This window comes from Eubacterium ruminantium (assembly GCF_900167085.1).
Lineage (GTDB): Bacteria > Bacillota > Clostridia > Lachnospirales > Lachnospiraceae > Eubacterium_Q > Eubacterium_Q ruminantium.
Map to the genome: position 1 here is coordinate 1 of NZ_FUXA01000013.1, position 57,671 is coordinate 57,671.

Sequence of the window (57,671 nt, forward strand, 5' to 3'; positions counted from 1 at the left end):
TCCATTTGCGAAGCTTCCGTTATCAATCTTATATGTTGTCTCAACTGTAAGTCCTTCTGATGTTACAAGTGTTTCTGTTACTGTATAAGTAATTCCTTCATCACTTGCTGGAACTTCAATCTTTTCCTTGAGCTGGAACAGAGTCTTGTCTCCATTTACATCATTAAAGTCATCTTTAAGAGTTAATGTTTTTTCAAAGTCTTTTCCGTCTGTTACCTTGAATGAAAGTCCTTCGATATCCTCATCTGTTACAGGTCCTTCGATTGTCTTTACAAGATCGATGTATCCGACTTTTTTCTCATACTTATTTACAAACGCTGTTACATCGTTACCATTTTCTTCTACTGTTACTTCCGGAGAAACTGCATTTGCAGCAGTTGCCTTCTGCTCATTAATAGTAACTTTATAACCATCTTTTTCGTATCCGCTTTCTGTAAACTTAACTGTTGTGCCTACAGGAACATTAGCTAACTCCCAAGTAAATGGATTGTTGATACCATCACCGCTTTTAGCATTTGAAGGGATAAATACTGCCTGGTTATAACTATTAGTAATCTTAAATGCTGCCGGAATCTCTGATGATGTTATTCCGTCAAACATTTTTGTTACTGTAAGAGTACCAACAAGCTGTTCATAATCATTATTTACAGTAACTGTATCACTGTCATCGCCATCAATTTTGGCATTTGCATCACTGTAAACAATATTATTTTTGCTCTTCTTGTATTCTTTATAACCATCTTCAGTAAAGTCCTGAACCTCTTCAACCTTATAGCTTACTTTTTCAGGAATATCATTAATTGTAATGCTTTCACCATTTGCAAGAGCTGTCGAATAAGATCTTCCGGACTTAGCCACACCATTTACTGTAAATGAAATATCTTCATCAAATGTAACAGTTATTCCAAATGATGGTGTATTTTCCGGTACATTATTACCTGAAACGGATTTAGTAATCTTAAGACTACCAAACTTCTTCTCAACTTCTTTGTTGATCATTGTGATTTTTCCGTTTTCACCTGCAGTTACAATTGCTGTAGCAGCATCATTTGAATTCTTATATCCATCAACAACTTCACCATTAACGATACTGAATTTGATTGGCTGTGACTGTACATAACCTTCAGGCCATATAGTTTCTGAAAGAGTATAAGTGTTATCATCAAGGCCCTTAATAACAATATCATTTTCTTCCGATACCCAAGTAATAGCTGTATCTGTTACGCTATATTTTTTAGCATCTATTTTTATATTTTCTGTATCAAAACTACCTGATGCCTTTGTGAGTGTAAATTCAGCTCCTGCGACAGGATTATTCTTCTCGTCGATCTTACTGAATGTAACCTCAGAAGCTCCTGTATCTTCTTCATTTATAATTTCAAAAAGATTGTTAGTTCCATCAAATGTTACACCCATAGGAAGCTGACCAGCTACAACAGTTCTATCATCCTTGATTGTAAATGGAATTGGTTTATTAAGTGGCTCAAATGAAGCATTTCTACCATACTTATTTACCCAAACATTTGTAGGAGCCTTACTTTCAACAATTGTATAATTACCCGGATAAAGATCATTCCAAGTTATTGAACTCTGGTAACTAGATTGTCTAATGCGCTCTTTACTTCCTTCCATATAGAGCTCAAAATCAGCTCCGTCAATTAAATCTCCGTCCTTATCAACCTTTTTAATATTTATTGTTACAGGCTCAAGTTTTTTATATTTATTAGTTACATTAAATGTAATAACATCATCTTTCTTTAATTCATCTTTATCAGGAACGATTTCATTTGAAACATATTCATAAATCTTTCCGTCCTGAGTAGAGATTCTTGAACCTTCTTTAACCTGCTCTTTAACACTGTATACACCGATAATCTGATCATAAAGTGTTACGTTAGGTCTGAAATTAACTACAGTTTCTTTTCCGTCTTTATTATTTTCAATTACATAATTGATATCACTGTAATTGAAATTAGGATTATAAATTTCGTTATCATCTTCATCAACAAACTTCTTGTTGATTGTGATGCGTCCCTTATAGCTTGTGTATTCATTTGTAACATGTACTAATGAAAGGTCTGCCTTTTCAACATTTACTTCACCAAGAAGAATTCTGTCATCGAAGATATTATTTGGATTGATTTCTTTTCCGTTTATCCAATGCTTAACACTACTGTATTCTTCATCGTCTTCATTTCTGAGCTCATATACATGATATCTACCCGGAACAACATTCGGAATAGTTATCACATCTTTGTTGGCTGTTACAGTTATGAAGTTTTCAGTAGTTGACATTGTTCCGTCTACATTCATCCATAAAGGATCTTTTGTATTGTCGAAATCATCAACAATTCCGATATAGAACTCGCGATTATAATTAACATTATCGCGTTTTGCTATCTTCTTAAGTTCAATTTTACCTACTTCTGATTCATCAAGAATGTAAGCATTAGTGATTATTGTTTCTTCAGTCTTATCATCAGTTACAACAACATCGTTTTTAACGACTTCTGAATTATCTTCATCAAACTTATATCCCTTAACAAGAAATTCTGTATCCTGTCCGGATTCGGTAACAGTATAGTTACCCGGAGCAATATTTGTGATTACATATTCGCCATCAACAAACTGCTTATAGTTTACTTCTTTACTGTAACCATCTCCTGTAATGGTAAATATGATCTTTTCTTTCTGTTCATCAGTAAGATTTACTTCACTTTCTTTACCTGAAAGCTTGAATACTTTCTTTAACTTTAATGAACTGAAATCAGATTTATTATAGAAAGCACCGAGATCAAACTGAACTCCTGACATATCAGTATCTACATTTTTATCATATTCAATCTCACCATTATCGCCTGTAGTGGTTAATGAATTTATGACATATGTATAATTACCATACTGATCAACTCTTACTTTAAGATCTATATCAATCTTACCCTTAGAATTGATAACACCCGGAACAACAGTATCCTGATCTTCCTTTACTTCATAATAAAAATGCTTTGTTTTGTAATAAAGTGTATCGATTACTGTTTCTTCATTTGTTTCAGGGTTTACTTCGGTGATATCATGCGTTTCATCATAATCATCAGCCGATCCCTTTGGAACATAATGATAATCATTTACATTTTCACTTCCTGTATAGAAGCTTAACTGTGGAAGCATTACAAGACTGTCTGTTCTTACTAAAGCCTCTTTTTCTTCGCCATATTTCTCTTTGTGCTCGCAGTCTTTGTATTCCTGCCATAAGAACTTATAAGACGCTAATTCGATATCAACCGTATTATCAGGAATTACTTCATCTTTATTGGCATAATTTTCTGTAAATGCCTTACGTAATGAAAAATGCATCTGTCCGTATGAATCAGTGCTTCCGCCCTGGTATACATAATGGAACTCGATACCATTTGTATTAACATCCTTACCACAGACAAGCCATCCCGAAATATTACCGCCTGTGAACTCAACATCTGCCTTTGGAACAAGCATAGTTCCTGCAAATGTATTGAGTTGTACTTTATTATCTGTATTAAAGTTCCAGATTATCTTCTGACAGATTTCATTATCTATCTCTTTATATGTAACGTTCTGATCATTATCATCATATCCACCTGCAGGATTTCCCTTAGGATTTGTAGTAGATACATGTCTAACGCCATCAACGATTACTTCATATTTGTTTGTTTTGAGAGGATTATCATTATACATAGCATTTACGACATCGTCTTCTATATCGAAAACAACAACCGTAGATGACTTCTTCTTAATGATTATTCCGGAGGAGTCCGCAAGATATTTGAGAACTTTATCATCAGCTTTTATATAAACAACTTTGTTTTCAAAATCTGCACTGTTTATGTCGATAACAAGCTTTCCTGTTCTCTCATCCAGGTAAGAATCTTCAAGAACATAAGGAGAATTCGCTTCAGAAACCTTATTTGAAATCCTTTCGGACCAATCAGCTCCCCTTTGCTTTAATCTATCGACATTTGCTGATGCATTCTGATTAACAACTTCTGTTATAGATGGATAAACATACTGTCCGTCCACCATCTTTCCGAAGCTTTCAGCAAATACAAAATTACCATGAGGTCCATCCTGTTTGATAGTTGACTGATCAAATCCTTCAAACACGGAAGCCGGTGCCTCAATATAGAAAGACGACGCTGTAGTCTTTCCAAGAATGATATGTGTATCGTCACTAATATCTCCTATAATAAAATGAGCTGTTTTACTCTGATAATCAACATCATTGTTTGCCGCTCTAGGTCCTTCATTAACATAGCGATTTGTTGCAAATGTTGTCTCCATATGCCCCTGCTGAGTAAGCGAATTCGACACAATACCGTAGTCTGTCGCTCCTCCTAAAATAGTAGCATAATTAGTCTCACTTGCTGAATCCTGCTTTGTCGGAGCTGCTGCCATAACCTTTTTAGCCTTACCCGATCCAGAGATCGTGCAAATTGACACTGCCATGGCTGCAGCCATCGCTGCCGACAAAATTCTCTTTGCCCCTTTTCTCATCTTCATATTCCTCCAAGTTTATTCTGATTTCCTCTCAAAAAAATCCAGAACTATAAATACAATCAGGGGACAGTACCCCATGATTTATGATTAAGTTAACATATTATTTTTTTATTTTCAATAATATAATTAAACAAAAAACAACGAAAAATTACGAATATCAAGGATTTTTGCTAATATTATATTCTCATTTTTTACAAATAACATTTTATCGCCCACTTTATGTTAACACCCTTTATAAAATTTAATATTATTGCTATTGCTATCCAAAAAAATAAATGTTACTTTATTATGGGACGAAGATGTTATGGATATGCATTTATGCATATTTCATGACGATAAAAAGAGGGATTAAAAATGAATACAAACTGTATAGTTGCACAGTCAGGCGGTCCTACGTCCGCCATCAATGCATCACTTGCCGGGGTCATTAAGGCTATTAACGATTCCGACATGTATGATACTGTCTACGGCTCACTTCACGGAGTGACCGGAGTTCTTAACGATGATTTTATCAATCTTACTGATATATGTAAGTCATCTGATGATTTCCTTATTTGCTTATCCTGCTCACCAGCAATGTTTCTGGGTTCCTGCAGATATAAACTGCCGGATCATGAGAAGGATAATTCTGATTACAAAAGAATATTCAACACATTCGAAAAATTAAATATAGGGGCATTCTTCTATATAGGAGGAAATGACTCCATGGATACAGCTGCCAAGCTTACGGCTTATGCAAAGATTATAGGCAGTGATGTACGTATTGTCGGCATTCCTAAAACGATCGACAACGATCTTATATGCACGGATCATACTCCGGGCTTTGGTTCCGCTGCAAAGTATATCGCTACTTCTATATTAGAAATGGCCCATGATACTTTTATCTACGAACTTCAAAGTGTTACCATCGCTGAGATTATGGGTCGCGATGCAGGATGGCTGACTGCCGCTTCAGCTCTTGCAAGGAATAAATACAATGATACTCCTCAACTGATATATCTTCCCGAGGTAGCATTCAGCTTTGAGAACTTTTTAAGGGATGTACGTGAAAAACTCCGCAATAGTAACAACATCCTTATTGCTGTATCAGAGGGTATCAGAGACAAGAGCGGCGAATATATAAGCTGTTCCAAATCTTCCAGGGATATTTTCGGTCACTCTCAGCTTAGTGGCGTAGGAAAAACTTTGGAACAGCTTATTAAAAATGAAATCGGTATTAAATGTAGATCCGTGGAACTGAATATCCTTCAACGCTGCGCATCTCATATTTCTTCAAAAACCGATATTAACGAAGCTTTTAACCTCGGCTACAGCGCCGTAAAACATTCCGAAGCAGGAAATACAGGTTTTATGGCATCAATATGTCGTGATTCTACCACACCTTATGTTGCTCATGTGGAATATGTTGATGTAGCCGAGGTTGCTAATAAAGTAAAATCCGTTCCCCGTAACTGGATATCACCTGCAGGAAATGATGTATCAGACGAACTGGTTGAATATATCAGACCACTTATTCAGGGTGAAACAGAAACATCTTTCGAGAACGGACTCCCGAGATATACCAATATATCTCACTTAATATCGCATAGTGCATAAATATGCATTCATAAACCTATACGACGACGAAAGCGGTACTCCTTTATAAGGAATACCGCTTTCAACTTTGTGATCAATTCTATGATCATTTTAATTTCTATATGATTAATTCTTTAATTACTTTATGATCAGCCATATATAAGGATATCTGCTATATCCTATTCATCACTGTCGTCTGAGTCAGAATCGGAATCCGAATCATCACTTCCTTCATCATCCGAACTTGAATCCGAGTCTGAATCATCATCACCATCGCCACTCTCTTCTGATGTGTCGGTTCCTTTACCATCCCAGTCAATTCTTCCGGCTTCATAAAATCCGGTTTCATCTGAAATCATTCCGTTTATTTCATTCACAGAAGATGAAGGTGTATAATCCTTGGCATTAAATAAAAATTCATGAAGTGCAACAACATTTTCATTGAGATTTGAAGGTGCTATACATGATCCTTTTGAATCAGAACTGTAAAACTCATATCTGAATGGGAAACCGTTATTACCTGCCATATTGTACTTAAGAACTTTCTTTGCAAGATCATACATATCATCGTCATCAAGACTTGTATATACATATGGAAGAGCTTCATCAATTGCTTCATTTGCAACTGACCATCCTGAACTCTTCATCTTTTTGATCATTGCTGTGATGATAGTTCTTTGTCTTTCTGTTCTTGTGATATCACCCTGGTCAGTACTTCTTATACGAGCATAAGCTGTAGCCTGAACACCATTAAGTGTCTGTGTACCTGACTCAAATACACCGTCAGAATAAATGCCTGTTGTATCTATTACATTTGCAATATATTCATTAAGCTTACCAAGCTCTTTATCAAGAACTTCTATATCAATTCCGCCGATTGCATCAATTGCCTTAATAAGACCTGTCCAGTTAATGGAAACAAATTCTGTTATATTAAGATCAAGATTTTCATTAAGTGTATTTACAGCGAGCTGAGGTCCGCCGTATGCATAAGCTGAATTGACCTTTGTTGTATATGATCCATCTTCATCAGTGATCTTAAGAAGTGTATCTCTGTAAACAGATACCATTTTAATATCACCATTTGAATTGTTGATACTTACTATTATGATTGAGTCACTTCTCGAACCATTTTCAAGTGATGAAGAAGTCTGATCACGTGCATCCAGTCCGAATAAAGCAATTGTAGTATAACCTTTTTGTTTCTTGGATACTTCCTTGTTGTTAACTTTTGTCTCAAAACCGTCTGCATGATTTGTGAGCGCCATCTTATTGCTGATATAAACCTTGATATTTGCAAATACAAGAACAACAATAAGTATTAGTTCACATAAAAATGCAATAGCCCATTTTCCGTTGGAATATTTTTTTCTCATAAATTTCTCCTATAAAGGCTTGTACTTTTTTACTCTCTTACGTATTTCAAGAGTTTCCTTTATCATTTCAAAAATAGTTTTTAATTTAATCTTCGAATGATTATCTCTGTCTCTGCTGAAGGAAAGAACCACCGGCATATCGATGATCTTATATCCCATCCTTCCTGCAAATGCGAGAATCTCTATATCGAAGGAAAATCCCTCTGTCCTAACCTCTTTCAATACCTTTTTAATACACTCGGTTCTGTATAGTTTAATGCCTGTTTGTGTATCCTTCAGATTTAATCTGAATAATATTTTCAAAAATATGTAATAACCGTAGCTTATGAATTTTCTGATAAAAGGATAATTAACTTTTGAGTTTCTATGCATTTTAGATCCGATAACAATATCAGCTCCGCTCTGGTCAAGAGCTCTTGCATAGGATTTAAGCATTTTAGGTGATAGTTCAAGATCAGAATCACAAAACGCAGTAAGTTCCTTATCCGAAGTATTCATACCCATTTTAATGGCATATCCTTTTCCGTGGTTTATATCATAATAAACAACGCGGATATGGTCATCAACTTTCATTGCCCTTCTTATCTCTTCAAGACTGTTGTCGGTACTTCCGTCATTTACGGCAATTATCTCATAATCCTCCGTAAAGCTTGCAACTATTTTGCAAGCTTTCAGAAGATTCTCGTAAATATGAACGCCCTCATTATAAACCGGCATAACAACTGCCATGCTCTTAACAGGTTTAATTTTTCTATCCTCAACTACTTCTTTATTCATAATTAGTTACACATCTTGTCCAGTTCTTCAGTAATCATACTATTTGCTGTAGCCGGATCACATTTACCTTTCATTTCCTTCATTACAAAGCCTACCATGGCTCCTGCTGCTTTTTTCTTTCCTGCCTTATAATCTTCTACTGCCTTAGGATTAGCTTCAATAGCTTTCTTTACAACAGCAAGAAGTTCCCCACTGTCTGCCTTTGTTGAAAGATCATTTTCCTTAACATAAACCTCAGGATCAATATTCTCAGAAAATACTTTTTCAAATACTTCCTTCGCAACAGCATTATTGATTTCCTTAGATTCATTAAGCTTAATAACCTTAACAAGATTTGCAGGACTGAACGAAAGGTCTGATGCATCGATGCTGTGTTCCTTCATAAGTCTCATGGTTTCACCCATAAGCCAGTTAGAAACCTTCTTAGGATCAGCTCCAAGTGCTATGGCTTCTTCAAATATATCAGCCATACGCTTTTCAGCTGTAATCTGCTCAATATCGTAATCAGGAATATTATATTCTTCCTTATATCTTTCTTTCTTAGCAGCTCTGAACTCAGGTTCAGCCTTCTTTATCTCATCGATCCATTCATCTGAAACAACGATAGGAACAAGATCAGGATCAGGGAAATATCTGTAATCCTGAGCATCTTCCTTGGAACGCATCGGATATGAATATCCTTTGTTATCATCCCATCTTCTTGTTTCCTGAACAACATTATCGCCTGATTCAATAAGATCGATTTGTCTTGCGATCTCATTTTCAATACAATTTCTTATAGCTCTGAATGAGTTAAGGTTCTTTGATTCTGTTCTTGTTCCAAACTCTTCCGATCCTTTCTCTCTTATAGAAAGATTTACATCGGCTCTCATAGAACCCTCATTAAGCTTACAGTCAGATGCTCCAAGATACTGAATAGTCTCACGAAGCTTCTCAAGATATGCTATTACTTCATCAGCTGAACGCATATCAGGCTCAGATACTATCTCAATAAGAGGTACACCTGAACGGTTGAAATCAACATATGTCTCATCAGTAAAGCTGTCATGAACAAGCTTTCCTGCATCCTCTTCCATATGTATCTCGTGAATTCTTACATCCTTAACTGTTCCGTCAGGAAGCTCGATCTCAACTCTACCATTTCTGCATATCGGATAATATAACTGTGATATCTGATAATTCTGTGGATTATCAGGATAAAAATAGTTTTTTCTATCGAATTTACTGTTTCTTGTAATATCACAATTTGTAGCAAGTCCAACTGCTATAGCCTTATTTACCACTTCTTTATTGAGAACAGGTAAACTTCCCGGCATACCCGAACATACAGGGCACACATGTGTATTTGGTGCACCGCCGAATGCTGTTGAACAACCGCAGAAAATCTTTGTCTTTGTATTTAGCTCAACATGAACCTCGAGGCCTATTACTACTTCGTACTCTTTACTCATTTTAATATGCCTCCTTTTCTAATTTATACCCGGCGCTGTGCCAGCACCACTAAAGCTTTTATTAACTTCCGGTGAATTATCTGTGTTTTCCTTAAGTATCTTTGAAAAATCAGGTTTCTTAACCTCATCCTTAAAGCTCTGCTCAAATGTATAAGCAGCTCTTATGATCTTCTTCTCTTCAAATGTCTGACCAAGTAACTGAAGTCCGATAGGAAGACCATTCTTATCATATCCGCATGGAAGTGATATACCCGGAATACCTGCAAGATTTATGGCTACTGTATAAACATCGCCAAGATACATCTTGATAGGATCCGATAATGATTCGCCACACTTAAGAGCTGTAGTTGGTGCAACAGGGCCAAGTATAACATCATATTTTTCAAATGCTTTATCAAATGCTTTCTTGATAAGAGCTTTTACTCTAAGAGCCTTTACATAGTAAGCATCATAATATCCTGATGAAAGAACAAATGAGCCAAGCATGATTCTTCTCTTAACTTCAGGACCGAAACCTTCAGATCTTGTCTTCTTATACATTTCATGAAGATCATTATAATCTTTTGTTCTGTATCCGTACTTAACACCATCGAATCTTTCAAGGTTTGATGATGCCTCTGCACATGCGATTATATAGTAAGCCGGAATTGCATATTCAACCATTCCAAGGTCGAACTCTTCAACTTCAGCTCCAAGTTCCTTTAATCTGTCAGCAGCAGCTAAAACAGCCTTCTTAACATCTTCATCGATTCCTTCAAGGAAATAATCCTTTGGAACACCTATCTTCATTCCCTTTACATCAGCCTTTAGCGCAGAAGTGAAGTCAGTCTTCATTCTTTCATCAGCTGTATCTTCTCCTGCATTTACACCAACGCTTGTTGAATCCTTAAGATCCTTTCCGGAAATGATTTCAAGTATTGTTGCACAGTCTGTTACATCTTTTCCAAGTGGTCCTATCTGATCAAGTGATGAACCATATGCGATAAGTCCATAACGTGATACTCTTCCGTATGTAGGCTTGATACCTGTAATACCGCAAAATGATGCAGGCTGTCTTATTGATCCACCTGTATCCGAACCAAGTGCAACAGCGCATTCATTTGCTGCAACAGCCGCAGCCGAACCACCTGATGATCCTCCCGGAACTCTATCTAAGTCCCAAGGATTGTGAGTAGGTCCAAAATAAGATGTCTCACTTGTACTACCCATGGCAAATTCATCCATGTTTGTACTACCAAGATTTACAGCACCTGCCTCAAGAAGTTTCTCTACAGCTGTGCTTGTATATGTTGGATAGAAATTATCAAGTATATGTGATGCGCAAGAAGTAAGCTTTCCTTCTATACACATATTTGCTTTAATTGCAACAGGAACACCTGCAATAGGGCTCTTAAGTTCACCGGCAGCGATTTTCCTGTCTACTTCCTTTGCACCAGCAAGGGCACCCTCTCTGTCAAGAGTTATAAATGCATTTATATTCTTTTCTGCCGCCTCTGCCCTGTCGAGATATGCTGTAGTTGCCTCAACTGAAGTAACTTCGCCGGCAGCAATCTTAGCTCCGAGCTCAACAGCACTCAGGGAAAGGATTTCATCCGCAGTTAATTTCATCGTTATCTCCTTCCTTTAATCAACCTAATCAAAAGTATGTGGTACGATATAACTGTCTTCCGAACGTTCAGGAGCATTTTTAAGCATATTCTCCCTATCGTCCTCATTTGTAACCACGTCTTCTCTCATTACATTTGAAATAGGAAAGCTGTGGCTCATAGGCTCAACACCGGATACATCAAGTTCGTTAAGTTTTCCAACATAATCGAGCATTTCCGACATATCCTTTTTTGCCTGCTCCTTTTCTTCTGAAGAAAGAGACAGTTTTGCAAGAATTCCGACATAATCTATTGTTTCATCTGTAATCTGCATAAATAATCCTTTCTTTTCTTACTTTCGCCGGGTCTCTCCTTCCTTCATATATAATGAAGAAAGATATAAAGACTTTATGGCGAACAATCTATAACGAACCAAATAATTAATCACGAACTTTAATATGTATCTCACGAAGCTGCATTTCTGTAACTTCATTTGGAGCTCCACACATAAGATCCTGGCCTGTTCCGCTCATAGGGAATGCGATAACTTCACGAATATTCTCTTCATTTCTGAGGAGCATGATCATTCTGTCAACACCAGGTGCCATTCCTGCGTGAGGAGGTGCACCAAACTGGAATGCATTATAAAGTGCTCCGAATTTCTTCTCAAGAACATCCTTAGAATATCCTGCAATCTCAAATGCCTTTTCCATTATCTTCATGTCATGGTTTCTTACAGCTCCACTTGAAAGCTCAACACCGTTACATACGATATCATACTGATATGCAAGAATATCAAGAGGATCCTTTGTTGTAAGAGCTTCAAGACCGCCCTGTGGCATAGAGAATGGATTATGTGTAAATCCAGGCTTCTTTGTCTCTTCATCGATCTCATACATTGGGAAATCGTTGATATAGCAGAATCTATATGCATTTTTCTCGATAAGATCAAGTCTTGCACCGAGTTCATTTCTGATCTGACCTGCAAAGTTAGCTGCCTGAGCTTCCTTATCAGCTATGAAGAAAATAGTATCTCCGATATTTAAGCTTGCCTTCTCTCTAAGTTCTTCCTTAAGTTCATCAGGAATAAATTTATCGATAGGTCCCTTATAACTTCCATCTTCAAGAACTTCAAGATAACCAAGTCCGCCCATACCGATTCCTGTAGCAAACTTAAGCATCTTCTCATGCTGACCCTTTGAAAGCTTTCTTGGGACATTGATAGCACGTACAGTCTTTCCGTGGAAAGGCTTAAATGTACATCTCTCAAAAAACTCTGAAAGATCAATGATTCTAAGTGGGTTTCTTAGGTCCGGCTTATCAGAACCGAACTTAAGCATCGCTTCTTTATAGCTGATGATAGGATATGGAGCTTCTGTTACTTCAAATCCTTCAGGAGCAAATTCCTTAAATGTTGCTGTAAGAACTTCCTCACCGATCTTAAATACATCTTCCTGAGTTGCAAAACTCATTTCGAAATCAAGCTGATAGAACTCTCCAGGTGAACGGTCAGCTCTTGCATCCTCATCTCTGAAACAAGGTGCAATCTGGAAATACTTATCAAAACCTGAAACCATGAGAAGCTGCTTATACTGCTGAGGTGCCTGTGGAAGAGCATAGAACTTACCCTTATATCTTCTTGAAGGAACGATATAATCTCTTGCGCCTTCAGGTGAAGAAGCACAAAGGATAGGTGTCTGAATTTCAACAAATCCCATGTCTTCCATCTTCTTTCTGAGGAAGCTGATAACCTTAGATCTGAAAAGGATATTGTCCTTAACTCTTTCATTTCTAAGATCAAGATAACGATACTTAAGTCTTACATCTTCTCTTACTTCTTTAGATGTCATGATTTCAAAAGGAAGCTGCTCATATACTTTTCCGAGGATATCGATTGTATGAGCTTCAACTTCTATAGTTCCTGTAGGGATCTTTGGGTTATATGTCTCTTCATCTCTGTGCTCAACAAGTCCCTTAACAGAGATTGCCTGCTCTCTTGAGATTCCGTCAAGAAGTGCAGTATCACGAAGAACAACCTGCATAACTCCGTACATATCACGAAGGTCGATGAATGAAACTCCACCGTGGTCACGAATATTCTCTACCCATCCGGCAAGTCTTACTTCACTTCCTACGTCTGCTTCTGTCATCTTATCAATTGTTTTGTCTCTGTAAATGTTTTTGATATCCATTTCTCTACTCCTGATTCTAAACTTTCTTGATCCCGGTATATTTAATTTCATAAAAAATCCCGGGACACCTCTACAGCATCCCGGGACGGAAAATCATAATTTCCGCGGTACCACCCGCATTAATATCTTCCATAATATAATATCATGAAAAAATATTCTCTCAAATCGTACTTAACGCGTTACTTACGGGTAAGCTTTTCTTCATACCGGCTCCGGAGTGTTAGGTTTCACAGTTTTTCATTCGATGGCTTCCAGTCCATGACCATCGATCCCTGCAATGTCTTTCTGTGTTCCGTCTCCTTCACAGCTTTTATCTTTTTAAGTGAAATCTGAACATTCACCCATAATATTCATAGATTATATGATAGATTCTCCACTTTGTAAAGTGAATTTAATAATAAACATCTACCACACGTCCATTTACAACATAGCAGCTATAACCATAGTTACTATAGAACATACCTGTATAATTGAAATCAACTTTTCCGTTTCTGCAAAGGAATGTTCCGTACTGGTTTTCAGCCATTCCGTTAAAGTCAAATCTTACTCTACCGTCCTTTACGTACCACCAACCATATTCATTCTTGGCAAGTCCGCAGTAACTGAAATCAACTTTACCTGTTCGGCAGTACCACCAGCCGTATTCATTTCTGGCAAGTCCATTAAATCCAAAGTCTACCTTTCCGCCTTTGCATCTGAACCAACCATTTTCATTTTTGATTACTGAATTACACTGGAAGTCAACTTTACCGCCGACAATTCTCCACCAGCCGTATTCATTCTTGGATGCTCCGGTATAATTAAAATCAACTTTACCGTCTCTTATACGCCACCAGCCATATTCGTTTTTCGCAACAGTATCAGAGAAAATAACTTTAGCATTTTTAACATGCCACCAGCCGCTTCTTCCGTTAATCTCTCCCTTAATAACATTACTTATAGAGAAATCAACTTTTCCGTTTTTAACATAGAACCATCCATTTGAGTTCTTTGCAAAACCGGTATAGTTTGGAAGAATCTTTCCGTTTGTTTCAGCATACCATCCTGTCACACCTTTGTAAGTGTCCTTAACACACTGAACATTACTTTTCTTAACCTTTGTATACCATACATCAAGGTCAACATATTCATCGATACCATCGATACGACCGATACTTGTATACTGCCAATATGTATAATCTTTATCATAATCAGTAGCATCAGTGTAATGTGCAAGCCAGATATCAGCCATAGTACTTATTCTGTCTGCATCAACCTGATCCTCAAGGAATGAAGCACTCGCATAAAGACAAGGTCTGTATCCCGCACCCTTTATAACCTTCACGAAAGCTTCTACATTCTTTGTTGCCTGTGATTTACTGAGTGTATGATGTAAAAATCTACCACTCTGGCTTGGACTGTACTCATAGTCCATAACGATAGGAAGTGTGATTCTGTTAAGATACTGAGGAATTCCTCCTCTAAGCTGTGGATATGTTCCCTGCTTAGGATGGAGATATTCAAGCAACTGTTTTGCTTCATCAGCTGCTTCTTTCTCTGTAAGTGCCTGAGAGAAAAAATAAAGTCCAACCTCTATACCATTCTCAAGCGCTCCCTTAACATTGTCCATATATGTTTCATCAAAATACATATTTCCCGGAAGACCGTAACCTCTACCGCCGACTCTTATAAATGCAAATTTAATTCCGGCCGCTTTAACTTTCTTCCAATCAATATCACCCTGAGCATATGAAACGTCGATTCCATCTACTCGTTCATAATCGTCAAATCTGTGATCATGAGTTCTTCCTCTACCATCTGCTATCGGAGTAGCCGCTTTAACTGTCTTACCCTGTATAACCGTTGTTAAAACGATTGCTACCGCCAATATAAATCCGATAACTCTGTTAAAAGCTTTTTTCATAAAAACCCCCTGCATGTAAAAATATCTGCGTTTATATAAATTAGCTTAAATAGCTTTGATTCTGTCAATAGCTTCGACTGTATTTTCGTAGCTTCCGAATGCTGTCAGTCTGAAGTATCCTTCACCGCTAGGTCCGAATCCTGAACCAGGTGTACCAACAACATTTGCCTTATCAAGAAGGAAATCAAAGAATTCCCAAGATGTCATATTATTTGGTGTCTTAAGCCAGATATATGGAGCATTTACACCACCGTAAACACTGTATCCTGCGGCCTTAAGTCCGTCATATATATATTTTGCATTATTCATATAATATGCGATCTGGCTCTTTGTCTCAGCTTTTCCTTCAGCAGAATATACTGCTTCACCGGCCTTCTGAACGATATAAGGAGCTCCGTTGAACTTTGTGCCGTGTCTTCTTGCCCAAAGCTGATGAAGTGTTACGCCGTCAGCTGTCTTGATATCCTTAGGAATAACTGTGAATCCAAGACGTGTTCCTGTAAATCCGGCATTCTTTGAGAAACTTCTTATTTCGATTGCACATGTTCTTGCGCCTTCGCATTCATATATAGAATGAGGAACATTTTCCTCTGAAATATATGCTTCATAAGCCGCATCATAAACAATTACCGAGCCGTTCTTATTTGCATAATCAACCCACTTCTGGAGTTCATCCTTTGTGATTGAAGCACCTGTAGGATTGTTAGGATAGCAAAGATAGATAAGATCAGGAACTTCCTTTGGAAATTCAGGGCTGAATCCGTTCTCCGCTGTACATGGCATATAAATTACGTTGCTCCAAAGACCTGTAGTACTGTCATATGTACCTGTTCTTCCTGCCATAACATTTGTATCAACATATACAGGATAAACAGGATCGCAAACAGCTATTCTTGTATCCTTTGAGAATATCTCCTGGATATTACCAGAATCAGATTTTGCACCATCACTTACAAAAATCTCATCTGCTGCAATATCGCATCCTCTGCTCTTATAATCTTCCTGTGCAATTGTATTTCTAAGGAAATCATATCCTAGATCAGGTGCATAACCCTTAAATGTTGATGCATCTGCCATCTCATCAACCGCACTGTGAAGAGCCTTTATAACAGCCGGACATAATGGCTGAGTAACATCTCCAATACCAAGCCTTATGATCTTCCTGTCCGGATTTTCTGTACTGAACGCAGACACCTTTTTAGCTATTGTAGAAAAAAGGTAGCTTCCCGGAAGCTTCAAATAGTCCTCATTAACTCTGAACATTATTATTTGTCTCCTTTATATAAAAATAGATTTAACAATTTTGTATTAATATGTAATATATTTGTAACATAATACATTTAAATATTGTATCACAATTTTCTGACAATTTAAAGGGAAAATTATAATTTTACCCCATTTTATGTCAATTTTAATCAAGAGATATTCCCCTTAGTAAACCGTCCAAAAATCCTCTTTAATGATTTATTTTCATGTACAATAAAAGCCCGGCAAATTAATGTCGGGCTCATAGCTTTTATAATTGATTACTCAACTACGTATGGAATAAGAGCGATGTGTCTAGCTCTCTTGATAGCAACTGTAAGCGCTCTCTGATGCTTTGCACAGTTTCCTGTAATTCTTCTAGGAAGAATCTTACCACGCTCTGAGATGTAACGTCTAAGCTTGTTTACATCCTTGTAATCGATTTCATTATTCTTATCTGCGCAGAATACACAAACTTTCTTTCTTCTACGCATAGGTCTTCTCTTCATTGGAGCAGTAGCACCCTGCTCTGACTTATTATAAGGCATTTTTCTCCTCCTTCTTCAGTATTACAACAAAATTGCTGTAACCTCTTTGGAATCAAGGATTTTACTTAAAAGGAAGGTCTCCCTCGATACCATCAGGTATCGGCATAAAACCGCCTGCATCTGCAGCTGACGGAGCACTCTCTCTAGGTGTATAACCTGTACTGCCCTCGCCACTTCCTTTACTTTCAGCAAATTCCTGTTCCTCTATAACTACATCTGTCGTATAAACTTTCTGGCCATCCTTATTAGTATAGCTTCCTGTCTGAATACGACCTGTTACGGCTATCTTAGTACCTTTTTTAAGATACTTCTCAGCAAACTCACCCTGTCTGCCAAATGCTACACAGTTAATAAAATCAGCTGACTGTTGATCATCTCCGGTGTTTCTCGCACGTCTTCTGTCAACAGCAAGCGAATATCTAGCAATTGCCATCTGCTCGCCATTCTGTCCCTGTGAGTATCTAACCTCAGGATCACGAGTCAGTCTTCCCATTAAAATAACCTTATTCACGCTGGAACCTCCGTTTCACTATTCAGCGTCCTGTTTTACAACAAGATATCTTATAACAGATTCCATGATACGAAGATTAGCTTCAAGTTTTGCAGGAGCTTCAGAATCAGCTTCGAACTGGATGAAGTAGTAATAACCATCTTTCATCTTCTGAATTTCGTATGCCATTCTCTTCTTGCCCCAATCATCGATGTTGGTGATGTTACCGCCAACCTTTGCTACGAGATCCTTAACCTTTTCAAGAACAGCTTCTCTCGCATCATCTTCGATTCTTGTACTGACAACTAACGCTATCTCATACTTGTTCATGTTTTGCACCTCCTTATGGACTAATGGCTCCTGAACGATTGGCATTTCCAATCCCCGCAACTTCTTCAGTTACTCAAACCGAGTGCTTTCAGGAGCAAGGAATATATTAGAATATATCACAAATAGACACTCTAACATAAAGCGCCGATTATAGCAAGCACTTTTTTATTTAAGCACATTTTCTCTGTAATAATCCATTAAATCCTCATATATTCTGTGGCAATTATCATGATCGCTATACATAAAGAAATCATCAGCTCTCTTTCTGTACATCTCTTTCATAACGCATCCATTTTCCATATATTCGGCAAGGATATCTATCAGCTGTTCGCTATTCTTTGCTATCTCACCAAATGCCATGGTTTCATATATGAAGCTTCCTTCTTCATAATGTGCATCCAGGTCTTCATGATGAAGATATACCAGCGGTTTTCTCATATATGCGAAATCAAACTGCACGCCGCTGAAATCCGTAACCATAAGACTTGATTCACAAAATAGTTTCTCATAACTCATATCCCCTGTTGAAGGAATTATCTCAACATAAGGATTTGTATCAAAATCCGCTGCCTGAGGGCTGACAATAGGATGAAGCACATATTTTATCTTATATCCGTATTTTTCCGCTGCTTCTATCAGCCTTTTATTATTTATCAGTGAATTATATACCTTAAAATACTCAGTCTCTTTAAATGAAGTATTATAATCTCTGGCGACGCCTTCATTTTTAGTAACCGCCCTCGCGGACTGCATCCTCCATGTCGGAGAAATGAGTATCTGCTTCTTATCATTATTTACAAGTCCGTCATATCTCGGTACACCCGTAAGTCTTAGCGCATCATATCCGTCATAATCGTAAACCGGGCGAAGAAGATTATCCATTTCATACTTAGATGCAAGATAATATCTTCTTGTATTATCTCGAAGCCTGTTCTGAGCGACCGCAATCTTCTGAACCGAAAGACCGTGCTGCACACATACTACATGAAAATCCACGATACCTCTGATATATCTCGAATTTTCCATATAATAATCATTAAATGCAAATACAGTCGAATTGGAAACTATCATCATTTCCGCATTAAGGAAAGCCAGTCTATGTTTAATACTCTTTCGTACCAGTGGCTCATATCCTTCATTTTTGAGTCTCTTATAATCAGGAACAGAACCGTCAACAAGATAAAGATTCGTAATCTTCTTACCACTCGATGCGGTCATCTTCTCCGCATATTTATATAGATATTCCGCCGAGTCTCCGCCTTTATATATCTTGTCAAAATACATCCAGATATGTTTTTTCTTATAAAATGGTCTTGTCACAAAATATCCCATTCGAAGCAGCATGAATTTATATTTATGTTTATTAAATGATTTCAAAAGCTGAAGCCATATAAGCTGCTCTAAGAAAAAGATTTTAACAAAATTATATTTACTGATGAGAATATGATACTTCTTATGTCTAAGAAGATATTTGCCCGTCTTCCAATAACTGTATTTCGGATAATTTGTAAGCCTGCTTGTGTGAGATTTATATTCCGGAATAATCACGTTATCTCTGCCATCATATCTTATTATGAATGAAAGATTTCCCTTCTTCTCAAACGGAATTGAAGCATGAAATGAATACCTCTTAAACGAAGACCTTCCGAAATACTTGGTCAGAGTATATCTATCATTCCATTTTACCGGATATTCTTTACCATTAAGATTATAGAAGATTTCAACCTTGTCCCTGTCGTAGAAATCCGGAATGGTTCCGTCAATCTCAAGATGCTCTCCGTCCTCTTTCATAACCCTATCCATAAAAAGATAGTTAATTCTCATCTTGCTGAGATTATAAATATCTATACCGTTCATCTTAAGATGCAGGGTTTCGAATTCTTCTAATTCATTTTCCTCATTATATCCGCTGTATGTATATTCTTCGGAAATGTCACCTTTAATCCTAAGAAGCATTCTGTTGAAATAAAGACTCGTAGAATGCATCGTATGCTTAGAAACATTTAGTATCACATCATCATCAATATATGAAAGCATTTCTTTGATCTTATCCAGATACTCATCTATCTCTTCTTCTGACAAGACATGCTTATTCCGGTTATCTTTATTTGCATCAAGCCTACACCTGATTGAATATAATGCATAAAACTGCAAAGTTCTATATTCTTTTTCACCAAGTATAGCTTTAAGATCTTTTAGCGCCGGAATCAGGAATCCTTCAATATTTTCAAAGTACCACTTCTTGTCATAATATCTCTCATGATATTTATTATCGATATCTGACGGCTCATCTGTTATGAGCATAACTTTTCTATCAATAAATATCTTCCTCGACATGATACGGAAAATAAAATCCGCTTCCATGTCATATTCCAAATCAATATTTAGTCTTATCTCTCCACCGGCCGATGCATTATTTTCCGATTCTCTACCAATCTGCAATTTATTATCTGAAACCGTGTCCGGTTCATCCGCCTCAGCATTCAATGTTGTATATTTTGCCGTGCCCGGTTCATCCGCCTCAGCATTCGATGATGTATGTTTTACTGCGCCCGGTTCATCCGCCTCAACATTCGATGATGTATGTTTTACTGCGCCCGGTTCATCCGCCTCAACATTCGATGAATCCGATTGAGAAATGGATTTATAAGCCCTTACATTTAATAAGATTCCCGTAAGACTGTCGGGCACCGAAAGATTCTCTTCATTTATCTGCATTCTAAGTCTCGAATCGGCCTTAGGTTTTCCACCATTCGAAAACATCTTATCACCCGATACAAGAACAGCCCCTGATTTTTCTGCGTCCTTCATTAGTATTCTTATATTCTGAAACAGCTGTCTTTTCTTATAACTGTCACTTTCATTGGACACAAAAATATAACCGGCAGTCTTCTCCCGAAGAAGCCGATTATATAATTCTGCAGAATAATCATATCTTTCACAGATTTCTATATCCGGTTTTTTAATTCCTTCCGGAATATATAAAATATATCTGCTCATAATTTCCCCACACTAAATTCAAAACCAAAACGAGGAATGATTAAACCTCAGCTACTGCCTCAATTTCAATAAGAACATCCTTTGGAAGTCTTGCTACTTCTACACATGAACGTGCAGGATAATTATCTGTAAAATACTTTGCGTAGATTTCATTTACCTTTGCAAAGTCATTCATATCTTTAATAAATACAACAGTCTTAACAACTTTATCTACTGATGAACCTGCAGCTTCAAGAAGATTCTTGATATTCTTAAATGCCTGCTCAGCCTGAACTTCTATACCACCCTCAACAAGTGTATTTGTTTCAGGATTAATTGGAATCATACCTGATGTAAATAAAAGATTACCAACTTTTACAGCCTGAGAATATGGTCCGATTGCTGCCGGCGCCTTATCTGTTGCGATTATTTCCTTCATAATATTGTACTCCTTTATATCTTAAAAAATTATTCCATGCTAATTCTCGGTAATGATGATCTTTCCTTCTTTGATCTCAATCCTTCTCTCTTTATAGAGACGTCCGACAGCTCTCTTGAATGCATTTTTGCTGATTCCGAATTCTGTCTTGATAAGATCCTTATCAGCCTTATCATCAAACGGAAGGACACCACCATAACTCTTTATGACATCATATACCATTTCAGCATCATCTTCCATCTGAACATATCCCTTCTCGCGAAGAGCAAGATCTGTCTTTCCGTCAGGACGCTTATTTACAACTCGTGCATTAACTTCGTCACCGACCTCAACTCTTGTATATATCTCAGATTCATGAATCAGTCCGTAGTATTTATCATCTATTGCCACAAATGCTCCCATGCCTTTTCTGTATTCATATACAGTTCCTGTAATATGGCTGCCCTTTTCATATTTATCATTTGGCTCAAGATAACCATAAAGTCGCATGGATGCAGCAAGTCTATGTGTTTTATCTTCATAAAGTCGAACAAGGTACGACTTACCTTCTTTTACTTCACAAGTCTGTTCTTTAAACGGGAGAAGCAGATCTTTCTCAAGTCCCCAATCAAGATATGCACCGTGACCGGTAACATTTTTAACAGTGAGTTTACGTATCTGCCCAAGTTCTATTAAAGGTTTGTTGGTAGTTGAAATGATTCTATCCGACGAATCTCTGTAAATAAACACATCCAACATATCCCCCTTATTTGTTCCTTCGGGCACCTGTTTGATAGGAAGCAGAACATCATCTGTCCCATCTGACAGATAAATACCAAATTCCGTATCCTTTATAACTTTTAATGAATTCCAACTTCCTAATACCATATTATCTCCCTTTCAACAGTACCTTGTTAACAAGCACTCTTACTATATCATAAAAAAAATCCTCAGACAACGTCTGAGGAAAAAGCTGGGCTACAAGGATTCGAACCTTGAAAATGCTGGAGTCAGAGTCCAGTGCCTTACCATTTGGCGATAGCCCAATGTTGTTTAGCAACGAATGTCATTATATTATATGATTTTTAAAAATGCAAGTACTTTTTTATATTTTTTTAATTCTTTTTTTGTACATAAAATAATACCGGTTTAATTACAAATTTATCTTGACATAACCATTATCAATTGTTATAATTCAAACGTTCGTCGAACGATGAACTTATAATTGCGCGTTTAGCTCAGCTGGATAGAGCGTTTGGCTACGGACCAAAAGGCCGGGGGTTCGAATCCTCTAACGCGCACATTTAAAAAGCAGAAACCTTATGGTTCCTGCTTTTTTGTTATACTATTTCGAATTATTGTTGCTTTTACGAAGAATATCATAAATACAACTGCTGCAATTATCGAAATAACAATTATGATCAAATCGACGATCAATCTATCGGTAGTATCTATAGTAAATGTATAGAATCCATTTGCATCCTCATCATCAAGGCCATAAACTCTTATAGTATTATTATAATGGCCAAGTATCTGTTCATTAAGAGAATCAATCTCTCCGTAAACTGTAACACCCTTTTTTCTTCTTCCGGCTTTTATATCATCAAGCTGCTTCGCAAGTTTCTTCCTAACCGACACTGAGATATATTTGCCATTCTCAAGCTGGACAATATAATAATATACTCTTCCGGATGGAATAAAACCGTACAGCTTGTAATTAGCATTTGCATAAGGACGTATCGAAGTATCTTTATCTATGACCATAGAAACATAATCGCCCTTCATAGGAGTTTTTCCTTTATTCACCATATCTGCTTCTATATCTTTATCAAGTCTGAAAATCCTCTCAAAATCAGACACAAAAACCAGTATTGCTATCAGCAAAAAAACAGCAAACCCAATCAAATATGTTCCGCGATAATATTTTTTTAATTTGGTCTTCTCTTCACTCATTTTTTCATTTCCCATCATTTATATTTATGATACTTCCACCATCATCCGTGTACATATCAAATGGAGTATCACTGTACTTTATATCATTATAACACTCTATCCTACCGTAAACACCCTATTTTTTTTAGAATAACCCCTTCTAAAACTGAGTCATTACCTGCACACAGCGATATAAAATAATTCCTGTTCCCGTCTTTAATATCAAAGATCCTGAAATATATCTTCCCGTTGAAATAATCTTTATATTCCTCGACCATAACTTTTACATCAGGTTCGACCGAAAATGCAGAAATAGGTATATGCATTCCAGTCCCAAGATATTTGATAAGACTTTCTTTCTTGGTCCATATGCGTCGAAAATCTTCCTGACTTTTTACAATCTCAATTTCCTCCTTCGTGAAAAATCTCCCCGAGATCTTAAAGTCTTTATCATCTTTATATTCAATATCTATGCCTATATTCGCAGCTCCGACAACCATAACTATGTAGTCCCCTGAGTGGGAAATATTGAAAAATATATCCTTATGTCCCGGCTTCCCGAAAGAATTAAATATGATATCATCTTCTGCATAATCGCTTCCGAGTTTTTCTTTCAGTATCTTATCTATCAAAAGACCTGCAGCTATTGAGGTAATTCTGGCATCACTGCCCTCCTTCATCCTTTTGGCTTTCCCTCTTCTCCATTCACCGAGTTCCTGCAGAAGCCTTTCTTCATTTTCTTTTATATGATCAAATTCTATTTTATAAATATATATTTCCATGCTTCTATTTTTTCACAAACTTATATTTCTGTAAATCCACATTTTTTACAATAACATATTCATTAATTACCGTATTTTCACAGTGAAACCTCACACGACTGAAGTCGTGTGCTTCCCATCAAATATCCCTGCAACTATATGCCTCTGCAATCCATATCCTACCATAATCATACCCCCATGCAACCAAATTGTGTCTGCAGTCAAACACCCTGTATTTCAATTTTCAACAGCATCTCATTTACTGTTATATACAAAACGATCAGATAATAGTCCCATATAAATTACGAGCCGGATGTTAACACCGGCTCACAATATGTCTTTCAAAATTAATTCAGTTTATTATCAAGTTCCGCAAGAACTTCAAGGAGAACTCCCAACTCTTTCTCCTTAGCCATTTCAAAATATGACTTAATCTTTTCAGACTCTGATATATTTCCGTTAATAGAAATCTTTATAAGAAGATTTCTGGCTGTGAGCATATTTCTCACAACAGTTTTATAACCAAGAATAAGATCTTCGTTATATTTCAAGTGCCCCTGTGCCATAAGATATCTTATTCTCTCAAACATAAGAACCTTATGATCATACATAAGATGAAGCGCTCTGATATCAAAATCCGGTTCAGGGAGCGACATCTGATATTTTATTCTCTCAAGAACTCTGTCATATACATTGATACCGAATGTCGTATCATTGAATCTGTTACGCATCATTCTGTAATGATCCTTTGTATCAACAGAATTAAGATATTCTCTTAATGTGTCTCTGATGAATCTTAAGTCGATCTCATAGTAAGGCGTGTCTGTATTCTTAAATATTACATACAGCCCTCTCGTTCCCTTATAATCATCTTTAAACATATGATCATCAGGAGCCGAAATAACTTCATAACCCTTCTCAACATCCTTAAAGGATACTGTATTATATGAATAATGATCTTTAAATGTAAAATCGCCTACGTAGAAGATCTCCTCATCCAAATTATAGCCATAAATGAACAGCTCATGAGGGAACTTATAATCTGTATCAAAATCACTGATTATCTTCGCTTCATCAAATACACCATAAACATATCCATCAAGATCGATCGTTTTAATAATGAAATCAAGAATATTTCCTGTATAGCTTTCAATCTGCTTATTTGTCATGATGGATGTTATAAGATATGGGCATTCGGTAAGAGAACTGCTTCCCGGCATAATGTCAGCCAAAAGCATCTCATCGCCTGTAAATATCTCCTGGATATTGTAACATCTTAACTGAATATAGTTACTGAATATCCATTTCTTTGCATTATCATCATTTGAAAGTATTGAAAATAATGTAGCATGCCACTGCCACGAAGTGATCATCGGATAAGTAACCGGTAATTTCTTTATATTTGCCATAATCTTCCCTCCTCCGATCAAACATCAAGTTTCTCATAAATACGGTCTACGAGATCCATAAATGTTGCATAATTATCAAGCGCGAGTTCATAATCAGTAAACTTAACATTGAACTCATTTTCTGTTTCAACGATCAATCTTATAATAGATACAGAATTAACGCCATATTCCTGCTCTATTAATGCATTATAGTCAACTTCCTCTACTTCCGGCATAACCTCAGTAATAAGATCCGCAAGCTTCTTTTCGATTTGATCTTTATCCATTTATACGCTCCCCTTTGTTATAAAGTTTAATCTTAAAAGTCCGTAACTCCAGCCCCATTTTTTAACATAATTCACAATTTTATATACAAATATTGTACTAAATTCATACATAAAAATCAAGAATATAAACATATTGAAGGACAAGTTCCGCTTTAAAGCCTCTCCACACAACTACTTCCACTTTAAAATCACATAAAAAACCGCATCCCTTGCGAGATGCGGTTAATATTTATATAAATGAATACATTATTCACCAAACTTAATAGGATTAAGCTTGATTCCAGGACCCATTGTAGATGTGATTGTAACACTCTTAAGGTACTGTCCCTTAGCAGCTGCAGGCTTAGCCTTGATAACTGCGTTCATAAGAGCGTTGAAGTTATCAGCGATATTCTCTTCTGAGAATGAAGCCTTTCCAACTGGAACGTGAATGATGTTAGCCTTATCAAGTCTGTACTCGATCTTACCAGCCTTAACATCTTCGATAGCCTTAACAACGTCCATTGTAACTGTTCCAGCCTTAGGGTTTGGCATTAATCCCTTAGGTCCGAGAACACGTCCGAGACGTCCAACAACACCCATCATGTCAGGAGTAGCGATTACAACATCGAAATCAAGCCATCCTTCGTTCTGGATCTTTGGAACGAGCTCATCACCACCAGCATAATCAGCGCCGGCTGCAAGTGCCTTATCTACATTATCACCCTTAGCGAAAACAAGAACCTTAACAGTCTTACCTGTTCCGTGAGGGAGAACTACAGCACCTCTTACCTGCTGATCAGCGTGACGTCCGTCTACACCAAGTCTGATATGAGCTTCAATAGTCTCATCGAACTTAGCGCTTGCTGACTTCTTAAGGATTGCTACAGCATCACCAAGATCGTATAATTTACTCTTTTCTACAAGCTTTACAGCTTCCTGATATCTTTTACCTTTTTTCATTATGAATAATCCTCCTGTGGTTTTATCGAGAGAAAACTCTCTTCCACTCTATAATATAATTCTTCTGACATTAATCAGATCGAATAACGATTAGTCCTCAACAACAATACCCATCGAACGAGCAGTACCAGCGATCATGCTCATAGCAGCCTCGATTGATCCAGCGTTCAGATCAGGCATTTTAAGTTCAGCGATTTCTCTAATCTTATCCTTAGAAATCTTGGCAACCTTGTCCTTATTCGGCTTTCCGGAAGCTGTCTTAAGATTACATGCCTTCTTAAGAAGAACAGCAGCCGGTGGAGTCTTTGTGATGAAGCTGAAGCTTCTATCAGCATAAACTGTTATAACAACCGGAATAATTGTATCGCCCATATCAGCAGTCTTTGCATTGAATTCCTTTGTGAACTGAACGATATTTACACCATGCTGACCAAGTGCAGGTCCAACAGGTGGTGCAGGAGTTGCCTTGCCTGCAGGTATCTGTAATTTAATGTATCCTGTTACTTTCTTCGCCATTTTAGCGTACCTCCTATAAGTGGTATTAACGGAATGCTCTGCATCCCTTCCACATTTTATGCCTTTTTAAAGGCTATCTTTACAGTTTTTCAATATCTGTCAGACTGATCTCAACAGATGTTGTTCTTCCGAATATATCAACATCAATAGTAACAGTCTGCTTGCCGGCATTGATATCTTTAATCTTGCCGTCTGTTCCTTCCCATGCACCTGAAACGACCTTAATATAGTCGCCAAGTTCTACATCAATATCGATAACCTGGTTAGGAATCTTAACACCAAGCTTCTTCATCTCTGCTTCTGTTAAAGGAACCGGTTCTGATCCAGGTCCAACAAATCCTGTAACTCCTCTGGTATTACGAACAACATACCATGTTACGTCATTCTTTATCATATGTACCAATACATAACCTGGGAACATCTTTTTGGAAACGGTTTTCTTCACACCATTTTTTGTCTCGACAACATCCTGAAGAGGAACCATAACTTCAAGCATCTGTCCCTGAAGTTTTCTGTTCTCAATGGTCTTCTCGATATCTGCCTTAACTTTATTCTCGTAACCGGAATAGGTGTGAACTACATACCAATGCGGTTCTGTATCTTCAACCTGTTTAAAGCTTGTAGGTGTAGTCTTTTCAACCGTCTCAGCATTTTCTGAAACATTTTCAGCTTCAGCATTTACTGCATCAGTATTATCTACTTCAACATTATCTACTGCTTCTTCATTAATTTCTGACATTTTATCACCGTCCTACAAGTATGAAACCTAATCCATATTTAATAAGATAATCTATACCAACAATCATTAAACCGATCAGAACAGCTGAAACAATAACTGCTATAGACTGTCTGAAAAGATTCTTCTTAGTTGGCCAGGTAATCTTACCAAATTCACCCTTGAGTTCCTGAAACCAGCTTCTCTTAAGAGCAGGTGTTTCTTGCTTTTTATCTGCCATACTTAACTCCGATCCGTAAAATTAATTACTTTGTTTCCTTGTGTAATGTATGCGCCTTGCAGAATTTACAATACTTCTTAGTCTCAAGTCTATCCGGGTGGTTCTTCTTCTCCTTTGTCATATTGTAATTACGCTGTTTGCATTCCTGACATGCCAATGTAATCTTAACACGCATGACTTATACCTCCATCTTATCTACTAAATTACAACTAAGATTTGTAACTGTATGATACGGGTAAATCCACTGTTTTCAACACGTCTGTTAGTGGACTATATACAATTACTTTCCCGCATATTGTTGGGATATATCCGGGAAGTACCGGTAAGCCAACCTCTTTTTGATGGTAGCACAACAAAAAAAGCCCTAGAGGCTTACGCATCGCATATCGTAACATACGAATTGTTTAAAGTCAATAGGGCTTTTTGCATTTATGATGAAAACTCTGTATATACTTATTTATTATCCTTAAACACGAAAATATTCTGCTTATCAGAATCGTAATTTTCCCACTCAGGCATCTTCACGCCATCAGCGTCAACACCATTTGGATCTCCTGTCTTAACAAAATCCGCGAGATAATTACACATATGTCTTGCCAGATCGAAATGATGTCCCTTAAATGGTCTCCAGCATTTACTTATACTTTCAAACCAGAACCAAAGATCTACCGAATGGAATGTTCCCGGATTATCTTCACCCGGAATACTTGGGTCAAAGCAATATGTATAGACTTTTCTGTCTACGCCATTCTTCTTATCATTCTCGATAAGTTTTTTGCATGACTCCTTAACTGTCTTCTCAACAGCATTTACACCACCAAATGTAAACTCGTCACTTGTATAACCTGTTATTATAGGAACATTCGGATAACTTCCTTCAATAACATTTGTAAGAGGATCTTTCTTAAAATGAATTCCGTCATCAATCGGGAACATTTTAAGTTTCATTCCGTCTTTTGAATATTCGCCGTAAAGATCTCGAAGCTTTATAGCATCGATCTTTCTGGCTTCTTCAAGGCTGTTCACGCCAATATATTTGAAAAAGGCTTCTCCTCTTCTTTCAGCCTCGGCAAGATCGATAGGATTGAAGATATCTCCTTCCTCATCATCAATTCTTATCATTCCGCTGAAAATAGCAGCTCCTTTAACAATATCTTTATTCTCCGGACAAGTCAGTTGTTGCATTGTACTTGCTCCGCCCGCTGACTGACCTGCTATAGTAATCTTTTCCGGATCACCACCAAATGCGGCAATATTTCTGTATACCCATTTAAGTCCTGCCTGCTGATCAAGAAGACCAAAGTTTGCAGGAGCATCAGGATTTTCCTTTGTGATCTCCGGATGAGCCATAAAGCCCATTAATGCAAGTCTGTAATTAACACTTACGACTATAATTCCTCTTCTTGCAAGACGTTCTCCATCGAATTCCATTTCAGGAGTATATCCCCACTGAAACGCTCCGCCGAAAAACCATACAAGTACAGGAAGCTTTTCATCAGTACGTTTTGCCGGTGTCCATACATTTAAGTAAAGACAATCTTCATCCATCGGAATATCCGGATCAACGTGCCATTCTTTACAATAAACATCATCACCAACGCCCGGCTGGTCCTGAACGGAAATAGGTGCAAACTCATAGGCAAGGTAAACATCATCCCAATCCTCGCAAGGCTGCGGTGCTCTCCAACGATTCTTTCCTACAGGAGGCGCTGCATACGGAACCCCTTTAAAAACAGTAACTCTCGGATCTGCTGACGGAAGTCCCTTTAATTTTCCGTTTTCTACCTTCACTTCTCTCAACATGCTAGTAATCCTCCAAACCTGCTTTTATTTAAAACGCTAATTAACAGGATACAAAATATTACCTAAAATGAAACCCTGCATATTCATAAATCTATACCGATTATTTCAATCATTTTTAGTTTAACAACATTTTTTTCTCTTCTTCGGTAAGTTTTCTGTACTCTCCCGTCGGAAGACTTTCATCAAGTTTAAGTCTTCCCATGCTGAGCCTCTTAAGATATATAACCTTATGACCTCTTGCTTCAAACATTCTTTTTACCTGATGAAAACGTCCTTCGGTTATCGTTACCTCTGCCTCAGTCGTTATTTCTTCCGCCCTTATATCCTCAGCCATCGTTTCATCAACTGTTGTTTCATCAACTGTTGTTTCCTCAGCCATCGTTTCATCAACTGCTGTTTCATCAGCAATTATTACATCAATTGTTGTTTCATCAATTGTTGATTCTTCAGTAATTTTTATAATAGAAAGAACTGCAGGTTTTGTTAATTTCTCGTCACCTATGTCCAACCCTTCTTTAAAGGCGTCAACATCCTCTTCATCAAGTCGTCCCGTAACAATAACTTTATAGACCTTATCAACATGCTTTCCCGGAGCGAGAAGTCTGTTTGCCAGCATTCCGTCATTGGTTATAATAAGAAGCCCTTCAGTATCACGGTCAAGACGTCCCACAGGGAACAAGTCTCTTCTTTTCTTTTCGGTAATAAGGTCGACAACCGTTTTTTCAACCCTGTCGGTACTTGCGGAAATAACGCCTGCCGGCTTATTCAGCATATAATATTCAAATTCTTCATATGCGGCTGTCTTGCCGTTGACTGTGACAATATCCGATTCCGGATTGATCTTAACATCCGAAGAAGACGCTTTTTCGCCATTTATAAGAACCGCACCGGAACGAACAAGCTGCTTTGTCTTACTTCTTGTTCCATATCCTGTGTCGGCCAGAAATTTATCTAATCTGATCAAAATTCTATCCTCTGAATAACAATAATAAAATAATTATTTGTCCGTCATTTTATCATAAATATCTGCAATTTCATTTACTTCTCCAAAGGAAATAACTTTTCCTTTTTCAAGTATCATGGCCTTATTGCAGATCTTTCTTACCTGATCTGTGTTATGTGAGACAAACAGTACCGTAATGCCTTTATCTATAAGTTTCATAAGCTTCGCTTCACTCTTCTTACGAAATTTTGCATCTCCGACAGAAAGAACCTCATCAAGAATAAGGATGTCCGGTTCAACAATGGTCGCTATGGCGAATCCAAGTCGCGCCTTCATTCCGGAAGAATAATTCTTCAGAGGCACATCGATAAAATCTTTTAATTCAGAAAAATCTATTATTTCCTGAAGTTTCTCATCAATCACCTTATGTCTGTATCCAAGCACTGCGCCGTAAAGGTATATATTCTCACGACCGGTATACTGCGGATCAAATCCGGCTCCGAGTTCGATCAAAGGTGCTATTACGCCCTGTCTTTCCACAGTGCCGTTTGTAGGCTTAAATACTCCGGCAACCACTTTAAGCAGTGTACTTTTTCCAGCACCATTCAGCCCCAGTATTCCTAATCTGTCTCCGGCTCCGACACTGAAAGAAATGTCTTTTAAAGCCCAGAACTCATCATATCTTAGTTGTCCCTTTAAAAGCTTTATAAAATATTCTTTGAGACTATCCACTTTTTCTTTGCTGAGATTGAATTTCATCCCAACGTTATTTAGTTTTAAAACATCATTCTCAGCCATTTTAAATATTCAGAATAAATCTGTCCTCACACTTTTTAAACATAACAAATCCGATTATTATGCATACAACGCTGAAAGAAAATGAATATATCAGATATTTATAATTCATAACCTCTCCAAAAATGCAGCTTCTGAAATTTGAAATAACACAATAAAGCGGATTGCCTTTAAGTACAATTCCGTACCTGCTCTTCAAAAGTCTTTCCGGCTTATAGAATATAGCGCAGGTATACATCACAAGCATAAGAAGTACATTCCAGAGGTATTCCATATCTCTGAAGAAAACACCGATGGTGGATAATATAAGTCCCACGCCTGTACATAATAAAAATAAATTGATGAGCGGCACTATTATCTGCAGTAAATATACAGTCGGATAAACCCCGAGCACAACTGCCACAATCGCAAGTACCACAAGTGATATCATGAAAATAATATAATTAAAGATTATTCCCGAAAGCGGATAAAGAATCTTTAAAACATAGACTTTTTTGATCATCGGAGCATTTGCCCTGATTGATTTTAATGAATTATTGGTTGTCTGGGAAAAGCAACCGAAAAGGAGTCTGCCTGTAAGAATAAATACAGGAAATGTCTTATCATGCACTCCCATTAATGTACCAAAAACAACAGTGAGTACTATCATTGTCAAAAGCGGTTCAATAAGAGACCATAATATTCCAAGATATGATCTTCTGTATTTCAGCCTTATACCTTTTATGACCAGTTCTTTCAATATGAACATATTCTGGCTAAAGCTTTGTTTCATCCTTAAGCGCCTCCGTTTTATCAATGCATTTGCACATGATAATAGTATAGATTAAACCTTATTTTGTCAACAAAACCAAAACGGAAGATCCTTTAAATCAAGATCTTCCGTTTCGATATTTATAAACATATTACTTATACAAATAAGTACTGTCTTTTATGATTTTGTGATTACTCAATAACTTTGATCCATCCTTCAGGAGCTTCGATTCTACCCATCTGAATTCCTGTAAGTGTATCATAAAGTTTCTTAGTCTTAGGTCCCATCTCTTCCATTCCGCTTGGGAAACAGATATCTTTACCATGGTCATTGATCTTACCAACAGGTGAGATTACTGCAGCTGTACCGCAAAGACCACACTCATCGAAGCTTGAAAGTTCATCAAGATAAACTTCTCTTTCTTCAACTTCCATTCCAAGATAATCCTTAGCAACAACTTCGAGTGAACGACGTGTTACTGATGGAAGGATACTGTTTGACTTTGGAGTAATGAATTTATTGCCCTGAATAAATATCATATTTGCTCCACCTGTCTCTTCAACCTTTGTTCTGGTTGCAGGATCAAGATACATATTCTCATCGAATCCCTTCTGATGAGCATCAACGATAGCATGAAGACTCATTGCATAATTAAGTCCTGCTTTGATATGTCCTGTTCCGTGAGGAGCTGCTCTGTCGAAATCACTAACTCTGATATAGATTGGCTTAGCGCCGCCCTTGAAATAAGGACCTACAGGAGTTGTGAGTATTCTAAACTGATATTCATCAGCCGGCTTAACACCTATAACTGAGTTTGATCCAAACATGAAAGGTCTGATATAAAGAGTTGCTCCTGAACCATATGGAGGTACCCATGCAGTATTAGCCTTAACAACATCAACTACTGCCTGAATAAATCTCTCCTTAGGGAAGACAGCCATCTCAAGTCTCTTACATGTATCCATCATTCTTTCTGCATTAAGGTCAGGACGGAATGTAACGATATGTCCGTCTTCTGTTGTATATGCCTTAAGTCCTTCGAAACAAGACTGTGAATAATGAAGTACACATGCACATTCACTCATTGTAATTGTATGATCAGGTGTAAGAACACCATCATCCCATTTACCGTCTTTGAAATTCGAAACATAACTCTTATCTGTTTGAACGTAGCCAAATCCAAGGCTTCCCCAATCAATGTCCTTCTTTTCCATCTCAGTTCATCTCCAATCTGAAATCATTCTCACATCCTTTAAAATCCGTCGGATATGAGTAATCTATTGAAATACAATATACTGCTTATTATATGCTCATTTTTTTGTCAGTCAAGGAAAAAGCGATAATATTTATCAAAAAGCTGATTTTAGCCTAAAATTTCATCACATTTTTCTGATTTTCTTAATAAAATTAAGCTTGCGGTATATTATCTATTATGCTTCGTAGTTATCTGAAATAGTATGCTTCTCTTTATATTCAGAGATACGAGCCTGAATTCTTTCTGACTGATCAAGAAGATCGCTTATACTTGCATCATGGTTGATATGATCGATAAGATATGCGATATATTTGCTCATATCAGCTGATTCATACCAGTCACGCTCAAAGAGTTCAGGTTTCTGATAAGTTACATTTGTTGTGATAACTTTCTCAATGATTCCTTCCTTCTTAGCTGCATCGAATACATCAAGACCTGCAGTGAAGAGACCGAAAGTAGCAAGACAATAAACTCTGTTTGCCTTTCTCTTCTTAAGCTCTCTTGCAACATCAAGCATACTTTCACCTGAAGCGATCATATCATCGATAATAATTACATCCTTACCTTCAACATCATCACCAAGGAATTCATGTGCAACGATAGGATTCTTACCATTAACAACTCTTGTATAATCTCTTCTCTTATAGAACATTCCGACATCAACGCCAAAATGGTTTGCAAAATAAATTGCTCTATGCATAGCGCCTTCATCAGGGCTTATGATCATAAGATGATCGGAATCAAGCTTAAGGTCCGGTGTTGTCTTAAGGAGACATTTAATGAACTGATATGTTGGCATTACATTTTCAAATCCACTTACCGGTATAGCATTCTGAACACGAGGATCATGTGCATCGAAAGTAATGATATTTTCAACGCCCATTCCTACAAGCTCCTGAAGTGCAAGCGCACAGTCAAGTGACTCACGGTTAGTTCTCTTATGCTGTCTGCTTTCATAAAGGAATGGCATGATAACATTGATTCTTCTTGCCTTTCCTCCGATTGCAGCAATTATCCTCTTAAGATCCTGAAAATGATCATCAGGGGACATTGGCTTAACTATTCCGCACTGACTATATTCAATACTGTAATTCCCAACATCTACCATAAGGAAAACATCTTTACCACGGATAGATCCCTTAAGAGTTCCTTTTGCTTCTCCCGATGCAAATCTTGGACAATCTGACTTAAGAAGAAATGTTTCCTGCTCATAACCATCAAAGATAATACTCTCCTTTGGCTCTTTAACAAGTCTTGCCTTTCTCCATTTAACCAGATATTTATCTACCTTCTTACCTAAATTACAACAACTTTCAAGTGGTAAAAGTCCGAGCTGTCCAACAGGAATAGTACTGAGTTTGCTTGCGTCTGGCATTTTTTTATCCTCCAATTAAAAATACATATGGTTATTTATTTATAAACCTTCCCGAGATAATCAGTGCCTCTCAAGAAGACGTTTCTTTTTGACCATCCTGATATTTGCTCCGAAGATATTGAAGAAATCATAATTCTCCGCTATTCTTCCCGCAAATCTCTCAGTGTAATTTTCTTTTATACCTTTTATATCAAGATTAGAAGAAATGATAGTCGACTTACCTGAAATAATCCTGTCATTAACAACTCTGAATAACTGAGTTACGCTTTGTCTGTTAACCGATTCTGTTCCCAGGTCATCAATTATAAGAAGATCTGCATTAAAGAGAAATTCGTATCTTGCTTTTTTCTCTTTATCATCATACTCTTCTTCATTCCTTCTGAAGAGGTAACCGTTGATTACGTCCTCAACCATTCCCCCTGCTGTAAGATAAAACACACTGTGCCCTTCGTCAAGTATTTCTTTTGCGATGCAATTTGTTAAAAATGTTTTTCCTCTGCCCGTTTCACCAAAAATTATGATATTTTGACTTGTATCACCAAATTTTTTTATGAATTCTTTTGATTTAGCCAAAATATTCTGTATATTTTCATATGGAGAAACTTTTTCATCTTCAAGGCGTTCTTGCCTGTAATAACTCATATCAAAAGTTGAAAAATTCTCCTGCTCAAGTCTGTCACTGATATTTGACTCCAGATATCTCGCTTCAACAATTAACTGTTTTAAGCATTTACATTTTTCATTTCCGATATATCCTTCGTCTTTACAAAGATTACAAACATATCTTCTCTCAAGATAATTCTCATCATAACCGTTTTTGATAAGAATATTCTTCTTTTTCTCAGACAGTTCGGAATTTCTCTTTTCAAGTTCCGCAAGGAATGCTATATCATTTCCGGTTCCCTTAACCTTCTTTCGAATAGCCATAAGAGTGCCGTTTCTAAGCTCATCGTCAATCTCTTTTATCTCAGGAAGCTTTTCGTAAAGCGCTTCTCTTCTTTCACGAAGATCCCTTGCACTGTCATTCCTTCTTCTATCCAGTTTTTTCAGGATTTCATCCATATCGAAAGTATAACTCATTATTTGTTATTTACCTCTTTAATATACATCTCAGTAAGTTCATCCCACTCATCATCCGTGCTGGACTGTTTATAATTTCCAAAGGTCCCGAGTCTTGTCTCTGACCCTGCAGCCTTCTTCTTACTTCTGGTATATTTCTCATCAGATATCTCAACATCCTTAGGTGTTTTGATTCCTTCTTTACGCCATCTGTCGAGGATGGTATTTACATAGGCAAATGATGCAGAATTAGGTCTCGATATGATAGCTCTGCTGCATGCTGCCGCGATCATCTCTTCATCAAACCCAAATTCACTCTGCCATACTTTTATAAACTTTATCTCTGAAGGAGTAGGAACAACTCTGTTGGCAATTCCCAGTTCCTTAAAAATTCTTCTGTACAGCGAATTAAATGAATCCGTATATGTCTTAGCTTCTTCTCTATTCTTGAAGCCTTTTCCGTACCAGTCAATAGCAACCTTCTCAACGTATGATGCCTTAGTCTTTCCTATAGTTGCACAGTGCTCTAAAAGATATTCTATCACATCTACAGGAAGTTTTAATTCATCAAATATATATATAAGCATATTTACATCGGACTGAGCGAGTTCTCTGTTAAAATATGCTTCAGCCTGGCCCATAATGTCTCTAAATGCTTCATCTGTCAGTTTGTTATTGATATCCTTGGCATTAAGTTTCTTCTTTTCAGGAACCGAAACTTCTTCCTCTTCAACGCCTCCGGAAATGTGATCCACCTCACTGATATTATGTCTGTCTATACTTCTGACATTATCTTTCTTTTCCTCAACGTTTTTATCTTCCTCAAGCATTGATACCGCAAAATCAAGTTCTTCATCATCATGAATCTTAACCGGAGCTTCTATATTCTTAAGGATTATTCCTGTAATAGCTCCTTTTGTATCATATGTAAAACTTAAAATCCCTTGACTGATCCAATACCTTATCGCCCTGCAAACATCCTTATCTGTACACTGGAAATAATCAGCAATATCACTTACCGAAACCGGTCTGCCACATGAATAAAGACGAACAAGATAAAGGTACACTTTTACAAAGTCACCATTTGCGTCCGCCATATAATAATCAATAAAATTATTCGATATTTCTGAAAATGTTTCCTTCTTTTCTGTTGAAATAGTAATGTTCATTTCCCACGCCTTCTCCATTTGTCATAATCACTTTTCCAACTTTTACAGTTTCGAATCTCATGATCATACCCCTCATGAAAAGCCTTTATTTTCAGCATTTTCGAAACATTCTCGGAAAAAAGTGTTTTAAGTATAACATAACAAAAACCTTTTGCAAGTTCCCCAAACGCCTCAAGGTATCTACATAAATTTTGTGGAAACTGTTGATAATGTTGATTTATTGATCATAAAAAATCGTCGGATGTCGCGTTTTACGAGTTTTATCAAAATTAGTCTGACAAATCCTTATTGTTGATAAAAACAAAAATCATTCGCCGGATATCAGCGAATGATTTTGTGGATATTGTTGAAAACTATTTTTTCACCAGTGAAACGCCTACAGAATCGATATTTCCTGCTCCCATAGTTATTAACAAATCATTTTCTTTTGAATTTTCTCTAAAATATTTTTCTATTGACAAAAAATCGCCTAAATATACTGCATCAGTACCTTTTTTTCTGATAAGATTCTCAAGATCTTTAGACGAAACTGTGCCGTCATCCTTCTCTCTTGCAGCATAAATGTCAGCTAAAATGATATGATCGGCAGCGCTTAATGCTTCAGCAAACTCATGAAGGTGCGCTTTTGTTCTTGAATATGTATGTGGCTGGAAAGCAACCCAAAGGTCGCCCTTCTTAATACTGTTGGCAACTTTTAAAGTTGCAGCTATCTCTGTCGGATGATGTGCATAATCATCTACAACAACTGCACCCTTTTCAGTTGTTCCCTTATAATCAAATCTTCTTTCGGCACTCTTACAATTTAAAAGGCCTTCTTTAAGTTCATCAACAGACATACCAAGTTCTGTTGCAGCAGCAATTACAGATAATGAATTCACTGCATTATGAACACCTGTTACATTAAGTGTAAAACGGCCAAGCTCCTGTCCGTTCTTTACAACTGTATATGATGGATGTCCCAATGGATCAAGGCTTATATCCTTGGCAACATAATCATTTTTATCCTTTGTTCCGAAAGATATAACTTTGCATTTTGCTGTTGATACTATCTTATCATAGCAGTCCATATCACCGTTGATAATAAGAACACCGCCATTAGTAACCTTTGTTGCAAATACTCTGAATGACTCAACGATATTATCAAAATTCTTGAAGAAATCAAGATGATCATTGTCTACATTTAAAATAATACTGATAAATGGATTGAATGAATGATAACTATTGGTATATTCGCAAGCCTCTGTTACAAAGTAATCAGATCTTCCGACTCTGATATTACCGCCGATGCTATCAAGTATTCCTCCGATAGAAACTGTCGGATCCTTCTCACCTGCAAGAAGTACACTTGTCATCATAGCTGTAGTTGTAGTTTTACCATGAGTTCCTGCAACTGCTATGCTGTACTTATAAAATGACATTATCTGTCCGAGAAGCTGTGCTCTTGTAAGCATCTCTATTCCTCTTTTTACTGCTTCGCGGAACTCTTCATTATCTTCTCTGATTGCAGCTGTATATACGATTACATCGATATCATCTGTGATATTCTCAGCAACCTGTCCTATCTTAACGGTTGCCCCTCTCTCAACGAGCATTTTTGTAATATCTGATTCTTTCATATCTGAGCCTGATACTTTGAATCCTTCTTTCAAAAGGATTTCAGCAAGTCCGCTCATGCTTATGCCGCCTATTCCCATAAAATAGATATGGCAAGGCTTCTTAAAATCTACCTGATACATATTTATATCCTCTCTAAAGAAGGGTAAGCCCTTAAACTTACCCTTCTTTCCTTCTTAGCAAATAGTCATACCACAGCCCGGTAAAGGCTATATACCGAAACTGTATACATAATTATTAACAACTAAATATATTATCACTTTAGTTATCTTACGACAACCATATTTTACTTTTGCCGGGGACATTACGATCAGTCAAATAGATGTATAATTTCCTTCTTATCAAGTACTCCTTCCGCAAAACCTTTTTTTATAAGTTCAGGCGGAAGATATTCATCATATTTCTCAAAAAGAGGCAATTCTTTAGGAAAGATAAGTTCCAGCATATCGAAATCATTCTGAGTCTCTTCCTTAAGGATTCTATAAAATTCTTCTCTGCCGGCTCTCATATTAAAAACCATAAAGAAAGGTTTTGATGAATCAAAATTACTTATGCCAAGCTTTTTGGCACATTTAAGTCTTATTATCCTTTCAAGTGTCATAAATGAATATGTTCCCACCCATGGCATAAAACACCATTTTGCGCCGCCAAGATTAAAGAGCATTTCTTTCATAACATCCTTATCTTTAAACATGTCTATCGCCTTTTCAAGACGACTTAAAGCATTCTTCTTAAGATATGGATAACTTCTTCTTTCACAAAGTACCCTTCTCATTCTTTGAAGCACTTTCGTATGAAGGTCTCCCGGACACTCACCAAAATAGGCAGGCACATCTCCCTTAACCTTGGTGCAGTACACACTATGCCTTTTATGATCCACCATAAGGACTGTCCACACTCGCCCCGCTATAGCAATCTTCTCACCAACAGGCGGTGGAGCAACTATGGTTCCAAGCTCCTCGTATTCATTTCTTACAGAATATTCCTCGCTTTCTTTGAATACTCCGTAAAACTTAAATGAATTAACGATCTTCTCACCCTGAAGACCCACTATAAGACCGCCTTCAGCAGTTTTCTCAATATGATCGTTTTTAACAAGATATTGAAGCATTACTTTAAAATCATCCAGAGATATCCTATGAAAGTATTTCAAAGTAAGAACCCTTCTTGCCAACTCACCCGGGGTAAGTTCTCCACATGACATAAGAGTACTCATGGTCTGATGATAAAGCAAACTAAACGGGAGCCTGTCCAGTCTCGGAGGTTCAACCCATTTTTCTTCCACATATAACTGAATAAGGGCAATAGCCTGAAGCAGTTTCCAAGGGATATTCACCGGAAGCATTGCTCTTTCTTCCACTTCATCTTCCCTGATAACAAACCACATTTCAGGCGGAAGATTTCTTCTTCCCGTTCTTCCCATTCTCTGTAAAAATGAAGAAACTGTCCACGGTGCATCTATCTGAAATGCTCTTTCAAGCTTTCCTATATCAATACCGAGTTCCAGCGTTGCAGTGGTAACCGTCGACTGCATCATATCATCATCTTTCATGATCATCTCCGCCGTCTCTCTTAAAGCCGCAGAGATATTTCCATGATGTATCTGGAATCTTTCCGGTTCATTTAATAATTCCGAATAACGTCTGAGCGTCGAAGTAACAACTTCACTTTCCTCTCTTGAATTTGAAAATATAAGACATTTCCTGCCTTTGGTATTATCAAATATATATCGATATGATGGTTCAAACGCATCCTCTATACCGGCTTCTTGTTCTGTACCGGCTTCTTTATCAGCAGAACTTTCTCCATCCTTACCGCTTTTGATATAAAAATGCTCTACAGAAACTCTCCACTTTGCGCCTTTTGCTTCTATAGTAGGAATAATGGTTCCGCGCCCGGTTCCTTCTGCAAGAAATCTACCTACAGTTTCCGGTTCACCTATAGTAGCCGAAAGTCCTATTCTTCTCGGATTAACTCCAGCGGCTCTGCAGAGCCTTTCGATAAGGCAAAGCGTCTGGCCGCCTCTATCACCTCTTAATAAAGAATGCACCTCGTCAATAACTATAAATCTGAGATCACCGAATAATTTGGACAGCACCGACGACTTTCTCATAAGCATAGCTTCCAATGATTCCGGAGTAATCTGCAAAATGCCCGATGGATTCTTGATCAGTTTATGCTTATGACTCATAGCAACATCGCCATGCCAATGCCATACAGGAATATCCGCTTCATCGCATAATTCATTCAATCTTTCAAACTGATCATTTATAAGTGCCTTAAGAGGACCTATATATATACAGCCGACCGAAGAAGGCATATCTTCAGAAAATAGAGTGATTATAGGAAAAAATGCAGCTTCGGTTTTACCCGCAGCAGTGGATGCAGAGATAAGAACATTTTCATCCGTATTGAAAATAGCATCGCCTGCCGCGACCTGAACAGCCCGGAGATTTTCCCATTCATTTCTATATATATAATCCTGCACAAATGGTGCATATCTTTCAAATATCGACATATTAAATCCTCTATGAAATATCTCTATATCTCAAATTCCGCAAATTCATCTTCTGTATCATTTTCTTCATCACTCGCTTTAGCAGTCATTCCTATAATGCCTTTTCCAATGATATCCGAAACAGTTACATCCTTTTCCTGATACATAATATCAAGTATTTCTATATAATCTCTTATGACTTCTCTTGGAGTGATGAGCTTTTCTGCTCCTATCCTCTCAAATTCGAATTTTAAAAATCCAACCATTTCCTCATGAGACATTCTAATCTGATAATCATAAAGATCACTATGAAGAACAGATAATTTCTCTATAAGGATATACATTTCTTCATAAGATAATGGTTTAAGACTTATTACCGGCGCAAGCATGTCTTTGTATTCACCGGAAAATCTTCCCTCGCTAAGACGGGATCTTAAAGCTTCATAACTATACACACCTCGCCTTGTATCCTGCATGCATTCAGGAGTTCCGCACATGATTATACCCATATGAGAAGCTTTACCCTGAAGACAGTCATTATACATAGCTAACATTTTCTCATAATTATTCTGTCTTGTGATTGAATTGGTAATCTTAAAAATATTCACAAGCTCATCTATCATTATGTAAAGTCCTGAATATCCTGCTTTCGTCATGAACAAAGCAAAGAGTTTCAGGTAATCATACCAGTCATCATCCGAAATGATTATATTTATACCAAGCTCCCTTTTTGCATCGGTCTTGGTCATATATTCCCCTCGAAACCACTTAATAAGTTTAAGCTTCAGTTCATCATTTCCATCAACATATGCTCTGTAATAAAAAATGATCAGCTTCGCGAAATCAAAGCCATGAACCATATCATTCAAAGAATAAATATCTTCCATGATCTTTTTCTCAGTTAGGCCCGATAATTCAGGATCATCCGGAGACAATCCTTTATCCTTTATAACATCCAGCTGAACTCCGCTTATCCACTTATCAAGTATAAGTGAAAGTGCTCCGCCTTCAGGCTTCGTCCTAGTGGACATATTCTTAAGAAGTTCCCTGTATGTTGCAAGCCCCTGGCCTCCGGTTCCTTGAAATCTTCTTTCAGGTGTAAGATCCGCATCAACTACAACAAAATTCTTATCGAGAACATAATTTCTAATAGTCTGTAAAAGAAAACTTTTCCCGCTCCCGTACTTTCCGACTATGAATCTAAAAGCCGAACCGCCTTCTGCAATTATCTCTTCATCATGGAGAAATGCTTCTATTTCCTTATCTCTTCCCACAGCAACATAAGGAAGGCCGACTCTCGGCACAACTCCGCCCTTTAATGAATTTAAAACAACCTGAGCAATTCTTCTCGGCGCTTTTCTGTTCTTCCTATCCTCTGCCATATTAATCAATCTTCCTTCTTTCCAGATAATCCTCTATATCTTCCCGATAATCTTCATAAATCTCAGGGTAGTCATCATCCACAAGAATACTGTCCCCGAATTCGTCATAAAATTTCTCATTGATACTTTCAATCAGTACCGAAATAAAGATACCTTTTTCTTTCACCCAATTTATATCTTCACCCTTCAGTAATGAACCAAGAAACCTTACTTCATCACTTGTCAGATTGTAAATATCATCATCTGCTGTCTCTTTTTCACATTCATCTCCCGTTGTCCCTACCGATCGGTCAATATCAACACCTGCGATATTCTCTATATCACAACTTGTAGATTCTGCAGTTTCATCGACTGTAGCTTCAACATCAGTATCCACCAGAAGCTTGTCTCTTATTACCGCTGCCTTTTCTCTTATATCATCAAGTCGGGATAAATCTATCCTGACCTTTCTTTCTTCTATCTTTCTCTTATTCTCTTGATATTCCGAGAATTTACTGTAAATAAGTTTTTTCATCCACTGAGGAACATTTTTCTTTGTCTCCTCACCCTTAAGACATCCTTCCAGGCAGTAAAGAAAACCGGCAATCAGTCCGGGTGCGCCATTCTGTAGCGAATGCCTTTCGACTGTCCAATGCCCTCTCATGAATCTGAAACTTCTTTCCTCACTCAGCTTATATTCATAACCTTCGTCCTTACATTTAACCGCAACAACGGAACCTGAAAATATGTTATATGGCCAGACTTCCTTTCTTCCGAATAATTCTTCCTTAAGTGATTTCTTTCGTTTTGACGAATAATATAAATCCATTTCCTTAAAAAGAAAATGCGCTGCTTCCTCCGAATCTTTAAGCAATTCATTTTCATAAAGACCACTGTCTTTAATGTCATCCCCGGCCAGACGAAGCAAAGTTTTCAGAAAATCACCTCTAGCCTTCTTTTCATCGTCCATCCCAAAAACTATATGCATATCCTCATCACATCTATATGAAGCTGTTTCAAGATATAAGCCTGCAGGAAGATCATTTAATACAACAAAGTCATTTATATTCTTTCTGATCTGCTCCCTGTAGGAAGGATAATCTTCCGAAAGTTTTAAAAGCTTTTTATATGTATCCTCCGGACCGGTCGTCCCTATACCATTTATCAGTTCAAATTCATATATCTCAGGATAAGTTTCCGCCTTAAGAACTTCACCTTCTCTATATGCAGTTCTCCATCCGAAATATCCTCTGAGTTCGGAATCGCTCAAAATGTCATATGCCGGCTGATGTCTTTTAAATTTCATTTCATATCTGAAATCATCGGAGTATTCTTCCATGATCCTCGCCATATGAACAAAAATATCCTCTCTGTCTTCACCTTCTTTATCATCATCTTTCTGAACAACACGTATATCCTTTATCTGTTCAGGAAGCGGATAACCCGGTCTTAGAGGAATAGCCTCATCTTTATATACCTCATTAAAGATTCTTCCGCTGCTATATAAAAATCTCAAAATAATCTCTCCGTAAAATCATTTCCGGTCCCCGATACAACCGTCGCAAAATATCAGGCATAATATCAGGCAAAACACCTGACAAATATCAAGGTATAATAACCGACCGAACAAAAACTCTCGAACTCTTATTCGACACAATGATAGCATATATCGAACAAACGTTCAAGACCCATAATTCATATTAAAAGACACAGAACAGCATTTACCATTCTGTGTCTTACTATAATCTTCTTACTTTAATTTTCTAACAATAGTCTTATTACTATACTCTTCTATATCTGACTTATATTTCTTTCCACCAATTTACTGTCTATATAAAATTCGCCCTTACCTTCAACAAGGATGAATTTCTCAGGTTTAGCATATGAATCAGCCATAAGGTCGGATTTACTCTTCGAATAGCAGTCAAAATTCTTCATATAAATCTGCGTATCCTCTGTATGTCCTCCGAATATAAGAGCCCTTTCTCCGTTATTCTCGAGCCTCATCTTTCCACGTTCAAGCTTAAACTTCGTTGCACCTTCGAGAGCCCCTAAAAGTGTAGAGAACTTAGACCTTGCTGTAGCATTTACACTTACATCCGTAAGGGAAATATAACTCTTATTACCCCGTATAGTTCCGATAGCCGTGAACTTGTTAGCATTTCCATAAATACCTACCGCAGAATCAATTATTGAAACCTTGGAATTACCATCCATGGATCCGATTCCTACACCTACGGCTTTATTTATATCTATGGACATATCGCAGGACTTGATGTCCAGATCGATATCGCTCAGAAGTGAACCTATTCCAACTCCCTGTTCGCCGTTAAGAGTGATATGATATCCGCCTCTTTCTATATTGATCCTTCCGCCAAGACCGGAGCCGATTCCAACTCCTATACGTCCGCTGGCATTTATCTTGATAGAACCATCCTGATGGAAATTAATTGTTCCACATCTCTCATCGATACTATTTCCGATACCATAGTATTTTCCATGAGAAATACTGATAAACATATCTCCGTCGCCTTTAAATGTCACAACAGATGACTGCGGAACAAGTATGCCTCCATTTTTAAGAGAGTTATCTCCCTTAAGGATTATTGTTACATCACAATCTTCCCCGATCTGAATGCATGGATATCCTTTGACGCTGAATAATGTCGCATTCTCTAAAGTGACGATTCCGCAATATCCATCATTTATCATGATATTTACTTCGGTCTGATGTCCCGGTGTACCAACTATGGTCACATCCCTGTATGTAACATTTTCACCGGAAATGCTTATTCTGTTATAACCTTCTTTGCTGATACCATTTAAGCTGATCCTATTTGAACGACCTGATGCAAAGCATCTGGAATTCTTGGTCTTGCTGTTCTCCTGATTGATCTTAAGGATCTCATCTTTAACAATAGGATTGATACTTTCAATGATTTCCGGATTAGGCTTTGCTGTATAGAATCCCTGTATAAGATCAACGCCAAGATTTATTACCGTCTCAAGTTCTCTGTAGTTTTCAACACCTTCAGCCAAAGCAAGGATATCACTCTCATGACAGAAATCAACAACCTCTCTTACGAAATACTGCTTATTCAGATCCTCTTCAATATTTGAAATGAGAGACCTGTCAACCTTAACGTATTTCGGCATATATCTAAGAAGATTACTGATATTGGAATAACCTGTACCATAATCATCAAGAGCTATGTTGATATCATTTTCTTTCATTTCATCCTTAAATGTATTGAATCTCTCCTCAGCCATCTGGGCAGATTCGGTAACTTCAACAACAACATTATCATGGATGAAACTAAGCCTCTTGATGATCTCTTTTCTTTCTTCTTTCTCAAGTTCAACACTCGGAATACTATTGATGAAAATCTTTCTATCTTTGATCTTATCAATATTATTCTCAAGAATGGTTATTATATTTTTAAATGTATTTCTTTCAACATCCACAAGTCTTCCCAACATCTCGGAATACTTAAGGATCACAAGAGGATTCACTTCCGCCAGTTCAGAACGCATAAGTGCTTCATATGAATAAATCTCACCTGTTTTTGCATTTACTATAGGCTGGAAATAATATTTGAAAAGATTCTGATCAAGAAGTGTTTCAACCCTTTCCGCAAGAATCTTCTCATGCTCATTTAATTCTTCAACCGTCTTCTTTCTCTCGCGCAGACTGTCGATAACCATTCGGTCACTTGCAACTTTACTTCTGAGATTGATCAGCTCTTCATTTCTTCTGATCACCTCATATCCTCTTGAAACCGAATTGATCCACATTCTATAATTACTGTCATAAGACATCGGTTTAGAACCGAAACTGAGCACCGCATAACCATAATCATTATCTTCATTATAAACAGGTGTGAAAATATATCCTCTTGGCTCCGAATGTTCCTTATGGAGTGCGGGAAGAATATCTTTCTTACTGAATTTATTGATCAAACTGATGGAGTTTTCTTTTTCATTATCAACTTCATATTTAATAGCCTGAATTATCTCATCACTGTATCCTTCCACAACCTCATTATCATTTAAGCACAGATAAAAGCTTTTAATATCGCCGATCTGGAAAAGATAAGAATAAACTATATCGAGATATCCTCTCTTGGAATTCTCCTTCATGATATCTTCCTGGATGAAGTTGTGTATCGAATTAAAGTTTTCCTCAGATTCATTTGTATCCCATGAATCTCTCAAAATGAATTTGCATTCCGGTTTTTCAGCTTTGCATCCACAGCTTCCGCCAATATATAATTGTATATCCGGATTTTTTTCAGGAAATTCTTCTCCGTTCATCAAATTGAAAAGACAGTTCACAGCATATGTTCCGTAATACTCCGCCGGTATATATACCGATGTAAGCGGTGACGGGCTTGTCCATCCTTCTTTTGATGTTCCGTAACCTGTAACGGCAATATCCTCCGGAATACGGATACCTCTTTTCTCCATAGCCTTCGCGAAACCTATCGCCATACAGTCATTTGCGCAGGCAACAGCATCAGGAAGAGCCCTTCCCGAATCAAGTATCTCTTCAGCACATACTTCACCACTGGTATACCAATAATCACCATAAAAGATCATATCATCCGTAACCTTCAGATTATGATCGCTCATGGCATCTTTGTATGCCTCTACCCTTTTAACAGTATGCTCATGCCATTTTTTTCCGGCAATGAATAAAATATCCTTATAATCATGTTCTTCGATAAGATGTGAAATAAGTTTATAGATAAGTTTGTATCCATGAGTCCAAAAGCTTTTAAAATACTTCGAATTCATGTCCACAAGAATAACAGGTCCAGCGAACCTTTCATGAATATCTTCTTCTATAAAACCCCATAGATCAGGAGTCTGAATGCAGTCTGCCATCACAATTACCGCATCAAAAAGATCATAGTTAATAAGAGTATAGATAGTAGCCTCCCCACGCTCTCTCTCCGGAGTATTCTGATATTTGATATACATAGAAAATATACAAACATCATAACCGGATTCAAACGCACACTTCTCTACACCCATTAAAAAATCTCTTTGATATGCCTCATCAGACTGTGCTGTAAGGACCGCAATACGACCTTTTACCATAAGTATACCCCGTGCCCCAAATAAAGGTACATTAAACAACACAATTAGCCTATCTTTATTAGCCTTTCAGTCCCTTCTCCGAACCGAAAAATCTAGAAATATTATAACATTCAAACCATCAGATATCAACGAAATTCTACGTAATTTACCACTACAACATTTACAGCGAAATAACTTTACATCATACAAAATATAGCTTAAAATCATCTCATAAAACATCGATGGAGAATAATAATGAATACACTCAAATTTTTATATACAACACCTCTTGGAAGGTGCATACTTAAGCCACTTGCGTCAAAACCGGTATCTGTTATAACAGGTAAATTTCTTGACTCAAGATTTTCGCGTTTTCTTGTAAATGATTTTATCGCAAGACACGATATAGATACATCTGAATTCGAGAAACAGAATTTCGACAGTTTTAATGATTGTTTCTGCAGAAAACTTAAGGATGATGCCCGAACTGTAGAAAGCGATAACAATGTCATGATTGCACCTTGCGACGGTCTTCTTACAGTTGTACCGATTAAAAACGGCACTGTCCTTCCGGTAAAGCAGAGTTACTATACTGTAAAAAGTCTTCTCAAAGATAAGAGACTGGCAGAAAGATATAAAGACGGTTATGCCCTTGTTTACAGACTTTGCACAAACCACTATCACAGATATTGCTACGTTGAGAGCGGTAGAAAAAGTCGTAACAGATATATCCAGGGTGTATATCATACAGTTCGTCCGATAGCACTTGAAAACCGACCTGTATTTATTGAGAACTCCAGAGAATATACTTGTATCAAGACAGAAAATTTCGGAATCCTCACTCAGATGGAAGTCGGCGCCATGCTTGTAGGCCGTATCAATAATTTTGAAAAAGAAATCCGCACAGTAAGAAGAGGAAAAGAAAAAGGTACTTTCCTTTACGGCGGTTCTACAATAATAGTACTCGTTGAAAAAAATAAAGTCGATATTCTTAACTATATTCTTGATGCTTCAAAGTATGGCAGAGAAACACCCGTACTCTATGGTCAAAAAATAGGAGGAAAACATGTCTGATCACTATAATGCCTTTATCTCATATAAGCATGCCGAGGCAGACATTAAAGTTGCCGAGGCTATCGAGAAAGGCCTTGAACGTTTTCACATTCCCGGAAAGATAAGAAAGAAAACCGGTTACAAACGTATACAACGCATTTTCAGAGATAAAGATGAACTTACTCTCACCAGTGATCTTACTTCAAATATCATCGATGCCCTTAATAATGCGGACTATTTGATAGTTATATGTTCAACAAATACAAGAAGCTCTGAATGGGTCACAAGAGAAATCCAGTATTTCCTTAGAACCCATACAAGGCAGCAGATACTTACAGTTCTTGTGGATGGCGAACCTCAGGATACCATTCCTGAAATCCTGCTTTCTGAAGAAAGAAAAATGATCGATGAAAATGGCATAGAGCGTATAGTTAATGTACCTCTCGAACCACTTTCATGCGATTATCGTATGCCTATGCATAAGGCAAAAAAGGAAGAGCTTCCACGTCTTGCATCCGTTATTATCGGATGCTCATACGATGAGCTCATGAACAGACGTCGTCAGTATAAGATACGTCGTCTCTCTCTTATATTTTCAGCTATATCACTTGTTCTTCTTGTATTTTCATTATATATCCTGCGCAGTAAAAAGCAGATTAATGAAAATTACAGAAACTCATTAAAGAACCAATCTAAATATTTAGCAAATGAAGCGGAACGTCTTCTCGAACACGAGCAACGTATTACCGCTCTTAAGTTATGCATTGAAGCTCTCCCGAAGAAAAAATTCGATAGACCGGTAACTCCGGAAGCCGTGCGTGCTCTTACTGATGCAACATTGTCATATCGTCCTCTTCTCGGAAGCAATATCGAATCTGTATGGAACTATACCATGCCGAGCCGAGTTACAAATTTCTTTGTTTCCGACGATGGCGAATATTTGGTTGGAACTGATAACACAAGCAATATTATCGTTTGGGAATCAACCAATCATGAGGTAAAGCTTCACCTAAATGACAGCACAGCACTGACTCAGTCACTACTTTTTTATGATAACAACAAGTTGATTTCTTGGACCACTAATGAATTTTCATTATATGATCTGGAGACAGGCGATAAGATATGGACTTATGAATCTAAAGATTCACTGGCATCCACCAAGCCGCAGATTATGAAGAACGGAAATATAATGCTCTTCACTAACAGTTCATATATCATAATCGATCAAACAAACGGAAAAGAAATAAAATCAGGAGAATTGCCTAGAAACGATACTGATTGCATATCAAACAATCTTATGCTCTCCCCTGATGAGTCAAAACTATCATATTACTATTTCAAATCATATGATGAAATATGCTATGGTATTTATGATCTGAAGACTAAAAAAACCAATATTCTCGGTTCAACTCCCATGCTTCCTGCAACAACATGGAATTCGGATAATAATCTGGTTGTAGCAATACCTCTTGATGATAGTTACAGTACATCTTATGGGGAAAAAGCATACATCAAAGATGATCATAAAAAAATAATATGTATTGATTCAAAAAGCCTTAAAACTTTGTGGGAACAGGAATTTGTATGTTCACAGGTTGAATATGAAAATGATTTTCTTGAACTTCCTTCCAAAAATGCACTGCTATACTATTGCGGCAACGTGGCAGTAGCTTATGATAATAAAACCGGAGAAATACTCTTCTCCAACAACGTAAACGACTCTATCGTTACAGCAATGGATAATGATGGTGATGGTAATCCTACATATATTACAAATACCGGAAAAATCTGTTTTGCAAACTTAGACTCGCATAATAACCCAACTTCAGTAACAACTCTCAAAGTATTCACCGATAATATAAACAAAGCTGAAGTCAAAAAGTATTATTATATTCAACAGGCCGAATCAAACGATATTATCGCATATGATTCCTATATTTCCGATAATGACTGGACTCCGATGGAAACAGATGTAACAGTTAATCACACATCTGTCAGATCATTCCTTAATGACAATATATTCGCAACAGTAAGTCAGGAGAATGACGCCCCTGTACTTAACATATTTAATCCGAATGACAATACTCATTTAAAAAGCATCCAGCTGTCCGGCGATTATATGTTAAATTATGAAATACTTTGCGTATATGAGAACAAACTTTATTTATCATATGTTGAAAATAACAAAATAACCCTTATCTCTGTGGATTTATCAACATTTGAAACAAACGAAACGATTGTTTCTGAAGATCCTTTTTCATTACTCAGTACAATGGCCTATAATGAATACAGGATAATATACTTATCCAGAGAAGAACCTCCGGCGGAGCTTAAATATTCAGGATCGATATTCTACATAAATTTATATGACATAAGAAATGGCGAAACAAGTAAAGTACCTTTTAGCGAGACCACGGACCATTATCCATCAGGATTATATGGCTTTCTTAATAACAACTTTATATATAGCTGCGGAAGCGAAGACAGCGACTTTATAGTTCACATAAATAGTAAAAAAGTCACACCATTCTACCTTCCGGCCAATTGGCACGGTACAGAACATGTTGCCAATGGTTGCGGAAAAATTGCTATTTCCGATAACGAAACAATCATCATCATGGATGAAAATGCTGAAGAAATATCAACGATCAGTTGTCCAAATGTCGTACCACTTTCCATGACATTCTATAAAAATAATGATGAAATAAATCTCCTTGTAGTTTATAACGATTCATCATTATGCAGATATGATTGCAATGGTAAGTTCATCGGCAAAACCATCATAACGGTGCCATATTATACAACGGCCAATGTGGAATTCAAATTTGAAAAAATTAATGGAATTCTTTATCTCCGTGTTGATGACACGCTTTGTATTGTAGATATAAATAATTGGTTTGAGCTTGCATATATTCCATACTGTCATGGTCATCATATTCCAACTGACCATTTCATTACTTTCTCGTATGCAAAAACATTTAAAGAAAGCAGCATTGGATATTTCAAACATTATACCGTTGATGATCTGATCGACAAAGGAAAATACATCCTACAGGGAACTGAACTTACGGAAGAAGAAAAATCATATTATGGTATATCATCTGAGCCATAAATTATGATTAAATCCCCTGATGGTAATAAATAAATGATCAAGTCCGGGATAGATATCATATGAACCTATATCCGGACAGCAACAGATGTATGATTGTAAATGTCAATATTTAAATGTAGGATCATTCCATGAAAAATTGATTGAGCAACTATACATCCTGATAATAAACAGTTAAAAGCAAAAATGGGAAGTACATTTAAGGATAAGATATCCAACATGTACTTCCCTTTTTTATCATTCCATATAACCATATTAAACTGAACAAATATATATATCGAATCAAATTAAACTGAACGACTATTTATTGAATCATATTAAACAGAATGAATATTGATTGAATCATTTTCAAAAATCATATTTATACAATTTCTTTATACAGCTCGTGGAACAGTCTTCCACGGATAATATATATATCATGCTTATCATCATCACGTACGGCTATATAATCCCCCGGATCACCCGAATAGTACTTTTCCTCGTCCCATTCAGTGAAAAGCTTCACGCTCTTATCAAGGGTCTTAGCATAGATTCTGGACTTTCCCGTACTTATAACACCATGTGCATATTTCAGAACCTTCTTCACTTCCCCAGAATCAATATTCTTGATGCTCGGTTCATATTCGAACCGTCTGCTATACTGCACTCCCAGTTCCTTATAGCTTTTGGAAAGTTTCTCCTTTGCGATAGGATAAACTTCGCCCTCAATGCCTATCATAAGATAGCTTTCTTTGCCGATAACAATATTTACATCACCCTCAAGTGTACGGATCTCAACCTTAGTTCCTTCAGGGAATACATCAGACAGCTTTACATATCCAAGTTCCTGCGGTTGCTTTTCATAAAGCTTCATATCCGTAATATCGAGCTCTGTATTCTTCGCATAAATGATCTCGTACTTTTCAAAATAATCAACTATTCTGATATTGAAAATATCATAGATCATCTTAGCTAAAATATCTTCTTCAGTTATATCTTCCGGAATCTCATCACTTTCAGAATTTCTTTTATCATCATAAATAGAATAATATACTTCTCGCAATTTCTCCGGTCTTACAGTTCCACCTGCTTTATAAATATGGCCTCCGCCTCCGCCGATGCCATTTGCTATAAATGTAGCAAGCTCATTTGCATGTACCTCTTTTACGCAGCTTCTTACAGAGAACTTGATCTCATATTCACTGACGCAGTAAGCAATACAAACATTTACACCTTCTGTTTCCAATGAGAAATCACTGATAACTCCTAAAATGTTAGGATCACACTTTTCTGCCTGAAGTATAAGATATTTGAAATCATCATAATATTTATAATCGAGAATAGCTTTTCCTGTGATCTTTAACTCCTTCAAAGAAAGATTTGAATTAGTCATCTCAATGATCACATCTTTTCTATATTCAAGGCTGTCTCTCATGTCCTTGTCCAGAGGATGTGCCACCTCTGACAGACGATTCGTATCGGTGTAAAGTCCATAATATAAAGCCGTAGAAAGATTCTTATCACCGTCTATAGACAATCCTTCTTTCTTGATCATATCCCAAACGATTGTGGAACAACTTCCCAGATTGCTCCTTACTTCCGACAGTTCAGGAACATCAACCGTAATATTGTGATGATCGATAACAGCTATATTTTCAGCTTCTGTCTTAGTAATATTCTTCTGCCCATACTGGCAGTCAGCCACAACAAGAAGCTCCGGAATATCGCTAAAATCCGGTTCATAACTTACAGGTATCTCCAACCTGTTTACCATGATCAAAAGATTGCTCTTTCTGATTTTATTTCTTCCTCGATATATAAATCTTACATTCTTGCCCATGGCCTTGAAATACCAATATAATGCATATCCGGATGCTAGTGCATCTGCATCAGGATTATCATGGCACTGAACAACAATATCATTATAACCAAGAAGTTCTTTTAACTTCATCCCCTAATACTCCTTCACTATATAATTAAGGTTTACTAACATAAATATTTTATCATAACATGCGCATTTTGTGTATATAAAAAGCGTAGCAGCTATAAAAACTGCTACGCTTAAAATTTCAAAAGTTATATCAATCTTTAAAGATATTTCCCTTCAAAAGATTATCTCAAATTAAAGCTGTGGACCTGCAGCAACAAGTGCCTTACCAGCTTCATTTGTTTCATACTTCTTGAAGTTCTTGATGAATCTCTCTGAAAGATCCTTAGCCTTAGCTTCCCACTCAGAAGCATCAGCATATGTATCTCTAGGATCAAGAATATTTGTATCTACTCCAGGAAGTTCTGTTGGAACTTCAAAGTTGAAGTATGGAATTGTCTTTGTAGGAGCATTCTTGATATCGCCATTAAGGATAGCATCGATTATACCACGTGTATCCTTGATTGTGATTCTCTTTCCTGTTCCGTTCCATCCTGTATTTACAAGATAAGCCTTAGCTCCGCTCTTCTGCATCTTCTTAACGAGCTCTTCACCGTACTTTGTAGGATGAAGTTCAAGGAATGCCTGTCCGAAGCAAGCTGAGAATGTAGGTGTAGGCTCTGTGATTCCACGCTCTGTACCTGCAAGCTTAGCTGTGAATCCTGAAAGGAAGTAGTACTGTGTCTGCTCAGGTGTAAGGATTGATACTGGAGGAAGTACTCCGAAAGCATCTGCTGAAAGGAAGATTACGTTATCAGCGTCAGGACCTGAAGAAACCTTATTTACATTCTTAGCGATCTTCTCGATGTGCTCGATTGGATAAGAAACACGAGTATTCTCTGTAACGCTCTTATCATCAAAGTCAATCTTACCATTTGCATCAACTGTTACGTTCTCAAGAAGAGCGTTCTTTCTGATTGCATTGTAGATATCAGGCTCTGAATCCTTGTCAAGACCGATAACCTTAGCGTAGCATCCACCTTCAAGGTTGAATACACCGTTATCATCCCAACCATGCTCATCATCACCGATAAGAAGTCTCTTAGGATCTGTAGAAAGAGTTGTCTTACCTGTTCCTGAAAGACCGAAGAAAATTGCTGTATGCTTACCTTCCATATCTGTATTTGCTGAGCAGTGCATTGAAGCCATGCCGTTAAGTGGAAGGAAGTAATTCTGCATTGAGAAGAGACCCTTCTTCATCTCTCCACCATACCATGTATTAAGGATAACCTGCTCCTTAGATGATACGTTGAAAAGAACTGCTGTCTCTGAGTTAAGACCAAGTTCCTTGAAGTTCTCTACCTTAGCCTTTGAAGCGTTGTAAACGATGAAATCAGGCTCAAAGTTTGCTTCTTCTTCAGCTGTAGGAACGATGAACATGTTCTTTACGAAATGTGCCTGCCAAGCTACTTCAACGATGAAACGAACTGCAAGACGTGTATCCTTGTTAGCTCCGCAGAAACCATCTATAACATAAAGCTTCTTGTTTGAAAGCTCTTCAACTGCAAGCTTCTTACATGCATCCCAAGCTTCCTGAGATGCTGGATGGTTATCATTTGGATACTCAGGTGTTGTCCACCAAACTGTATCTTTTGACTTCTCATCCATAACGATAAACTTATCTTTAGGTGAACGACCTGTATAAATACCTGTCATAACATTTACAGCACCAAGTTCTGTAACAACACCCTTATCATATCCTTCAAGAGCTGGATTTGTTTCTTCTTCGAAAAGCTTCTCATACGATGGATTGTAAACGATTTCCTGTACGCCTGTAATACCGTACTTACTTAAATCAACTGTTGCCATTTTCTGTACCTCTTTCTTTAATTTATTGTCAGCCTTTTTTTTAACTTAAAGGCTAGGTTTCCAGCTAAAAATTATAGCTGATATGCCTAGCCTTGTCAATCTTATTCGTTAGTCTTTACTAACAATTTTGATATCAGTTATCACTCTGTAATAGATATATTCAATATCTATTTTATTTTGCAGGAGGTGTCGTCTCGATACTATCGAGAATCGACTGAACATCTTCATCATCGATGCTCATTGTATTGTCGCCGGCTTTTGTTATTATGGATACCTGAAGGTCTTCTTCACCTTTATTACCTTCCAGTATTGTATATTCATATCCGGCACTGGAACAAGTATATCCAGACCATGAATATCCGGCTTTTTCGAATGAATCGATATCTTTTACATCATCATAAAAACTCCTTGCAGAAACAAATGTAGTTCCAGGCGGATAATAATTTATATTCATTCCGCATTTTCCAAACATATCTGTCTCTGTCTCAGCTCCTTTATAAATCTGAAGCTGCTTAGGATCAAGGGCATTCTCTTCCTCTGCCCACATATCTTTAACATCAAATGCTTTCCATCCATCCGGAACAAGAACCTTTATAATTCCTGTATCCTTAGGTGTTCCTACCGACTTTGCTTCAGTAGTAACTGTGTTTTCTCCGCCTGAACCTGAACCGGAAGTTTTCTTATCCTTTCCGCAGGCTGTAAGACAAAAAGCTGATGAAACCATGATCAATGCTAAAACTAACCCCTTCTTAACCCTGTTCTTTTTAATCATATTCCTCTCCTTTTTTGATTTGTGATACATTAAGTATTTATCTCAAAACCCTCAGATATTATATCACATATCAATCATTTTTCCAAAGTAAAATAACTTAGTTATACTTTGGAGTTGCTTCAAGAACATCCATGATATCCTTGATCACAAAAGCATCAGCCTCAATTCTTGCTTTATCTGTAGGATAATCAATAGCCTTCTGCATATTAGCATCAAATGAATCTCTTTGTGTCTGAATACCGGCAAAGATCTTATTTCCAACAATAGTAAGCATAATTCCGCTGTACTTCTGTTTAAGGAACATGATTCTTTCCATGTAATCCGGTGTCAAAACATAAAATGCGTAATGAGCATCGCTTGAATGGATATTGAACATGTTATTGAAACTTACATTTTCAGTTTCTATCTTGGTAGAGTTGCTCACACCGGCTTTATATAAATACCCCTTAGGAATAACTTTTATAAGTGCCTGCACATTTTTAGGTATATCTATAGCAAACATCCTACCTTTGAAATATGTTACAGTGCTGCTGCTCTTACCGCTGTTTGTATGCTGCTGAACAAGAACATCCGCAGTTTCAAACCTCACACCTTTATATGTTCCGCAAATATAATCTTCACTTCTGAAAATATTTCCGAGTCTGCAAAGTCCAAAACTCTGTACAGCACCTGCTCCAAAACCTTCATCCCAGGCATAATATAAATTCTGAAAATTTTCCTGAAGCACATCATTTACAAATATCTTTTTATATAATGCCTTAAATCTTCTTTTATTACTTATACTGTTTTTGTTCGGTATCAGTAATATAATGCATACGATGAAAAATAAAAATGGAAATACTGTCACTACACTACTCGTACTTTCTCGCTGGATTCCGGCGAATAAAAATGATCCTACAAATAATGCTAATACTGCCAGTATTGAAACTATTGTTATTAAATTACTTTTCTTTCTGGCCTTTTCAAGGATTTCCAATTTTTCATGTAAGCCTTTACCTTCCATTGTTCTAAGATAATTGCTTACATCTACCCTTTTAGCGTTATTGGCAGCTGCACTTCTGTTGCTACCAATTCCCATCGCGCTGCCGCTGAGAGCTCCAAGGGCACCGCCAAGCATTATATTCCTTGCACCGAAA

Annotated in this window: 43 protein-coding genes, 2 tRNA genes and 1 pseudogene (1 of these 46 running past the window's edge); 4 read left to right on the plus strand and 42 right to left on the minus strand. The window is 37.2% G+C overall.

Features of this window, described 5'->3' with window-relative positions:
- Positions 1-4,527 (minus strand): SpaA isopeptide-forming pilin-related protein (locus B5D25_RS10095; RefSeq protein WP_143000669.1); only part of this gene is annotated, 4,527 nt, incomplete at its 3' end.
- 357 nt (positions 4,528-4,884) lie between these two features.
- On the opposite strand from B5D25_RS10095, the gene B5D25_RS10100 reads away from it, so the two are divergent.
- On the plus strand, positions 4,885-6,126 hold the full coding sequence (locus tag B5D25_RS10100) for a 6-phosphofructokinase (protein ID WP_078787846.1): 1,242 nt from the start codon (positions 4,885-4,887) through the stop codon (positions 6,124-6,126).
- A 158-nt stretch (positions 6,127-6,284) separates the two neighbouring features.
- Here B5D25_RS10100 and B5D25_RS10105 read toward each other — a convergent pair whose 3' ends face one another.
- The 15 genes from B5D25_RS10105 to B5D25_RS10175 form a co-directional block, all read right to left on the minus strand.
- On the minus strand, positions 6,285-7,481 hold the full coding sequence (locus B5D25_RS10105) for an LCP family protein (protein WP_078787847.1): 1,197 nt from the start codon (positions 7,479-7,481) through the stop codon (positions 6,285-6,287).
- A 9-nt stretch (positions 7,482-7,490) separates the two neighbouring features.
- On the minus strand, positions 7,491-8,258 hold the full coding sequence (locus B5D25_RS10110) for a glycosyltransferase family 2 protein (protein ID WP_078787848.1): 768 nt from the start codon (positions 8,256-8,258) through the stop codon (positions 7,491-7,493).
- A gap of 2 nt (positions 8,259-8,260) precedes the next feature.
- The gene (gatB, locus tag B5D25_RS10115; protein ID WP_078787849.1) at positions 8,261-9,709 is read right to left on the minus strand and encodes an Asp-tRNA(Asn)/Glu-tRNA(Gln) amidotransferase subunit GatB; all 1,449 of its coding nucleotides are present in this window, start codon (positions 9,707-9,709) and stop codon (positions 8,261-8,263) included.
- 18 nt (positions 9,710-9,727) lie between these two features.
- Complete coding sequence (gatA, locus tag B5D25_RS10120) at positions 9,728-11,317, minus strand: Asp-tRNA(Asn)/Glu-tRNA(Gln) amidotransferase subunit GatA (RefSeq protein WP_078787850.1); 1,590 nt, start codon at positions 11,315-11,317, stop codon at positions 9,728-9,730.
- A 24-nt stretch (positions 11,318-11,341) separates the two neighbouring features.
- Positions 11,342-11,629, minus strand: coding sequence for an Asp-tRNA(Asn)/Glu-tRNA(Gln) amidotransferase subunit GatC (gene gatC, locus B5D25_RS10125; protein WP_078787851.1), 288 nt, complete (start codon positions 11,627-11,629; stop codon positions 11,342-11,344).
- Positions 11,630-11,735: 106 nt separating this feature from the next.
- Complete coding sequence (aspS, locus tag B5D25_RS10130) at positions 11,736-13,487, minus strand: aspartate--tRNA ligase (protein ID WP_078787852.1); 1,752 nt, start codon at positions 13,485-13,487, stop codon at positions 11,736-11,738.
- Positions 13,488-13,878: 391 nt separating this feature from the next.
- Complete coding sequence (locus B5D25_RS10135; RefSeq protein ID WP_159444149.1) at positions 13,879-15,390, minus strand: glycoside hydrolase family 25 protein; 1,512 nt, start codon at positions 15,388-15,390, stop codon at positions 13,879-13,881.
- 45 nt (positions 15,391-15,435) lie between these two features.
- A complete protein-coding gene (locus B5D25_RS10140) occupies positions 15,436-16,653 on the minus strand; it encodes an LL-diaminopimelate aminotransferase (RefSeq protein ID WP_078787854.1) in 1,218 nt (405 codons plus the stop codon).
- 263 nt (positions 16,654-16,916) lie between these two features.
- Positions 16,917-17,183 (minus strand): 30S ribosomal protein S18, encoded by a 267-nt coding sequence (gene rpsR / locus B5D25_RS10145; RefSeq protein ID WP_078787855.1) that lies wholly within the window; start codon positions 17,181-17,183, stop codon positions 16,917-16,919.
- Positions 17,184-17,244: 61 nt separating this feature from the next.
- Positions 17,245-17,694: a single-stranded DNA-binding protein gene (locus B5D25_RS10150; protein WP_078787856.1), complete on the minus strand. Its 450-nt coding sequence runs from the start codon at positions 17,692-17,694 to the stop codon at positions 17,245-17,247.
- Between the two features lie 18 nt (positions 17,695-17,712).
- A complete protein-coding gene (gene rpsF / locus B5D25_RS10155) occupies positions 17,713-18,003 on the minus strand; it encodes a 30S ribosomal protein S6 (protein WP_078787857.1) in 291 nt (96 codons plus the stop codon).
- A gap of 165 nt (positions 18,004-18,168) precedes the next feature.
- A complete protein-coding gene (locus tag B5D25_RS10160; protein ID WP_078787858.1) occupies positions 18,169-21,003 on the minus strand; it encodes a CDP-glycerol glycerophosphotransferase family protein in 2,835 nt (944 codons plus the stop codon).
- 40 nt (positions 21,004-21,043) lie between these two features.
- Complete coding sequence (locus B5D25_RS10165; protein WP_090168665.1) at positions 21,044-21,424, minus strand: RidA family protein; 381 nt, start codon at positions 21,422-21,424, stop codon at positions 21,044-21,046.
- Positions 21,425-21,460: 36 nt separating this feature from the next.
- The gene (locus B5D25_RS10170) at positions 21,461-22,288 is read right to left on the minus strand and encodes a CvfB family protein (RefSeq protein WP_078787860.1); all 828 of its coding nucleotides are present in this window, start codon (positions 22,286-22,288) and stop codon (positions 21,461-21,463) included.
- 85 nt (positions 22,289-22,373) lie between these two features.
- Positions 22,374-22,446: transfer RNA gene (locus B5D25_RS10175), tRNA-Gln, on the minus strand.
- A gap of 181 nt (positions 22,447-22,627) precedes the next feature.
- Between B5D25_RS10175 and B5D25_RS10180 the strand changes: the two genes are divergently transcribed.
- Positions 22,628-22,701 (plus strand) — tRNA-Arg (locus B5D25_RS10180).
- Positions 22,702-22,720: 19 nt separating this feature from the next.
- Here the strand turns inward: B5D25_RS10180 and B5D25_RS10185 are convergent.
- The 22 genes and pseudogenes from B5D25_RS10185 to B5D25_RS10290 form a co-directional block, all read right to left on the minus strand.
- Complete coding sequence (locus tag B5D25_RS10185) at positions 22,721-23,353, minus strand: DUF6709 family protein (RefSeq protein ID WP_143000670.1); 633 nt, start codon at positions 23,351-23,353, stop codon at positions 22,721-22,723.
- A gap of 101 nt (positions 23,354-23,454) precedes the next feature.
- Complete coding sequence (locus B5D25_RS10190) at positions 23,455-24,114, minus strand: 4'-phosphopantetheinyl transferase family protein (RefSeq protein ID WP_078787862.1); 660 nt, start codon at positions 24,112-24,114, stop codon at positions 23,455-23,457.
- A gap of 326 nt (positions 24,115-24,440) precedes the next feature.
- Entirely contained in the window at positions 24,441-25,502 is a 1,062-nt protein-coding gene (locus B5D25_RS10195; RefSeq protein ID WP_078787863.1) for a hypothetical protein, read from the minus strand.
- Between the two features lie 17 nt (positions 25,503-25,519).
- Positions 25,520-25,768, minus strand: coding sequence for an acyl carrier protein (locus tag B5D25_RS10200; protein ID WP_078787864.1), 249 nt, complete (start codon positions 25,766-25,768; stop codon positions 25,520-25,522).
- Between the two features lie 246 nt (positions 25,769-26,014).
- The gene (gene rplA, locus B5D25_RS10205; protein WP_078787865.1) at positions 26,015-26,710 is read right to left on the minus strand and encodes a 50S ribosomal protein L1; all 696 of its coding nucleotides are present in this window, start codon (positions 26,708-26,710) and stop codon (positions 26,015-26,017) included.
- 90 nt (positions 26,711-26,800) lie between these two features.
- The gene (gene rplK / locus B5D25_RS10210; protein WP_078787866.1) at positions 26,801-27,226 is read right to left on the minus strand and encodes a 50S ribosomal protein L11; all 426 of its coding nucleotides are present in this window, start codon (positions 27,224-27,226) and stop codon (positions 26,801-26,803) included.
- Positions 27,227-27,305: 79 nt separating this feature from the next.
- A pseudogene (gene nusG, locus B5D25_RS10215) lies at positions 27,306-27,824 on the minus strand (transcription termination/antitermination protein NusG); the annotation flags it as partial.
- Positions 27,825-27,969: 145 nt separating this feature from the next.
- Positions 27,970-28,182: a preprotein translocase subunit SecE gene (secE, locus tag B5D25_RS10220; protein ID WP_078787868.1), complete on the minus strand. Its 213-nt coding sequence runs from the start codon at positions 28,180-28,182 to the stop codon at positions 27,970-27,972.
- A 25-nt stretch (positions 28,183-28,207) separates the two neighbouring features.
- Positions 28,208-28,357 carry a 50S ribosomal protein L33 gene (gene rpmG / locus B5D25_RS10225; RefSeq protein ID WP_078787869.1) on the minus strand — a complete coding sequence of 50 codons (150 nt, stop codon included), beginning with the start codon at positions 28,355-28,357 and terminating at the stop codon, positions 28,208-28,210.
- A gap of 278 nt (positions 28,358-28,635) precedes the next feature.
- Entirely contained in the window at positions 28,636-29,985 is a 1,350-nt protein-coding gene (locus B5D25_RS10230; protein ID WP_078787870.1) for a carboxylesterase/lipase family protein, read from the minus strand.
- A gap of 115 nt (positions 29,986-30,100) precedes the next feature.
- The gene (locus B5D25_RS10235) at positions 30,101-30,949 is read right to left on the minus strand and encodes a pseudouridine synthase (RefSeq protein ID WP_341443641.1); all 849 of its coding nucleotides are present in this window, start codon (positions 30,947-30,949) and stop codon (positions 30,101-30,103) included.
- Between the two features lie 33 nt (positions 30,950-30,982).
- Complete coding sequence (locus B5D25_RS10240) at positions 30,983-31,726, minus strand: ABC transporter ATP-binding protein (protein ID WP_078787872.1); 744 nt, start codon at positions 31,724-31,726, stop codon at positions 30,983-30,985.
- Position 31,727: 1 nt separating this feature from the next.
- A complete protein-coding gene (locus tag B5D25_RS10245) occupies positions 31,728-32,495 on the minus strand; it encodes an ABC transporter permease (protein WP_078787873.1) in 768 nt (255 codons plus the stop codon).
- A 170-nt stretch (positions 32,496-32,665) separates the two neighbouring features.
- Positions 32,666-33,688: a branched-chain amino acid aminotransferase gene (locus B5D25_RS10250; RefSeq protein ID WP_078787874.1), complete on the minus strand. Its 1,023-nt coding sequence runs from the start codon at positions 33,686-33,688 to the stop codon at positions 32,666-32,668.
- Between the two features lie 216 nt (positions 33,689-33,904).
- Positions 33,905-35,104: a ribose-phosphate pyrophosphokinase gene (locus B5D25_RS10255; RefSeq protein WP_078787875.1), complete on the minus strand. Its 1,200-nt coding sequence runs from the start codon at positions 35,102-35,104 to the stop codon at positions 33,905-33,907.
- A gap of 60 nt (positions 35,105-35,164) precedes the next feature.
- Complete coding sequence (locus tag B5D25_RS10260; RefSeq protein ID WP_078787876.1) at positions 35,165-36,184, minus strand: ATP-binding protein; 1,020 nt, start codon at positions 36,182-36,184, stop codon at positions 35,165-35,167.
- The gene (locus B5D25_RS10265; RefSeq protein WP_159444150.1) at positions 36,184-37,332 is read right to left on the minus strand and encodes a DnaD domain protein; all 1,149 of its coding nucleotides are present in this window, start codon (positions 37,330-37,332) and stop codon (positions 36,184-36,186) included. The genes B5D25_RS10260 and B5D25_RS10265 overlap by 1 nt, the downstream gene beginning before the upstream one ends.
- A 353-nt stretch (positions 37,333-37,685) precedes the next feature.
- Positions 37,686-39,068, minus strand: coding sequence for a UDP-N-acetylmuramate--L-alanine ligase (gene murC, locus B5D25_RS10270; protein ID WP_078787878.1), 1,383 nt, complete (start codon positions 39,066-39,068; stop codon positions 37,686-37,688).
- A gap of 188 nt (positions 39,069-39,256) precedes the next feature.
- A complete protein-coding gene (locus tag B5D25_RS10275) occupies positions 39,257-41,464 on the minus strand; it encodes a DEAD/DEAH box helicase (RefSeq protein ID WP_078787879.1) in 2,208 nt (735 codons plus the stop codon).
- 23 nt (positions 41,465-41,487) lie between these two features.
- Entirely contained in the window at positions 41,488-42,825 is a 1,338-nt protein-coding gene (locus tag B5D25_RS10280) for an ATP-binding protein (RefSeq protein WP_078787880.1), read from the minus strand.
- 1 nt (position 42,826) lies between these two features.
- On the minus strand, positions 42,827-44,320 hold the full coding sequence (locus B5D25_RS10285) for a TerB N-terminal domain-containing protein (RefSeq protein ID WP_078787881.1): 1,494 nt from the start codon (positions 44,318-44,320) through the stop codon (positions 42,827-42,829).
- A 275-nt stretch (positions 44,321-44,595) separates the two neighbouring features.
- On the minus strand, positions 44,596-47,907 hold the full coding sequence (locus B5D25_RS10290) for an EAL domain-containing protein (RefSeq protein ID WP_078787882.1): 3,312 nt from the start codon (positions 47,905-47,907) through the stop codon (positions 44,596-44,598).
- A 234-nt stretch (positions 47,908-48,141) separates the two neighbouring features.
- On the opposite strand from B5D25_RS10290, the gene B5D25_RS10295 reads away from it, so the two are divergent.
- Together B5D25_RS10295 and B5D25_RS10300 are read left to right on the plus strand one after the other, a co-directional pair.
- Positions 48,142-48,960, plus strand: coding sequence for a phosphatidylserine decarboxylase (locus B5D25_RS10295; protein ID WP_078787883.1), 819 nt, complete (start codon positions 48,142-48,144; stop codon positions 48,958-48,960).
- Positions 48,953-52,051, plus strand: coding sequence for a toll/interleukin-1 receptor domain-containing protein (locus B5D25_RS10300; protein WP_078787884.1), 3,099 nt, complete (start codon positions 48,953-48,955; stop codon positions 52,049-52,051). Before B5D25_RS10295 ends, B5D25_RS10300 begins: the two co-directional genes overlap by 8 nt.
- 358 nt (positions 52,052-52,409) lie before the next feature.
- Here the strand turns inward: B5D25_RS10300 and B5D25_RS10305 are convergent, their stop codons facing one another.
- From B5D25_RS10305 to B5D25_RS10320, 4 genes are all read right to left on the minus strand, one after another.
- The gene (locus B5D25_RS10305; protein ID WP_078787885.1) at positions 52,410-53,978 is read right to left on the minus strand and encodes a DHH family phosphoesterase; all 1,569 of its coding nucleotides are present in this window, start codon (positions 53,976-53,978) and stop codon (positions 52,410-52,412) included.
- A gap of 171 nt (positions 53,979-54,149) precedes the next feature.
- Positions 54,150-55,763 (minus strand): phosphoenolpyruvate carboxykinase (ATP), encoded by a 1,614-nt coding sequence (gene pckA / locus B5D25_RS10310; RefSeq protein ID WP_078787886.1) that lies wholly within the window; start codon positions 55,761-55,763, stop codon positions 54,150-54,152.
- A 172-nt stretch (positions 55,764-55,935) separates the two neighbouring features.
- Entirely contained in the window at positions 55,936-56,535 is a 600-nt protein-coding gene (locus tag B5D25_RS10315) for a hypothetical protein (protein ID WP_078787887.1), read from the minus strand.
- Positions 56,536-56,632: 97 nt separating this feature from the next.
- Positions 56,633-57,671, minus strand: the 3' portion of a protein-coding gene (locus tag B5D25_RS10320) for a DUF3137 domain-containing protein (RefSeq protein ID WP_078787888.1). Its footprint extends 455 nt past the window's final position; only the last 1,039 of its 1,494 coding nucleotides appear in the window; the start codon falls outside the window, past its right edge — the gene reads right to left on this strand; the stop codon is at positions 56,633-56,635.

Coding starts and splice junctions, on each gene's coding strand:
- B5D25_RS10140 (WP_078787854.1), bottom strand. CDS start 16,653: ATGTTCAGAGTTAATGAGGACTATTTGAAGCTTCCGGGAAGCTACCTT.
- B5D25_RS10290 (WP_078787882.1), bottom strand. CDS start 47,907: ATGGTAAAAGGTCGTATTGCGGTCCTTACAGCACAGTCTGATGAGGCA.
- secE (WP_078787868.1), bottom strand. CDS start 28,182: ATGGCAGATAAAAAGCAAGAAACACCTGCTCTTAAGAGAAGCTGGTTT.
- B5D25_RS10315 (WP_078787887.1), bottom strand. CDS start 56,535: ATGATTAAAAAGAACAGGGTTAAGAAGGGGTTAGTTTTAGCATTGATC.
- gatC (WP_078787851.1), bottom strand. CDS start 11,629: ATGCAGATTACAGATGAAACAATAGATTATGTCGGAATTCTTGCAAAA.
- B5D25_RS10105 (WP_078787847.1), bottom strand. CDS start 7,481: ATGAGAAAAAAATATTCCAACGGAAAATGGGCTATTGCATTTTTATGT.
- B5D25_RS10250 (WP_078787874.1), bottom strand. CDS start 33,688: ATGGAAAAGAAGGACATTGATTGGGGAAGCCTTGGATTTGGCTACGTT.
- B5D25_RS10160 (WP_078787858.1), bottom strand. CDS start 21,003: ATGAGCAGATATATTTTATATATTCCGGAAGGAATTAAAAAACCGGAT.
- B5D25_RS10230 (WP_078787870.1), bottom strand. CDS start 29,985: ATGTTGAGAGAAGTGAAGGTAGAAAACGGAAAATTAAAGGGACTTCCG.
- B5D25_RS10195 (WP_078787863.1), bottom strand. CDS start 25,502: ATGGCAAATATAAAGAAATTACCGGTTACTTATCCGATGATCACTTCG.
- pckA (WP_078787886.1), bottom strand. CDS start 55,763: ATGGCAACAGTTGATTTAAGTAAGTACGGTATTACAGGCGTACAGGAA.
- B5D25_RS10260 (WP_078787876.1), bottom strand. CDS start 36,184: ATGAGTTATACTTTCGATATGGATGAAATCCTGAAAAAACTGGATAGA.
- rplA (WP_078787865.1), bottom strand. CDS start 26,710: ATGAAAAAAGGTAAAAGATATCAGGAAGCTGTAAAGCTTGTAGAAAAG.
- B5D25_RS10295 (WP_078787883.1), top strand. CDS start 48,142: ATGAATACACTCAAATTTTTATATACAACACCTCTTGGAAGGTGCATA.
- B5D25_RS10185 (WP_143000670.1), bottom strand. CDS start 23,353: ATGAGTGAAGAGAAGACCAAATTAAAAAAATATTATCGCGGAACATAT.
- murC (WP_078787878.1), bottom strand. CDS start 39,068: ATGTATCAGGTAGATTTTAAGAAGCCTTGCCATATCTATTTTATGGGA.
- B5D25_RS10170 (WP_078787860.1), bottom strand. CDS start 22,288: ATGGTATTAGGAAGTTGGAATTCATTAAAAGTTATAAAGGATACGGAA.
- gatA (WP_078787850.1), bottom strand. CDS start 11,317: ATGAAATTAACTGCGGATGAAATCCTTTCCCTGAGTGCTGTTGAGCTC.
- B5D25_RS10280 (WP_078787880.1), bottom strand. CDS start 42,825: ATGGCAGAGGATAGGAAGAACAGAAAAGCGCCGAGAAGAATTGCTCAG.
- B5D25_RS10305 (WP_078787885.1), bottom strand. CDS start 53,978: ATGAAGTTAAAAGAACTTCTTGGTTATAATGATATTGTTGTTCAGTGC.
- B5D25_RS10245 (WP_078787873.1), bottom strand. CDS start 32,495: ATGAAACAAAGCTTTAGCCAGAATATGTTCATATTGAAAGAACTGGTC.
- B5D25_RS10190 (WP_078787862.1), bottom strand. CDS start 24,114: ATGGAAATATATATTTATAAAATAGAATTTGATCATATAAAAGAAAAT.
- B5D25_RS10265 (WP_159444150.1), bottom strand. CDS start 37,332: ATGAACATTACTATTTCAACAGAAAAGAAGGAAACATTTTCAGAAATA.
- B5D25_RS10275 (WP_078787879.1), bottom strand. CDS start 41,464: ATGTCGATATTTGAAAGATATGCACCATTTGTGCAGGATTATATATAT.
- rplK (WP_078787866.1), bottom strand. CDS start 27,226: ATGGCGAAGAAAGTAACAGGATACATTAAATTACAGATACCTGCAGGC.
- B5D25_RS10300 (WP_078787884.1), top strand. CDS start 48,953: ATGTCTGATCACTATAATGCCTTTATCTCATATAAGCATGCCGAGGCA.
- rpmG (WP_078787869.1), bottom strand. CDS start 28,357: ATGCGTGTTAAGATTACATTGGCATGTCAGGAATGCAAACAGCGTAAT.
- rpsR (WP_078787855.1), bottom strand. CDS start 17,183: ATGCCTTATAATAAGTCAGAGCAGGGTGCTACTGCTCCAATGAAGAGA.
- B5D25_RS10100 (WP_078787846.1), top strand. CDS start 4,885: ATGAATACAAACTGTATAGTTGCACAGTCAGGCGGTCCTACGTCCGCC.
- rpsF (WP_078787857.1), bottom strand. CDS start 18,003: ATGAACAAGTATGAGATAGCGTTAGTTGTCAGTACAAGAATCGAAGAT.
- aspS (WP_078787852.1), bottom strand. CDS start 13,487: ATGGATATCAAAAACATTTACAGAGACAAAACAATTGATAAGATGACA.
- B5D25_RS10110 (WP_078787848.1), bottom strand. CDS start 8,258: ATGAATAAAGAAGTAGTTGAGGATAGAAAAATTAAACCTGTTAAGAGC.
- B5D25_RS10135 (WP_159444149.1), bottom strand. CDS start 15,390: ATGAAAAAAGCTTTTAACAGAGTTATCGGATTTATATTGGCGGTAGCA.
- B5D25_RS10240 (WP_078787872.1), bottom strand. CDS start 31,726: ATGGCTGAGAATGATGTTTTAAAACTAAATAACGTTGGGATGAAATTC.
- B5D25_RS10255 (WP_078787875.1), bottom strand. CDS start 35,104: ATGCCAGACGCAAGCAAACTCAGTACTATTCCTGTTGGACAGCTCGGA.
- gatB (WP_078787849.1), bottom strand. CDS start 9,709: ATGAGTAAAGAGTACGAAGTAGTAATAGGCCTCGAGGTTCATGTTGAG.
- B5D25_RS10200 (WP_078787864.1), bottom strand. CDS start 25,768: ATGGATAAAGATCAAATCGAAAAGAAGCTTGCGGATCTTATTACTGAG.